Below are 55,101 nucleotides of genomic sequence, written 5' to 3'. Positions count from 1 at the left end.
AACTTGTGACCGACCATTTCCTCAGAGACGGAAACCGGGATGAATTTGTTGCCATTGTGGACCTGGAAATTCAGGCCGACAAAGTTAGGCAGGATCGTTGAACGGCGCGACCAGGTCTTGATCACAACGCGCTTTTCAGAGGCGCGCGCTTCTTCTGCTTTCTTGAGCAGATAGCCGTCTACGAACGGGCCTTTCCAGACAGAACGTGGCATGTCTTGCGGCTCCTCTTAGCGTTTCGCGTTACGGCGACGGATGATCAGACGATCCGTTGCCTTGTTTTTACGGGTCTTGGGACCGCGTGTTTTCTTGCCCCATGGCGTCACTGGGTGACGTCCACCGGACGACTTGCCTTCACCACCACCGTGTGGGTGGTCGACCGGGTTCATGACAACACCGCGGACAGACGGGCGCTTGCCCATGTGACGCTTGCGGCCTGCCTTGGACAGAACCTGGTTCATGTTGTCCGGGTTGGACACGGCGCCGACCGTTGCCAGACAGCTGTCCATCACCATGCGAAGTTCGCCGGAGGTCAGCTTGATCTGGGCATAGCCACCATCACGACCAACCAGCTGGGCATAGGTGCCAGCGGAGCGAACCATCTGCGCGCCCTTCTGGGGCTTCAGCTCGATGTTGTGAATGATCGTACCGACCGGAATGCTTTTCAGCGGAAGCGTGTTGCCCGGCTTGATGTCAGCTGTCTTGGACGTGACCACCGTGTCACCGACTTCAAGGCGCTGTGGCGCGATGATGTAGGACAGCTGGCCGTCTTCGTACTTGATCAGTGCGATGAAGGCTGTGCGGTTCGGATCGTATTCCAGACGCTCAACAGTTGCCGGCATGTCCCAGCGGTTACGCTTGAAGTCGACCTTGCGGTACAGTTTCTTGGCGCCGCCACCGATGCGGCGAGCCGTGATACGACCCGTATTGTTGCGTCCACCCTTCTTGGTCAGACCTTCGGTCAGCGCCTTGACGGGCTTGCCCTTGTGAAGGTCGGACTTGTCCACCAGCACAAGCTGGCGACGCCCTGGGGAGGTTGGATTGAAAGTCTTAAGTGCCATGTTTCTCGTCCTTCTCCCCTAGAGGCCCGTCGTGATGTCGACGGACTGACCCTCGGCGAGCGTCACGATGGCTTTTTTCATGTCGTTGCGACGACCTTCATAGCCACGAAAACGCTTCGTCTTGCCCTTTTGGACCAGAGTGTTGACCTTGGTTACTTCGACCTTGAAGAGCGCCTCGACAGCGTCCTTGATCGCTTTCTTGTCAGCGTCGATCGCCACTTCGAAGACAATCTTGTTGTCTTCAGCCACCAGAGTCGATTTCTCGGTGATCAGTGGGCGACGGATGACGTCGTAGTGATGTTCTTTTACGTCGGCCATGATTACTTAGCCTCCTTGGCGCCATCGAAACGGGCCTTGATGCCTTCGGCCGCTTCCTTGGTGATGACGAGCTTCTTGCGGCGCAGGATGTCATAGACATTCAGGCCAGCAACCGGCAGCACGTCGACGTTCGGAATGTTGCGAGCCGCCTTGGCGAAATTCTCGTCCACGGTCGTGCCGGAGATGATCAGCGCGTTCTCGATACCGAGACCTGCGAACTGACCGACCAGCTCTTTCGTTTTCGGAGCCGACAGGATCGCCTCGTCCAGCACGATGACCGCATCCGCCTTCACCTTGGAAGACAGGGCGTGAGCCAGAGCCATCTTGCGGACCTTTTTAGGCAGGTCGTGAGCGTGGCTGCGGACTTTTGGTCCGTGCGCAACAGAACCACCAACAAAGATCGGCGCATTCCGGGAACCGTGACGCGCGCCGCCGGAACCTTTCTGGCGGATATACTTCTTCGTGGTGCGGCTGACTTCGCCGCGGGTCTGGGTCTTGTGCGTACCAGCCTGACGCTTGGCCAGCTGCCAGCGAACCGTGCGCTGCAGGATGTCACCACGGATGTCTTCGATGCCGAAGATGGCATCATCAACCGTGATGTTTCCAGCGGCTTTGCCGGCAAGGGTTTTGACTGCGAGTTCCATTATTCAGCACCCTCTTGAGTTGCTTCAGCTGCTGGCGCGGCAGCCGCGCTCGCTGCCTTGAAGGAGCCAGCCGCTGGTGCGTCGGCCGGAAGAGGCTTCTTCACCGCGTCGCGGACTTCAACATAGCTGCCGTCATGGCCAGGCACAGCGCCCTTGACCAGGATGAGGCCGCGCTCAACGTCGGTGCGTACCACTTCCATATTCTGGGTGGTGACACGCTCAACGCCGTAATGACCGGCCATTTTCTTGTTCTTGAACACGCGGCCCGGATCCTGGTTCATACCCGTCGAACCGTGCGAACGGTGAGAGATGGACACACCGTGCGTGGCGCGCAGACCACCAAAGTTCCAGCGCTTCATCGCACCGGCAAAACCCTTACCGATCGTGATGCCGGCAATGTCAACTTTCTGACCCGGAACGAAATGGTCAGCCAGGACTTCAGCGCCAACTTCCGGCAGGTCGCCAGAGACGCGGAATTCGCGCAGCTTGCGCTTCGGCGCGACGCCGGCTTTTGCGAACTGGCCACGCAGCGCCTTGGACGTGCGCTTGGCTTTCTTTTCGCCGATGCCGAGAATGACAGCCTGGTAGCCGTCCGTGCGGGTGACGTCGCCACCCTTCTTGGTCTTCACGGCGCGCTCTTCTTCAGTGCGCACGCCAACAACCTGGCAGCCATCAAGCGACAGGACGGTGACCGGCACGTGGCGGCCGCTCTCGTCAAATACGCGTGTCATGCCAACCTTGCGGGCAAGCACGCCGGAACGGGGTGCTGGCAGAGCCATTAGCGGCCTCCCTCAAGTTTGATTTCAATGCCAACGCCGGACGACAGGTCGAGCTTCATCAGCGCGTCCACCGTCTGCGGGGTCGGGTCTACAATGTCGAGGATCCGCTTATGGGTCCGGATTTCAAACTGCTCGCGCGACTTCTTGTCGATGTGCGGCGAGCGGTTCACGGTGAAGCGCTCGATACGGGTCGGCAGCGGGATCGGGCCTTTGACCTCAGCGCCGGTGCGCTTGGCCGTGCTCACAATCTCTTTCGCCGACATGTCGAGGGCGCGGTGATCGAAGGCCTTGAGCCTGATCCGGATATTTTGTCGTTCCATCGTTCGGTCCGTCCGCACAAAACACGTTAGCCCCAACGTGGCGCAGAAGTGCGCCAGGGCGTAGCGTGGGATTAAATTGTCTGTTTCGAGGGAGCGTTCGCTCTATAAAGCGCTGCCATCCCGGCGAAGTCGGGGGTTTATGGGATCGATAGGCCCGCGTCAACTGAGTCGTGAAGCTTTTATGCAGAAAGACTCACAGGGGTAAAACTCTCAGTCTCTATCGCTCAGGCGGCATTTCCGAGACGGGTGGCAAATCGAACAGGGCCCGCAATTCGAATTGGGTGGATTTCAGCGTTCCAGCAGGCCAATTCTCGTTTCTCATGTCATCTTGCATGGCCGTCACAGCGGGTGCGCCAAACAGTAAGATCAGCACTATAGCGGGAAGAATGCGTTTCATGAGGTGTCAGCTTTCCAGATGCAGTAGGCCGCAAGTCTACTGGGAGCCCTGGAAATGAAAAGCTACTTCCTTCGTTCTTGCATGGGACCGCCCCTCTCGCCCATGAGGCAAGAGGGCGGGGCCACACCACCCTCCCCTCACACGCTCCATGCGCCTTGGTCCCAGCCCAGAAGGGCGCGGGTTTCGGCCGCGTCGTGCGCAAAGACACGGCGCAGATAGTCCCGGTCATCTGAACTCATCCGGTCGGCTTCGGGCGCCGCATTATACTGGGTGGAGACGTCAAATTTGCGCGCAGGCAAACCCATGAACTGGCAAACCGTGGCCAGCTCTCGCTGCGGATCGGCTGCAAGGTCTTCGCTGCGCAGGAACAGGAGCTGATCATCCGGAAACAACCGCCTCAGCTCCCGGATCTGAGGCGCGTAATAGCTGCGCGCCAGGTAAGAGCGTTCCCGGTCCTGATTTGGCAAGGCCCGGCGGGCGCGTTCGCGCTCCTGGCGGATCGCAATCGGATAGGGCAGCGTTTCGCGTCCCAGCCGGCAATCCATGCGATAGTGAGACCAGGCACGCTCCACCGGATCGCGCAGGATCACGATGATCTGGATATCGGGATTATACACCCAGACCCGTTCCAGCGCGCCGTTCCACCAGCTGATGATCGGCGTCGCCTCGCCCAGCATGCACCCGTCGCGCCAGGCCTTCCAATCGAAGTGGCGATGATACAGCCAGTAGTCCAGCGGGCGGATGCCCGTTGGCGGGCGCCTGTCGAAGAAGTGGGGTTCCTTCTTCTTCGCCATGCAGATATCGGGATGCTGGCGCAAATATGCGTCCAGCGACGTGGTGCCGGCCTTTTGAACGCCGGCTATGATGAAATCGATGCGTCTTGCCATGCATCCGGAATAGCGCGGGTGTCTTGCCTGATTTTGCCGGAATGCGGTTCTTGTGTCGCAAAGTGTTGCAGGGTGAATGCGCGATTCACCTTGTTTAACCAAGGCCTCACGCTTTTCACGGACACTTCGGTCTCACCTGCCCCCTCATCCGAAGGCCCCCGATGAAGCCTCCCCTGTCTTCCTTGCTCAGCCGCCCGGCCGTCCGCTATGGCTTGGCCAGCATTGCGGCCTTCGGCATGGATCTGGCGCTGACCATGGCATTGCGGCTTGGCGGCCAGCTCAGCCTTACCCTGTCGGCAGCGATCGCCTTCATCGTGACCGGGCTGGTTTTCTATTTTGTCCATGAATTCTGGACGTTCGGGCATGACAGTTCAACCGTTTCGTCAGGTCGGCTTGTTCGCAACCTGACCTCGCTCGGCGCAGCCTTCTGTGTGCGTGTCGGCATCATCGGCGCACTGGAACTGATGCGCTCGCCCGGTCCGCTTCTGGCGCTCGTCTATTTCGGATTGGGCGCGGCCGCATCGCTCACGGTCAATTTCCTGATCAATAAATACTGGGTCTTCGCCCGCACCTGACGCCCGATAAAAAAAGGCCGCCCCTTTTGGGACGGCCTTCTCGTTACTGCCTGATGGGAACAGGGCTTACTTCTTGATGGCCGAGACCACGCCGGCGCCGACCGTACGGCCACCTTCGCGGATCGCGAAGCGCAGGCCCTGGTCCATGGCGATCGGCTGGATCAGCTCGACATCCATTTTGACGTTATCGCCCGGCAGGACCATTTCCTTGTCGGCCGGAAGCGTCACAACACCCGTCACGTCCGTCGTACGGAAGTAGAACTGTGGACGGTAGTTGGTGAAGAATGGCGTGTGACGGCCACCCTCTTCCTTGGTCAGGATGTAGGCTTCGGCTTCGAACGTCGTGTGCGGCGTGATCGAACCTGGCTTACAGAGAACCTGGCCACGCTCAACGCCTTCACGGTCAACACCGCGCAGCAGGGCGCCGATATTGTCGCCAGCCTGGCCCTGGTCGAGCAGCTTGCGGAACATTTCAACGCCCGTACAGGTCGTCTTCACCGTGTCGCGGATACCAACAATCTCGATTTCCTCACCGACCTTGATGATGCCCTGCTCGACACGACCGGTCACAACCGTACCGCGACCGGAGATCGAGAACACGTCCTCGACCGGCATCAGGAAAGGCTTGTCCAGCGGACGCTCTGGCGTCGGGATGTACTCGTCGACAGCTGCCATCAGCTCAAGAACCTTGTCCTTGCCGATTGCATCGTCGCGGCCTTCAACAGCGGCCAGCGCGGAACCCGCGATGATCGGAATGTCGTCGCCCGGGAAGTCATAGGAAGACAGAAGTTCGCGAACTTCCATTTCAACCAGTTCCAGAAGCTCTTCATCATCGACCTGGTCGACCTTGTTCATGAAGACAACCAGAGCCGGCACGCCGACCTGACGGGCCAGCAGGATGTGCTCGCGGGTCTGGGGCATCGGGCCATCAGCTGCGTTCACAACCAGGATCGCGCCGTCCATCTGCGCCGCACCGGTGATCATGTTCTTGACGTAGTCAGCGTGACCCGGGCAATCGACGTGGGCATAGTGACGGTTTTCCGTCTCATATTCCACGTGCGCCGTGTTGATCGTGATGCCACGCGCTTTTTCTTCCGGAGCCGAGTCAATGTCCGCATAGGATTTCGACTCGCCACCCGAAGCCGCTGCCAGCGTCATCGAGATCGCTGCCGTCAGCGTCGTCTTGCCGTGGTCAACATGGCCAATCGTGCCGATGTTAACGTGCGGCTTGTTACGTTCAAACTTTGCCTTGCCCATCGGGCCTCTCCTTTATTCAAATACCGAGCCGGGAACCGGCCTCAATTGTTTACGAACCAGCGACGTCCGAGATGATCTTCTGCGCTTCAGCACGCGGCACTTCATCATAGTGATTGAAGAGCATCGTGAACTGGGCGCGGCCCTGCGACATGCCGCGAAGGTCGGACACATAACCGAACATGTTGACCAGAGGGACAAAGGCCTTGACCACAACGGCGTTGCCGCGCGGCTCGGAGCCCTGGATCTGGCCACGGCGAGAGTTCAGGTCGCCGATCACATCGCCCATATAGTCTTCCGGAGTGACAACTTCCACTGCCATGACCGGTTCCATCAGGCGCGGATCGCCCTGCCCCTTGAGCTCGCGGAACGCAGCGCGGGCTGCGATCTCGAATGCGAGGACCGAGGAGTCGACATCGTGGAACGCACCATCTGTCAGCGTGGCTTTGAAATCCGTCACCGGATAGCCAGCCAGCAGGCCGTTTTCCTTGGCACTTTCCAGGCCTTTTTCGACGCCCGGGATGTATTCCTTCGGAACAGCACCACCGACAATCTTGCTTTCGAAGATGAAGCCCGAACCCGATTCCAGGGGTTCGAAGTCCAGCTTGACGCGCGCGAACTGACCGGTACCGCCGGACTGTTTCTTGTGCGTGTAGTCGATCTGGGCAGCGCGGCCGATCTTCTCACGATAAGCCACCTGTGGCTGACCGATATTGGCCTCAACCTTGAATTCGCGCTTCAGACGGTCGATCAGGATGTCGAGGTGAAGCTCGCCCATGCCTTTCATGATCGTCTGGCCGGATTCGAAATCGGTCTCGACACGGAAGGACGGATCTTCTGCAGCAAGGCGCTGCAGGCCAACCGACATCTTTTCCTGGTCAGCCTTGGTTTTCGGCTCAACCGCAATCTCGATCACCGGATCCGGGAAGGTCATCGTTTCCAGAACGACCGGCTTGTTCGGATCACAGACCGTGTCACCCGTGGTCGTTTCCTTCAGGCCGGCAAGCGCAACAATGTCACCTGCATAGGCTTCGGTGATCTCGTCCTGCTTGTTGGAGTGCATCATGACCATACGGCCGACGCGCTCTTTCTTGCCCTTGGTCGAGTTCATGAAGCTGTCGCCCTTGGACAGCGTACCGGAATAGATACGCGTGAAGGTCAGCGTGCCCATGTAAGGGTCGTTCATGATCTTGAAGGCAAGACCCGAGAATGGCTGCGAATCATCTGCGCGGCGCTCGATATTGCGGACTTCGTCTTCGTCGCCCGGGGCAAAGCCCATATAGGCTGGCACGTCGAGCGGGCCCGGCAGATAGTCGATAACAGCGTTCAGCATTGGCTGCACGCCTTTGTTCTTGAACGCAGAACCCGCCATGACCGGCACGAACGACATGGACAGCGTGCCCTTGCGGATCAGTGACCGCAGGGTGGCTTCGTCAGGCTCGTTGCCTTCCAGATAGGCTTCCATGGCCGCGTCGTCCATTTCGACGGCGATCTCGATGAGCTCGGCGCGCATCTGTTCGGCTTTTTCCTTCAGGCTGTCGCGGATTTCGCGCACGACCCAGCTTGCGCCGAGGTCTTCACCTTCCCAGACCCATTCCTTCATGGTGACCAGGTCGACATGGCCTTCCAGCTCGGTCTCAGCGCCGATTGGCAGCTGGATCGGAGCCGGGATCGCACCAGTGCGATCCTTGATCATGTGAACACAGTTGAAAAAGTCTGCGCCGATCTTGTCCATCTTGTTGACGAACACGATCCGCGGAACCTTGTAGCGGTCAGCCTGACGCCAGACCGTTTCGGTCTGCGGCTCAACACCGGCGTTTGCGTCGAGCACGCAAACTGCGCCGTCGAGCACGGCCAGGGAGCGTTCAACTTCGATCGTGAAGTCAACGTGTCCGGGCGTATCGATGATGTTGAAGCGGAACTTGGCTTCGTCAGCCGTGTCGCCATAAATGCCGGTTGGGTTTACGCCGTCCTCGGTGCGGAACCAGAACGTCGTGGTCGCAGCCGACGTGATCGTGATGCCACGCTCCTGCTCCTGCTCCATCCAGTCCATCGTGGCAGCGCCATCGTGGACTTCACCGATCTTGTGAGATTTACCGGTGTAATAGAGAATGCGTTCAGTCGTGGTCGTTTTACCAGCATCGATGTGAGCCATGATGCCGAAGTTACGATAACGATCCAGCGTATATTCGCGGGCCATGAGATATACCTTCGTGTCTGGTTTCCGGGAGGAAGTTCGGAGCGATTTTCGGGCGCGTTACCCGCAATCGCTCCGCAGTTCCAGTGCTGATTACCAGCGGTAGTGTGAAAACGCCTTGTTGGCGTCTGCCATGCGGTGGGTGTCTTCCCGCTTCTTCACGGCATTGCCGCGGCCCTGAGAGGCATCCATCAGTTCGCCAGCAAGGCGCTCACGCATGGTGTTCTCATTGCGGCCAGCGGCAGCAGCGGCCAACCAGCGAATGGCGAGAGCCTGACGGCGCTCGGTGCGGACTTCAACCGGAACCTGGTAGGTGGCACCACCGACGCGGCGCGAACGCACTTCGACGGACGGAGCAACAGCTTCCAGGGCTTCATGGAAAACTTCAACCGGGTTCTTCTTGGCGCGGCCTTCGACCAGGTCGAACGCACCATAGACGATACGTTCGGCCACGGACTTCTTACCGTCGCGCATGATCTGGTTCATGAACTTCGAGACAATGATGTCCTTGAACTTCGGATCAGGAAGGACTTGGCGCTTCTCAGCAGAGTGACGACGAGACATGCTTCGGCTTCCTTACTTAGGCTTCTTCGCACCATAGTGCGAACGGCGTTGCTTACGGTCTTTGACGGGTTGGGTATCCAGGGCACCACGCACGATGTGATAGCGCACGCCCGGAAGGTCTTTCACACGGCCGCCGCGGATCAGCACAACAGAGTGCTCCTGCAGGTTGTGGCCTTCGCCCGGAATATAGCACAGCGATTCGAAGCCGGACGTCAGGCGCACCTTGGCCACTTTACGAAGCGCGGAGTTCGGCTTCTTTGGCGTGGTTGTGTAGACGCGCGTACAAACGCCGCGACGCTGTGGGCAAGCCTTGAGGGCCGGTGTCTTGGTACGCGTCGGCTTTGGCTGACGCGGTTTGCGAATAAGCTGTTGAATCGTTGGCATTCGGGCCTTCTGTCTCTTTTGATCTCAGTGGCCCGATGGGCCGGTAACGAATGATGCCCCGAATGCCGAGAATGGCTTCCGGGACGGACGAAAACTTGGGGGCCAGATTGACCGAAACCGCCTGTTCCGGTGCGGCAGTCAGCCTTTTCAAGCCTTCTACCTCTCTGACGATTGGTGGCGTTTAAGCCTCTCAGGGGCTGGCGTCAAGGGCGGCGTGCTGTCTGGCTACAGCTGTTTCGGTCCCGTCACGGTCTGCCTAAAACGGCAATCCGATCTGCTGGACGCATGCAGCCTCTTCAATGGTCCCCTGCCCGGCCCGCAAGCGGGCGTCCAATGCGGCCAGTTCAGGGTCTGTCACATCGCCTTCCGCAGAGGCAAAATCACCGAATCTGAGCAACTCACGACAGTCCGCCCGGGCCCAGCCATCCAGTGCCAGGAAGCCGATCAGCCCGATTGCCAGCGCCGCGCAGGCGGCGCCGATCAAATCCTTGCGATCAAAATGCGTGCTGCGCATGGCGCTCCCCGTTCAGGCTCCTGTTCAGGCTTTCTGTCTGGTTCAGACCTAGGCCCGAAACGCAGGAAAGCCTGCCAAGACTGGCAGGCTTTCCCGAATGGTACAAGCTGGAGGCCCGGCCTATTCGGCGGAGGTTTCCGGCTCTGGTGCCGGCAGCGCGGCCGTCGTTTCCAGCGCTTCCTGCTCCTTGGCCGCCGCAGCAGCACGCTTGGCACGAAGCTTCTGGTCGCGATCGCCAGCAACCCGGCGGAACTGGCGGATACCACCGCCCGTACCCGCAGGGATCAGGCTGCCCACGATGATGTTCTCCTTGAGACCTTCCAGCGTGTCGATCTTGCCCATGAGGGCCGCCTCGGTGAGGACGCGGGTCGTCTCCTGGAACGAAGCTGCCGACAGGAAGCTGCGGGTCTGCAGGGAGGCCTTGGTGATACCAAGCAGGAGCGGGTTGGCTTTCGCCTCGACCTGGTCCTTCTTGCGGGACTTGCGCACCGCTTCATTGGCCTGTTCGAACTCGATCACGTCGACATGCTCGCCCTTGATCAGTGCTGTGGAGCCCGGATCAGTGATCTCGACCTTCTGCAGCATCTGACGCACGATCACTTCGATGTGCTTGTCGTTGATCGGCACGCCCTGCAGGCGATAGACCTTCTGCACTTCGTCGATCAGGTAATTGGCGAGCGCCTCAACGCCCAGCGTCAGCAGGATGTCCTGCGGGGCCGGGTTACCGTCCATCAGGTATTCACCGCGCTTGATGAAGTCCCCGTCCTGAACGGCAAGGTGCTTGCCTTTCGGCACCAGGTAATCGATCTGCTCGCGATCTTCCTCCAGCGGAACGATCGAGACGCGACGCTTGTTCTTGTAGTCGCGACCATAGACGACCTTGCCGTCCACTTCCGCGATGATGGCGTGGTCCTTCGGACGACGCGCTTCGAACAATTCGGCCACACGCGGCAGACCACCGGTGATGTCCTTCGTCTTCGCACCACCGGTCGTGACACGTGCAATCGTGTCACCGGCAGAGATCGTGTCACCATCGGCAACCGACAGGATCGCGCCCACGGACAGCAGGTAGACCGCATCGGAACCATTCGGCAGCTTCACCGGCTCGCCATCCTTGCCGATGATCTGAACCGACGGCTTGATGTCTGCCGACTTGATAGCCGAACGCCAGTCAATGATGACGCGCGAGGAGATGCCCGTCGCTTCATCGGTTTCTTCACGGACAGACACGCCGTCGATCACATCGACCAGTTTGATCTGGCCTGTGACTTCCGAAACGATCGGCTGGGCAAACGGATCCCAGTCAGCGAGCAGCGTACCGGCAGGCACTTTCTGGCCATCGGTGACCATCAGGCGCGTACCATATGCCGGGCGGAAAGACTGACGGGTACGGCCATCGGCGTCCACCAGTTCCACCTGCATGCGGCGGCCCACCACGATCAGCGACTTGTCCTTGCGGGCAACGATCTCGGCATCCTTGAAGCGGATCGTGCCTTCGAAGCTCGATTCCACCGAGGACTGGTCTGCCACCTGGGCCGCACCACCAATGTGGAACGTCCGCATGGTCAGCTGGGTACCCGGCTCACCAATGGACTGGGCCGCGATGACACCAACGGCTTCGCCGCGGTTGACCACGGTGCCGCGTGCAAGGTCGCGACCATAGCACTGGACACAAATGCCGTTCTTGGCTTCGCAGGTCAGGGCCGAACGGGCCTTGATCATGTCTACGCCGGCTTTCTCGATCGTATCGGCCAGTTCCTCGTCGATATAGGTATTGGCCGGAACGACCAGTTCGCCTTCGACATTCTTCACGTCCACGGCCGTGACACGGCCAAGGATGCGCTCAGCCAGGGAGACGACCACGTCGGCACCTTCCAGGACTGCAGCGATGTCAATGCCGTTTTCCGTGCCGCAATCATCTTCGTTGATGATGCAGTCCTGGGCCACGTCAACGAGACGGCGGGTCAGGTAACCCGAGTTTGCCGTTTTCAGAGCCGTATCGGCCAGACCCTTACGGGCACCGTGCGTCGAGTTGAAGTATTCAAGGACGGTCAGGCCTTCCTTGAAGTTCGAGATGATCGGCGTCTCGATGATTTCACCCGATGGCTTGGCCATCAGGCCGCGCATACCGGCCAGCTGTTTCATCTGGTTCTTCGAACCACGTGCACCGGAGTCGGCCATCATGTAGATCGAGTTGACCTGCGCCTTCCGGTCACCCTTGGCAACCTGTGCCTCAGCCGCCGAATCCATCATGGCATCAGCCACTTTGTCGGTACAGGTCGACCAGGCGTCGACCACCTTGTTGTACTTCTCACCACGCGTGATGAGACCGTCAGCATACTGGCGTTCGTACTCGGAGACCTGCTCCTTGGTGGCGTCGACCAGTTTCTGCTTGGCGGCCGGGATGACCATGTCATCCTTGCCGAACGAGATGCCGGCCTTGCAGGCTTCACGGAAGCCCAGCTCCATCATCTTGTCACAGAAGATCACCGTCGCCTTCTGGCCACACAGGCGATAGACCTCGTCGATGATCTTGGAGATCGTCTTCTTGGTCATCGTCGTGTTGACGAGGTCAGGCTGGATGCCTTTGAAGCGCGGCAGGATGTTGGCGATCATGAAGCGACCCGCGGTCGTGTCGATCACACGGCGCCATGGATTGCCCTCATCATCAACGCCTTCATACATGGCCTTGATCTTGGAGTGCAGGCTGATGTGGCCATTATCGATGGCCTGTTCGATCTCTGCCACGTCGGTGAACATCATGCCTTCGCCAACTTCGCCATCGCGGTCCAGCGACAGGTAGTAGAGGCCGAGGACGATATCCTGGGACGGAACAATGATCGGCTTGCCGTTGGCAGGCGACAGGATGTTGTTGGTCGACATCATCAGGACGCGGGCTTCCAGCTGGGCCTCAAGGCTCAGCGGCACGTGCACGGCCATCTGGTCACCATCGAAGTCAGCGTTGAACGCGGCGCAGACCAGCGGGTGCAGCTGGATGGCCTTGCCCTCGATCAGTTTCGGCTCGAACGCCTGGATGCCGAGACGGTGCAGCGTAGGCGCACGGTTCAGCAGAACCGGGTGCTCACGGATGACCTCGTCCAGGATATCCCAGACTTCCGGCTTTTCCTTTTCGACCAGCTTCTTGGCCGCTTTCACGGTGCCAGCGAGGCCCTTGGCGTCGAGACGCGCATAGATGAACGGCTTGAACAGTTCCAGCGCCATCTTCTTCGGCAGGCCACACTCGTGCAGCTTCAGGCTTGGGCCAACCACGATGACCGAACGGCCGGAATAGTCGACGCGCTTGCCGAGCAGGTTCTGACGGAAGCGGCCCTGCTTGCCTTTCAGCATGTCGGACAGCGACTTCAGCGGGCGCTTGTTGGTGCCCGTGATCGTGCGGCCGCGACGGCCATTGTCGAACAGGGCGTCAACGGATTCCTGCAACATCCGCTTTTCGTTCCGGATGATGATGTCCGGCGCGCGAAGTTCCATCAGGCGCTTCAGGCGGTTGTTCCGGTTGATCACGCGGCGATAGAGGTCGTTGAGGTCGGAGGTCGCAAAGCGGCCGCCATCCAGCGGGACCAGCGGGCGCAGATCCGGTGGAATGACCGGGATCACGTGCAGGATCATCCATTCCGGCTTGGCGCGCGATGTCAGGAAGGCATCGACGACTTTCAGCCGCTTGGACAGTTTCTTGGTTTTCAGTTCGGACGTGGACTCAGCCAGCTCTTCGCGAAGCGTCTCGGCCAGAACCGGCAGGTCCAGCGCCTGCAGCAATTCGCGGATGGCCTCGGCACCGATCATGGCGGTGAACGCGTCCTCGCCAAGCTCGTCCTGCTTGTCCATGTATTCTTCTTCGGTGAGCAGCTGACGCGGCTCCAGCTCGGTCAGGCCCGGCTCGATGACGATATAGCTTTCGAAGTAGAGCACGCGCTCCACATCTTTCAGCGCCATGTCGAGCAGCGCGGAGATGCGGGACGGCAGCGACTTCAGGAACCAGATGTGCGCGACCGGCGCAGCCAGGTCGATGTGGCCCATCCGCTCGCGGCGCACGCGCGCCAGCGTCACTTCAACGCCGCACTTCTCACAGGTGATGCCGCGATACTTGATGCGCTTGTACTTGCCGCAAAGGCACTCATAGTCCTTCGTTGGGCCGAAGATACGGGCACAGAACAGGCCGTCCCGCTCCGGCTTGAAGGTCCGGTAGTTGATGGTTTCAGGCTTCTTGATCTCACCTGACGACCAGGACCGGATCTTTTCCGGGCTGGCGATAGAGATACGGATCGCCTCAAAAGTTGGCGACGGGGTATTCGGGTTGAAAATGCTGGCGACGTCCTGGCGCATGGGTGTCTGCTCCTTGGGTGGGCGGTTGTTTCGGGGCTGGCGGGCCCCTGCCCTATGAAATCTCAGTTTCGTCCGGGTCGCCCCGCCGGTCTGGCGGGGCTATCCGGTTGGTATCAGCTCTACTCGGCGGCGACGGGGGTATCGGCATCGTCGTTGCCCCCACCTTCTTCGATCAATTCGACATTCAGGCCGAGCGACCGCATTTCCTTGACGAGCACGTTGAAGGATTCCGGGATACCGGCCTCGAACGTGTCATCACCGCGAACGATGGCCTCATAGACCTTCGCACGACCGGCCGTGTCATCGGACTTCACGGTCAGCATTTCCTGCAGCGTGTAAGCGGCGCCATAGGCTTCGAGTGCCCAGACTTCCATCTCCCCGAAGCGCTGGCCGCCGAACTGGGCCTTGCCGCCCAGAGGCTGCTGCGTAACGAGCGAGTAAGGTCCGGTCGAACGGGCGTGAATCTTCTCGTCCACCAGGTGGTGCAGTTTGAGAAGATACTTGTAGCCCACGGTGACAGGACGCGAGAACTGAACACCGGTCCGGCCATCGAACATCTTGACCTGACCAGACGAGTCGAGACCCGCCCGTTCCAGCATCGCGTTGATGTCGCTTTCGCGGGCACCATCGAACACTGGCGTGGCCATCGGCACACCGTTGCGAAGGTTTCCGGCGAGCTCAATGATCTCGCTATCTTCTGCCGGCAGCTCCTGCTCTTCGCCATAGGCGGTTTTCAGGGCTTTCTTCAGGCCTTCGACATCATTGTTCTGGTGGAACTCGTCGAGTGCGTTCTGGATGATCCGGCCAAGACCACGGCAGGCCCAGCCTGTGTGGGTCTCGAGGATCTGACCGACGTTCATCCGCGATGGAACGCCCAGCGGGTTCAGAACGATATCGACTGGAGTACCATCTTCCAGGAACGGCATGTCTTCCTGCGGGTTGATCTTGGAGATAACCCCCTTGTTGCCGTGACGGCCGGCCATCTTGTCGCCCGGCTGCAGCTTGCGCTTCACGGCCAGGAACACTTTGACGACCTTCATCACGCCCGGCGGCAAGTCATCGCCGCGCTGGACCTTCTCAACCTTGTCGTTGAAACGGGCTTCCAGCTCGCCGATCGCGCCATCGAACTGATCGCGGAGGGCGTCGAGGTCGGCCTGGGCCTTTTCGGACTTCAGGGCGATGTCCCACATCTGGGTCTCGCTCAACTCGTCCAGTGCGGACGCGCTGATCTTGCCCGGTGTGAAGCCTTTTGGCCCGGCCGCGGCTTCCTTGCCCGTCAGCAGATCGCGCAGACGGTTATAGGTGTTGCGTTCCAGGATGGCCTGTTCGTCTTCTTTGTCTTCCTGCAGCTTCTCGATCTGCTCACGCTCGATCTGGAGGGCACGCTGGTCCTTGTCGATGCCATGACGGTTGAAGATGCGAACATCCACGACCGTACCGGCGTCGCCCGGAGGCACGCGCAGGGATGTATCCCGCACATCAGACGCCTTCTCACCGAAGATGGCGCGGAGGAGTTTCTCTTCCGGCGTCATCGGGCTTTCGCCCTTCGGCGTCACCTTGCCGACGAGAATGTCGCCAGCTTTGACTTCGGCGCCCACAGCCACGATGCCGGCTTCGTCGAGGTTGCGGAGCGCTTCCTCGCCGACATTCGGAATGTCGCGGGTGATTTCTTCAGGGCCCAGCTTGGTGTCACGGGCAGCGACTTCGAATTCCTCGATATGGATCGAGGTGAAGACGTCGTCTTTCACGATCCGCTCGGAGATCAGGATGGAGTCTTCGAAGTTGTAGCCATTCCACGGCATGAACGCGACGAGCACGTTGCGACCGAGCGCCAGGTCACCCAGATCCGTCGACGGACCGTCAGCAATGATATCGCTTTTGGAAACGACGTCGCCCACGCGCACGATCGGACGCTGGTTGATACAGGAGTTCTGGTTCGACCGGCGGAACTTCGCGAGACGATAGATATCAACGCCCGACTTGGAGCCTTCGAGATCTTCGGTGGCGCGAACCACGATCCGCATTGCGTCGACCTGCTCGACCACACCGGAGCGGCGGGCCGTGATGGCCGCGCGGCTGTCGCGGGCCACAACGGCTTCCATGCCGGTGCCGACGAATGGCGCTTCGGACTGGACCAGCGGCACAGCCTGACGTTGCATGTTCGATCCCATGAGCGCGCGGTTGGCGTCATCGTTTTCGAGGTACGGGATCAGCGAGGCAGCCACCGAGACAACCTGTTTCGGCGAGACGTCCATGAACTGGATGTCGTCGCGCGATACCATGGTCGCTTCGCCAGCCACACGGGCGTTGACGAATTCATTCGCCAGCATGCCCTTCTCGTCCACGGTCGCATTGGCCTGCGCGATGGAATAGATGCTCTCTTCCATGGCCGACAGATAGACCACTTCATCGGTCTGCTTGCCGTTCACGACCTTGCGGTACGGGCTCTCGATGAAGCCGTACTTGTTGACGCGGGCATGAGTGGCCAGTGAGTTGATCAGGCCGATGTTCGGGCCTTCCGGCGTTTCAATCGGACAGATCCGGCCATAATGGGTCGGGTGCACGTCGCGCACTTCAAAGCCGGCACGTTCGCGGGTCAGACCACCTGGGCCAAGCGCTGACAGGCGGCGCTTGTGGGTGATTTCCGACAGCGGGTTGGTCTGGTCCATGAACTGCGACAGCTGCGAGGAGCCGAAGAATTCACGCACCGAAGCCACAACCGGTTTCGCATTGATCAGGTCATGCGGCATGACCGTATCGATATCGACAGAACCCATACGCTCCTTGATCGCGCGCTCCATGCGCACGAGGCCGATGCGGTAATTGTTTTCCATCAGCTCGCCGACCGAACGGACACGACGGTTGCCGAGGTTATCAATGTCGTCGACTTCGCCCTTGCCGTCCTTCAGGTCGAGGATGACCTTCATGACACCCAGAATGTCGTCATGGCGCAGCACGCGCATGTCGTCAGGAGCGGCCTCATAGCCGGGCACGCCCACATTCAGGCGCATGTTCATTTTCACGCGGCCAACAGCCGAGAGATCATAACGCTCCGGATCGAAGAAGAGCTGGCCGAACAGGGCGTCAGCGGCGTCCTGGGTTGGTGGCTCACCTGGGCGCATTACGCGATAGATGTCCGACAGGGCTTCAAAACGGGTTTCGTTCTTGTCAGCCTTCAGCGTATTGCGCAGCCAAGGGCCACGGCCGGACGCATCAATGTCGAGCACTTCGATCGTGCTGATGCCGTAATCGCGCATTTCCGCGATGATTTCTTCTTCCAGCATGTCGCCAGCTTCGCCGAAGATCTCACCGGTTTCGGTGTTCACAACATCACGCGCCAGGAACTTGCCGACCAGAGCGTCGGACGGCACGAGGATCTCGTCTGTATTGGCTTCCGCGATCCGCTTGGCCTTCAGGGCGGTGATCTTCTTGCCAGCTTCGGCAACGGATTTGCCGGTCTTGGCATCAACAAGGTCGTATTCGGGCTTCACACCCTTCCACGCATCGGCGCGGAAACCGGTGATCCAGCCAGCCTTGTCCATGCGATAGATGGAGTTGGTGTAGAACAGGTCGAGGATCTGCTCGGTGTCATAGCCGAGCGCATACAGCATCGTCGTCGCCGGCAGCTTGCGCTTGCGGTCGATACGGATGTTCAGCACGTCCTTGGCATCGAACTCGAAGTCGAGCCACGAACCACGGTAAGGAATGATGCGGGCTGCGAACAGCAGCTTGCCGGAGGCGTGGGTCTTGCCCTTGTCATGATCGAAGAACACGCCCGGAGAGCGGTGCATCTGCGAGACGATCACACGCTCGGTGCCGTTCACCACAAACGTACCCTTGTCGGTCATCAACGGGATGTCGCCGAGATAGCATTCCTGCTCTTTGACTTCCTTGACCGAGCGGGCGCCGGTGTCTTCGTCGACATCGAACACGACGAGCTGGAGGCGAACCTTCAGCGGCGCCTGATAGGTCAGGTCGCGCTGGACGCACTCTTCCACGTCGAATTTCGGCGTTTCAAATTCGTAAGAGACATATTCCAGCGTCGCGCGCTCGGAAAAGTCGGAGATCGGGAACACAGACTTGAACACGCCGCCCAGGCCATCATCCGTCCGCTTGTCGGCGGGGGTGTGCATCTGGAGGAAGTGTTCGTAGCTTTCGCGCTGAACCTCGATCAGGTTTGGCATTTCGATGGCTTCGGGAATGCGCCCGAAGGATTTGCGGATACGTTTCTTTTCCGTGAAGGAGAGTGCCATCCCAGGATCCCATTTTTTGTGTCGTCAGCCACCGGGCTGACAACTATATCGCCAGAACGCGAGTTCGCGGCGGCCTCAAAATGAAACCGCCGCGCAAGTCTTGATAGGGCAACGCCTCGCGCGAACGCCGCCCGGATTTGAAGTCGCCGGAGCTTACTTGAGCTCGACTGTTGCGCCGGCTTCTTCGAACTTCTTCTTGAGCTCTTCAGCTTCTGCTTTCGGAGCGCCTTCCTTGACAGCTTTTGGAGCAGCTTCAACGAGCTCCTTGGCTTCTTTCAGGCCGAGGGACGGCTGAACTTCGCGGACAAGCTTGATCACGTTGATCTTCTTGTCGCCAGCGGAGGTCAGAACCACGTCGAACTCGTCTTTTTCTTCTGCAGCAGCAGCGCCGCCCGCATCACCAGCAGCGGCTGCAACAGCAACCGGAGCAGCGGCGGAAACGCCCCACTTGTCTTCGAGCAGTTTCGCCAGCTCAGCCGCTTCGAGAACGGTAAGAGCGGAGAGGTCTTCGACAATCTTTTCGAGATCTGCCATTTTTCTAATTCCTGTTTGGTTCGGTGTTTGTAGTCTTTAAAGTGCGAAAACGGGTAGCTTATGCGGCATCCTTGGAGCCGTAGGCCGCCACCACGCGAGCGAGCTGGCCAGCCGGAGCCTGAACGACGCCTGCAACTTTCGTTGCCGGTGCCTGCAGGAGGCCAATAAGCTTGCCACGAAGTTGGTCGAGAGAAGGCAGCTTCGCGAGGCTTTCAACGCCTTTGGCATCGAGAACCTGATCGCCCATCACCGCGCCGAGGATTACGAGTTTGTCGTTTTCCCTGGCAAACTCGTCAGTGGCTTTCGCCGCCGACACCGGATCGGGAGAGTAAGCAATCGCCACAGGACCTGAGAACAGCTCCTGGGCAGCATCGCCGCCTTGTCCGTCTAGAGCGATTTTCGCCAGACGGTTCTTGACCACCTTAAGCTGTGCGCCATCCTTACGGAGCATGCCGCGCAACTTGGTCATTTCCGCAACGGTAAGACCGGTATAGTGCGTCACGACGACAGCACCGGACTCGCCGAAAACCCCTTTGAGGGTTTCGAGAGCCACTGTTTTTCCAGCTTTATCCATAGCGGGTCTCCAGTTTGAGGCGCCCGGACCATCCGGCCGCCCTGGTAATCGCCTTCTGGCCTTGCAGCCTTCCAGCGCCTGCCCAGGGATTGGCCTGCCCGGTTTTTTAACTCAGGGCGCTAACCCCTTGTATCCGAACCGTTTATACGCCTCACCCCGTCTGCATAGGTGACAGAAGACTGTCTTTATCCCCCTGAAAAGAGGGGCCTATGGTCTAGGACAGGAAAACGGGAGGTCCCCGATGCATATCAGAGAACTCCCGTCAAGAGCGGGTTGTTAACGCTTCTTGTGGAAACCCGCAACCCCCCATTGTGATAAAAAGTCAAGGGCGGGCTGGAAAGCCAATCGCGGCCTGCGGGAACAGCCCGATAATATGCCGGCGGGCAAACCGGGCCCGCATTCGGATCGCTGCAATTCCTTCATCACGAATCAGGATTTCGCGCAAGCGAGCATTGCCTATCCGACGAACTCCCAACCCTCCGTCTCAATCAAATCAATCGCTTGCGAAATAATTCGCCAATCTCATCCCCCTCGTCTGGGGCTGGGCGATACTGCACCGCATGGAAACGCATCCTGACCCTATCCCCACGGCCGCTGAGCCGGACCGGCTTGAAGCCGTCGCGCTGGAGATCGCGGCGAAGATGGTGGCCGCGCTGACAAGGCTTGCGGGCAACGGCCTCGCGCTGGCCCGGCGCGGCATGCAGGATTTGCCCTTCGTGGAAGACTTGCTGCGCCGCGTGATCTATCTCATGGCCCTGCGGCTGGATGCGCCCGCCCCGGCGCCTGCGGCAATCCCGAAGCGCCCGGCCGCCTCCGCCCCCTCTGCCGAGATGCAACGCGAACCGCGCGCGCCCCGCTTCCGCCTGATCGAACCGGAACAGGACCGCGATCCGCGCCGCCTGCTCACCCCGGCTGAATGCCCGCGCGTAACGCTGATGGATGACACGGCGCAGCCCTTCATTCCGCCCATCCAGGCGCCCCCCAAGCCCCCGCGCCCAAGGCCCGGTTTCGAAGATCGTTATCTCCGCCGGACCCAGGCGCTCGCCGATGCCCTTGCCAACCTCGACACTTATGCGATGCGCATGGCCCACTGGATGGCCCGGCAGGCATCGAATGGCGCAAAGCGATTGAGCCCCCTCGCCGCCGCGCCCGCGCCGGAACATGCTGAGATCGCAAAGACGGAGCCAGCCGTGCCGGTCTTGTCCGATCTCTACCTCCTCGTCCTGATGGCGCTTGGCTCGGATACGAGCTGACCCCCACACTCATCGCCAGTCCTGACCAAACGCCCCGGTCCCACCGGCGGCGGCGCATCTGCTGCGGGTTCACCCTCCCCCGTGTGCAAGTGTCGCGTTCGCATCCTGGAAAGGGCGCGCTATAGCCCCGCCCCATGCCTGCCCTGATCAGACATCTCCGCCTCCTTGCGCTTCTGGTCCTCGTGGCCGGGCTTGGCGTACGCGGCGCGGTGCCCGCAGGCTACATGGTCGACGCAGCCGAGGATGGCAGCGTCATCATCCGCATCTGCGGCGATGGCGCAGGCTCGCTGATGCGGCTCAATCCCGAGGCTGGCACGCTGGAAAAGCTGCCAGATGATTTCGATCCGGATGCCCCCGTAGATACAGATGCCTCTGACGCCTCGACCTGCCCTTATGCGCTGACCGCAGCCTTTGACCTGCCGCACACGCCGCCCGCCTTGCCGGCTCCGATAGAGTTTGGCCCGCCCCGGCTCGGTGCCAGCCTCTATGTCCTGCCGCTCACCCAGCGGCCCATCGACACCCGCCTACCTGCGCGCGGGCCGCCCATCCTCGCCTGATCTGACTTTCCCGAAAATTCAATCAGACACCGCCTGACCGGCTCCCGGCAGGCGAAGAGGACTTACACATGAAACGCATTCTTTCCGGCGGCACGGCGCTGCTCGCCCTCGCCACCTGCCCGCTGCTCGCTACTGCCGAGACGCCCGACCCAGCCCTGCAGGACGTCATCATCGTCACCGGCCACCGCACCACAACCGTGACGGACACCGCACTCGCATCTGAAGCTGCACCACTCACCGGCGTAGACATCACCCGCCTGATCGCCCGCACGCCCGGCGCCGCCCGCATTGGCAATGGCGAAATGTCCGGACAGATGCAGTATCGCGGCCTGTTCGGCCCGCGCCTGAACCTGCGCATTGATGGCCACAGCTTCGCCTCCGGCGGCCCGAACCTGATGGACCCGGCCCTGCATTATGCGCCAACCTCGCTTGTCTCCGCCGTGCGCATTGACCGCGGCATCAGCCCGGTCTCCGAAGGCCCCGGCATTGGCGGCGGCGTCGATGCCGTTTTCAAGAAGACCAACTATTCCAATTCGTCGGAGGCCAGCCTCGGCTATGATCTGACGATTGGTGGGCGCAGCGTGAATGACAGCGTCTCCACCGGCGGCATTATCGGTGCCTCCACCGACACCTGGCGGGCAAACCTGCTTGGGGCCTACGAAGAAGGCGGCGATACCGAATACAAGGACGGCACGATTGGCGGCTCCGAATTCCAGCGCAGCATCTATGGCCTCGCCACCGGCCTGCGTACCGATCTCGGCGAGTTCAGCCTCGACTGGCGTCGCCACAATACCGGCTTTTCCGGCAACCCGCCCTTCGGCATGGACATCCGCTTCGTCGACACAGACGTGCTGAAGGCCGGCTATGAGAAAGCCTTCGGAAACGTGCTGGTCGAAGCGTCTGCCAGCTACACCGACGCCGCACACGGAATGAATACGCTCGACCTGCGCCCGTCCATGATGCAACGCGAAGCCTTCGCCTATGCCATCACGCGGAAAGCAGACATCGCCGCCACCTTCCCGGCCTTTGGCGGCAGCCTGCAAATCGGCGCGGACACCGCCGAGGAAGACCACAACATCCATGTGGTCGATCCGGGCAATCTCGACAATTTCGTCTACTCCCTGCCAGACATCGTGATCGACCGCACAGGCGCCTTCGCGGAATGGATGGGCGCGCTCGGCGCCTTCAATGCCGAGCTGGGCCTGCGCGTCGATGACTATGACGGCACAGGCGGCACGGCAACCTTCGGGGCCGATGCCTCAATGGGCCAGAAGATGCTGGCCGCCAGTTACAATGCCTCTGACCGCAGCACGGACGCGACCACACTTGACGTTGCCGCCCGGCTCTGGCGTCCGATCACGGATGACCTGACCTGGCGCGTAACGCTGGCGCAGAAATCGCGCGCACCCTTTTATCTGGAATGGTTCCAATGGCTTCCCTCCGGCTCCAGCGCGGGCCTCGCCGATGGCAATGTCTATCTGGGCGACCAGTCCCTCGACCCGGAAGTCGCCCTGATCGCGGAGACCGGCTTCGACTATGTGACCGAAACGGCCTATATCCGGCCCACGGTCTATATCCGCCAGATCAACGACTTCATTCAGGGTACGCCCTTTGATGATACGCCGGGCGTGGCCGACTCGATGGAAGAGATGATGGCCAGCATGCATGGCAGCTCGTCCGCCCTGCTCCGCTTCACCAATGTCGAGGCGCGGCTCATCGGCTTTGACCTTGATGCTGGCATGGACCTGCCCGGCCCGCTGCGCGCAGATGCCGTCTTCTCTTATGTCCGCGGCGAGCGGCGCGACGTTGATGATGATCTCTACCGCATCGCCCCGCCCAGCCTGACCGCTGGCCTGACCTGGGAGGCGCAGGATTGGTCCGCCACGCTGGAAACCCGCGCCGTGGCCGAACAGGACAAGGTATCGGTGACAAACCTCGAAGCCGAAACACCGGGCTATGTCACGCTCAGCCTGTATGGCGACTGGCAGGTGACAGAGGGCGTGCGCCTGTCAGCAGGCGTGGAGAACCTTTTCGATCGGGTCACCCGCGATCACCTGTCCGGCTACAACCGCAACGCCTGGAGCGACGTGGCCGTGGGCACCCGCCTCCCCGGCGCCGGCCGCGGCGCCTTCCTCCGCCTGTCCTTCGTGGGCCGATGACCCCTCTGCCCTCCCCCGCCCAAGCGGGGGAGGCACCTCGGCCTCATTCCTCAGGCAGAGGCGCGTCTCGGTCCCAGGCTGCCTTGACCATCGCGTTGATCTCTTCGCGTGTGTAGGGCCGCAAATCTTCCTCAGGCCCGAATGCGCCCTCGGGCTCATAGTACAGGCTCTTCGTCACCCGGACCGATACCTCGCCCGCATCCACCTGACGCCCCTCTTCGTCTCGCTCGGCATCGCGCTTCTGCATCTCTGGATAAAGCTCATCATCCCAATAAGTGTCATAGCTCAGATAGCGCCCCTCACGGTCATAGAACACGAAGACCTTTTGGGCTTTCTCCAGAACATGATCCGGCAAGGCGGCAATTGGCGTACCGTTTGGAAGGTTTTCACCCGGATAAATATTTTTCATGTTTGCACGGATGAAATCTGCCTGAAAGCATGATCGGGCAACTTCTTCACGGGCATAGATACCGATCTTGTCATTAAAGTATGTCTTCGGAGCAATTTCCGTCCAGTTCGGGCTGTCGGCGTATCGGTCCCATCCGCTCAAAAGGTCGTCCATATAGAACACGGAAGTTTTCGGGGCGAAGGCCATGATGGCTCGCGCCCGCCAAGTCTCCGGATGGAAGAACGCCCAAGCCACCAGCCACTGGCAGATCAAAAGGCTGGCGATGACAATGTTTGCTATTCCCAGAATGAGATCCCGTAGCCGCCATGATTTCTCCACCAGTGAGGTCAGCCCCATGGCCGCGACTACACCCATGCCGGCAACGCCTACCGCCGCCGTTGTGTCCAGTACAGCATCAATCCGGCCTGGCCTACCCAATAGAGATGGCTGCATCGCCCCGCAGACCGGCAGCTGGATCAAGGCATCCATGTAGCCAATCTGGCTGATGATGAAAAAGCCGATCAAACTGGCGAAGACAGTCAGCCCCATCCCTGTGGAGAATGCGCGCCGCCCGCGCGGCAGATGCGTTCTGGTAGACCCCATCCTCCCTTTAAAGCGGATTCCTGCTGCGCGCGCTACAGGGCAGACACCCCCCAAACGAAAAAGCCCGGCGCATCGCTGCGCCGGGCTTTACTGTGTTCTCTCTCTCAATCCGATGTCGGACTTAAGCCGTCTGGTTGGCCTCGGCCGTGTCGATCGTGACGCCAGCGCCCATTGTGGACGACAGGGTGATCTTGCGAACGAACTGGCCTTTGGCGCCCGATGGGCGTGCCTTGGTCAGGGCATCAAGGAAGGCTTTGACATTGGTTTCGATGTCGCCTTCGGAGAAGCTGGACTTGCCGATACCGGCATGGATGATCCCGGCCTTCTCGACGCGGAACTCGACCGAGCCGGACTTGGCGTCCTTGACGGCCTGCGCCACGTTTGGCGTGACCGTGCCGACTTTCGGGTTCGGCATCAGGCCGCGGGGCCCGAGCACCTTACCGAGACGACCGACAACGGCCATCATGTCTGGCGATGCGATGACGCGATCAAAGTCCATGAAGCCGCCCTGGATTTTTTCCATCAGGTCTTCAGCGCCGACGAAATCGGCTCCGGCTTCCTTGGCTTCGTCCGCCTTGGCGTCCTTTGCGAACACGGCGACGCGAACGTCCTTGCCGGTGCCCGATGGCAGGTTGACCACACCGCGGACCATCTGGTCTGCATATTTCGGGTCAACGCCGAGATTCACGGCGATCTCGACGGTCTCGTCGAATTTCGCTTTCGCATTCGATTTCACCAGAGCAACAGCTTCGGTGATCGTGTAGGCCTTGTCGGCATCCACGGATTCGATGATTGCGCGGGTACGCTTTCCTGGTTTCGCCATGATGCTTACTCCGTCACTTCGATGCCCATTGCGCGGGCGGAACCGGCAATGATTTTCGAGGCTGCGTCGAGGTCGTTTGCGTTCAGGTCTTCCATCTTCATTTCCGCGATCTCGCGAACCTGAGCCATGGTGACCTTGCCGACCGTCTCATAGCCGGGCTTGTTGGCGCCGGAAGCAGGCTTCTTGCCGAGCTTCAGCTTGGCAGCCTTCTTCAGCAGCACAGTGGCCGGTGGAGACTTCACGATGAAGGTGAAGGATTTGTCCTGATAATAGGAGATCACGACGGGAACGGGCAGGCCCTGTTCCATGCTCTGTGTCTTGGCGTTGAACGCCTTACAGAATTCCATGATGTTGATTCCGCGCTGACCGAGCGCCGGGCCGACTGGCGGCGACGGGTTGGCTTGGCCGGCAGGAATCTGGAGCTTGAGGTGCCCCAGGAGTTTCTTAGCCATATTGTCCTCTCGAACGTTTCAGATGGGGCGGTGGTCTTTCGATCCGCCCGGTTACTTTGGAGGTTCGTGGTCTGGCCGGGCTAACGGCCTCCCACGGAAGTGGGGCGTATGGCTGAAAGTGCAGGGAATTGCAACTCCCCAGCTGAATCGCTGCGCCTCAGCCTGCGCGGCTAATCCTGCGCAATCTTCTTCCTCATCATCACGTCGATCTGCACGTCGTCCCCCAGGCGGAAACTATGGCGGCCAAAGGGCTCGAAGCCCTGATGCGCGTAAAAGGCGATGGCCTTCTGGTTGTGTTCCCAGACGCCCAGCCAGACCCAGTCCACACCGGCCTCCTGCGCCGCCTCCAGCGCGGTGGCCATCAGGCGCTTTCCGATGCCCCTGCCCTGAAAGGCACGGGTCGCATAGATGCGCTCGATTTCCATCGCGTTTTCGAGGTCCTGCTCGGTCTGGGCAGGCCCGGTGTTCAGCTTCAGATATCCCGCAATGTCAGAGCCGGTCCGGGCGAAATAGAAGCGGGAGTTTGGGTTTTCATACTCTGCCCTGACCTTGTCCATGTCGAAGGCGACGGACGTATAGGCGGAAATATCCTGGGGGGCGTTCTGGCTTGAAAACGTGTCGAGGAAAGTGGCCTCGGCCAGATCCCGCAAAACAGGCAGGTCTTCGGGCCCTACCGGGCAAATTCTCATCAGGTCAGTCATGCTGAAGGGCTGCCAGATCACCGGCAGAGTTCAAGTCCTTTTTCCCGCCGGCGTCGCAAACAACAGTCGGCAGGTCGCGCCAATGCGCACGCGGCCATCGGCCTGAACAAAGGGCGCAATCGCCGCCGCATGGGCTGCGTTCACAGCCGCCTCACCCGAGGCGTCCATGGCCTTCGCCGCCACACCGGAGGAGCCGATCCCGCGCACGGCCAGGGCCTCGCTCTCATATTCCCACGGGCTGGACACATCCACGACCTCCAGCGGCGTCAGCCCTGCCTCGGCTGCGAACGCCCGCAGCCTGGCTTCGTCCGACAGCGCAAACGGTCCGGGCGCGCCCGGTGGCGGAGGCGGCAGGAGCGGTTTCAGGGCGCCGACAATCGCGGCCGCCTCCATGCCGTCCGGCTCGCCCCAGGTCATGATGACCACAGTGCCCGAAGGCGCCGTCACGCGCCGTGCTTGGGCCAGCGCCGCGCCGGGATTTCCGGCATATTGGAAAGAGTTGAAGCCGACGACCACATCGAAGCTGTCATCCCCGAATGGCAGGTCTTCCAGGTCGCCTGTCTGGAAAGCGCCCTGCGGGACACGGTCGCGGGCAATCTGGAGCAGCGAGTCCGAGGCATCAATTCCCGTCACCTGCGCGCCGCGATCCGCCGCCAGCGCCGCAGCCATGCCGGATCCGCACCCGGCATCAAGATAGCGCGTGCCTGCCCCGACCGCTGCGTGCTCAAGCGCGGCAACGTATCCGGCGCGGAATCCACCCTCCTGCAAATCGGCCCAGTCACGCGCCCGCATACCCCACAAACGGCCATTGGCCCCGGCCGTCCTGGGCGTGTTGGTTGCTGTCATCTGTTCCCCCCGGTCCTGCGCGGTTAACTGGCGCAGTTTACTGGCGCGCGTTCATCCCGCTGTCAGAACACCACGGATGGCGAAGTTATCACACCCCCGGAATCAAAAAGGCCGCCTCCTTTCGGAGACGGCCAATCTGATACAACTGGAAAAGTCCTGACGGACTATTCAGCGGTGATCGTGTCGACGGCGGTCTTGCCGCTGCGCTTGTCAACGGCGGTCGTGAAGGAAACCTTCTGACCTTCGGACAGGGCGCGCATGCCAGCGCGCTCAAGCGCCGTGGCGTGCACGAACACGTCGGTGCCGCCATCGTCTGGCTGGATGAAGCCGAAGCCTTTTTGGTCGTTGTAGAATTTTACGGTGCCACTTGTCATGAAACACTCCTGAATAGATGCGGTCCTGCAACATGCGGGTCCGCGGGAACACGAATTTTGTATGGGAGGTCTCTGAAGGAGTGGCAGGGCAAGCCCGTTCACTCAATGCCTGATCGTCCGGCGAAAAGTCGAATTCCCCATATAACGGGTATTTCCACCAATACAACCGCGCGTCTCCACCCGCGACTGTTTAACACACGCAAAAGCCCGGCAGCACAGGGCAACCGGGCTCTCGAAATTCTGGTCGGCCGGCCGACTACATCAGCGCATAACCCCGCGCATTGATATAACGCTTCAGCTCTTCGGCCCGGCGCAGTGGATCCGGGTGGGTGGACATGAACTCGGCCGGGCGCTGGCCTTCCGACTGCGCGGCCATCAATTCCCACAAGCGCACGGATTCGCGGGTGTCATAGCCGGCATTGTGCATGTAATCGACGCCCAGCTTGTCAGCCTCCAGCTCATGCCGGCGGCTATAGGGCAGGATCACGCCGAATTGCATGGCCGCGCCACCGAGAGCGCCGATGGCCGTGCCATACTTGCTGAGTTCTTCTGACTGCGCGACGGCGATCTGACCCGCCATCAGGCCAACTTGCGCTGCGGTCGAAACCGACAGGCGCTCTGCAGCATGGCGACCGACCACGTGGCCGGTCTCATGGCCCAGAACGGACGACAGCTGGTCGTCATTCTCGGTCAGTTCGGTAATGCCGCGATAAATGCCGACGCGGTTGCCAGGCATCACGAACGCGTTGACGTCATCGGTGTCGAACACCGCCACGTCCCAATTGGCGTTCGGGTCGATATGACCCGCCTTCACTGCGCCATCAGACGTACGCTCCCAGACGCTCAGCACCTGGTTTTTCAGGCGCGAGTTCGAGACAACGGGCGTCTGCGATTTCATGTCGGTCCAGGCCGTTGCGGCCATGCTGGCCACCTGCTCTTCCCCGAACAGGATCAGCTGGCTGGATCCGGTCGCCGGGTTTGTGGTGCAGCTGGAAATGAAGGGAAACACGGTGCCTGCGGCAATACCGGTAATCAGCGCGCGGCGCGACAGGCGCACCTGCGGTGCTCCGGCCAGAACTTCGCTATCAAATTCAACTAGATCGGCCATCTCATTCTCCCTATCGCCTCGAGCCAGAGGTTACCCCTGCACCCTTAAAAAGCAATCGCACCCCTGCACGATTGGTTCCCAACTTGAACGATTACGGCTGAATAGGCCCTGAATGGGCGGTTGCCTAGGCGTCCTCGTCCACCGTGTCGCCTGCCAGGATCGCCGCTTGCTGCACCCAGCCCTCACGTGTGATCCGACCAGAGAAATTGAGCTCATGGTCAACCCATGTGACGTTTTCAGGCGTCCAGGCAGCAATCTGGTCATAGTGCCAGATGCCCATACTGTTCAGCACTTCCTGAATCTTCGGCCCCACGCCGCCAATGATGGTCAAATCATCCGGCGTGTTGGCAACGGGCTTGTCGAGCGCCATCGGCTGTACGCCTGCGGGCCCCTCTTCTGCGGTCTCGTCGGACCCGGAGTCGTCATCCGCCTCTTCCGTGTCCGCTTCGACGAAATCCGCCTCGTCTTCGGGCTCGGACTCACTCTCGGCCACGCCCAGTTCGGCGGCGTTGTCTGACGCTTCGTCTTCCTCATCGGTCAGTTCGAGCGCTGCCAGGATAGCCCGGCTGGCCTCATCTGCGCGGTCGATATCGGTCTCTTCTTCTGACCCGTCGGCGGGCACTTCATCATCTACATCGGCCTCGGCAGTCTCTGCATAGTCTTCAGCCAGTTCGTCCTCGACGGGCGTCAGTTCTGTATCGTCGAACGCTGTCTCTGCCTCAGCAGGCGCCTCATCGGCGAACCGGTCAACAATCTCGAAAGCAGGTACATCCGGTTCAGCGTCAGGATCAGCGGCCAGCTCGGCTGGCGCTTCCGGCTCCTGTTCAGCCTCAAACTCAATCGCCTCTTCGATGTCATCTTCGGCATCTTCCGCGAGTTCTTCGGCAAAGTCGGCTTCGTCACTTGGCTCGGCTTCAGGCTCGGCAAGCTCAACCTCCGGCTCGTTTTCAGCTTCGCCATCAAAGTCCGGCACGGATTCCAGTTCAGATTCGGGCTCGGTCTCCGGCAAGTCCGGAAGAGGCTCCGGCGTGATGGCCGCTTCGGCAACCGCGTCGGCCTCAATGCCCTCTTCCTCGGCGTCTTGGTCGCCTTCGAAATAGGCAAGGCGGCCTTCCAGAAAACGATTGCGCCAGCGCAGGCGGGCCAGTTCTTCTTCCGCCTCACCATTGCCGTTACGCCCGCTTGGCGTAGCTGCCGGGGCTTTCACCTTGGCGAGTTCATCTTCCAGCGCTTCGACGCGCTGCTTCAGGAAATTCTGTTGCCATTCTGCCTTGGCCGCATCGGCGTCGCTGGTCTCGCCAGTCGCCATCGCAGCAGGTGCCGCCTCCGCAGGGGATGCGCCAGCGGCTTCGCTGCCCCCCTCGCCGATCATGGCTTCCAGATGGCGCACACGGCTTTCGAGGTGACGGTTGCGCCAAACCAGCGCCGGGTTCGGATCGGTCGCGCCGCCAACAGCAGCAAGCGTGCCCACAGCGCCAGCTCCTGCCGCACCCGCAGCCTTTGCGCCGCTCACCAGCGCCTCGTCGGCTTTCGCCTTCAGCGCTTCCAGCTCGCTCTTGGCGCGGCTCAATTCATCACTCATGCGCTGGAATTTCACATTCTGCTCGGCCTGAGCCTCACGCGCATTCGTATTGCCCACCGGCTGACCACGCTGGGCCGCATACAGGCTTTCAATCTCTTCCTTGGCCTGTTCGAGTTCGGTCTGGGTAACATCGCGCTCGACCATTGCGCGCCGCATTTTTCCAACCAGCATCATGCCGCGAATGGACCAACCCAGCAGCAAACCGAATACGGCAACCCCTGCCAGCGCCGCCCACATATGTGCCAATAGCCACGCCATCATTCGCTCCGTTCTCGAACCTTGAACCCAATCCGGCGATTCTTCGCCCGACCGTCTTCTGTGTCATTACTCTGCACAGCCTCGTCGGGACCATACCCAATTACAGTCAGCCGAGAAGGAGAAAATCCGGCCGAAACCATATAATCCCGCACAGCCAGCGCCCGTGCCTCGCTGAGGGCAATATTTGCCTCCCGCTCGCCCGTGGAGTCGGTATGGCCGCCCACTTCAAACACCAGATCTCGCGCACACCGCTCAGATACGGTCATGACCTTGTCCAGCGTCAGGCCGCTTTCACGGCTAATGTTTGCCAGGCCGGTCTCGAAATACACCTTGTTGGTCTCCATCACCGCGTCAAAGGCCTGCTGGCAGGCCGCAACCGGGTCTGCCTGAAAGTCGATGTCTCGAATCTCGTCCACATCTACCTGCACCGTATCGGCGAAGACTGTGACAGGATAAGGGCCACCAAGATTGGCCATATCCTGCTGGAGGTAGGCAATCGTGGACCCTGACGCCTCGCCCTCGAAACTGAGACCGGTTTCCTCTGGCTCGAACGCCATTTCGCCGGACCGGAACTTGGCAAAATGCGGCAAGCCCACGCGCACGCCGTTCAGCCAGCCCGGATGAGGCTCGCCAGCGACCTCCATCTCGTCACGTACGGTGCGCGCATAATATTGCTTGGCGATCGTCAGGATTTCCTCGCGCTCGGCTTCGCTGGCGACCTTGCCGGACAGCACCAGTTCGCCGTCGCCATGCGCCGCGCTCCACAAGGCCGGGCCGCGCAGGAAAGGCTCTCCCCGGAACGGGGCGGTCACATTGGCGATGTCGGCCGAAACCCGCGCGCGGGTCGCAGTCTCCATAGAGACCCCGCGCAACCGGACGCGCGTGTCATGCAGGCGGGCTTCGCCTGTATCGAGTTCCGCCAGGCTGTCCAATGCGAGCCGGGCCATGCCCTGCCAGTAAGCGGCTGGCGCGCCATTGGCCAGCTGCATACGGTCTTCAACCGCGCCATCGCCAGCATGCGATCCGGCATAGTCCAGAAGGTCAGCGCGAATGGTACGCGAGGGCACATGCCCCATCAGGATATAGTCGCCTGCACCAGTCTTGATGGCGCGCCAGACATAGGGGGTCACCGGCGGCGCAGTGCCCACCCCACTCTCGACCATGGTCACTCCGCCAAGGATGATCCCGCCTGACCCGCTGGATGTCAGCACGGTTTCAGCTGCTGCTTCTATGGCATCCATGGAGGGGGCTTTGCCGGTCAGCTCGGCGCGTTGGCCATGCATGCGCACGCCTGCCCAGTCAAAGCCCTGCTCGGCCAGCGCCGCATTGGCGTTGGCCTCCAGCCGCGCTTGGAGGTTTACAGGCGTGTTCGCTGACTGGTACACGGCCCACCAGCCCGTGCAGATCAAGCCAACAAGGGCCACAAATCCAAAAAGGTAGTCGAGCAGTCTCATAGAGGCCCCGCGACCTCCTCCATTGCTAATCCCCTGATAATCAGGGATGCCCTATTCAGCATGTCCTCGCAAGAGTTACCCCGCAGAGTCAGAGACGCCGAATCCCCAGCATGACCCGCCAGATTGAGACGATCAGCAGCGCATCAAACCCGCTCATCAAGTCCTTGAAAAGTCTTGAAAGAAAGAAAGGCCGAGCCGAAACGGGCCTGTTTCTCGCAGAAGGCGCGCGCCTGATCGGCCAGGGGCTTGCAAACGGTTGGAAGGCGGACTCGCTGATTGTCGCGGCAAGCATGGCAGATCGGCCACACCTCGCGGAATTGATCCGTCAGGCAGAGACTTCCGGCGCGCGGGTCGTGCTGGCCGCCGACAAGCTGATGTCGCGTATCACTCACAAGGATAATGCGCAGAGCGTGGTCGCGGCGTTCCACCAGCGCCATCTCGGCCTTGATGCCCTGCCGCAGGACAGCAATGGGCTGTTTGTCGCCCTGTATGAAGTGCGCGACCCCGGCAATTTGGGCACGATCCTGCGTACGGCCGACTGCGCGGGCATTTCCGGCGTGATCCTGATCGAAACCTGTTGTGACCCTTACAGTTTCGAGGCCGTGCGCGCCTCCATGGGCTCGATCTTCGACATGCCCTTTGCGACCGCCTCGTTCGACCAGTTCAACGCCTGGCGCAAAAGGCTTGGCCTGACCATGAGCGCCGCGTCGGTCAACGGCACGGCCCGCCATGACCGCACCGATTTCACCTCCGGCGCGGTCATCATCATGGGCAATGAGCAATCCGGCCTGCCGCCCGAAGCCGAAACCGCCTGCGACCAGCTCTGCCTGATCCCGATGCGGGGCGGCGCCGACAGCCTCAATCTCGCCCAGGCCACCGCCATCATGACCTATGAAGCGTGGCGCCAGAGGGATTTCAAATGAAGACCGAAACCCGCCTCCTGATCGCCGACGACTGGAAAGACTACGCCCTGCTCGACAGTGGCCACTTGCAGAAGCTTGAGCGCTTCGGCAGCCAGACCGTCATCCGGCCCGATCCCCAAGCTTTCTGGGAGCCAGCCCGCCCCTTGGAAAGTTGGCGCGCCGATGCGCAGTTTTCTGCGAAGTCGCAAGATGATGACGGCGCGGGCAATTGGGAAGTGCTGTCTCCCAAGGCGCTCGACAGCTGGCCGATGCAATGGAATGGCCTGACCTTCGAGGCGCGCCGTGCTGCCTTCCGGCATATGGGCGTGTTCCAGGAACATTCGGTTCACTGGCGCTTCGCGCAGGAGAAGATCCGCGCAGCCGGCCGTCCGATCAAGGTGCTCAACCTGTTCGGCTATACCGGCATGATGTCGCTCGCCTGCGCAGCCGCGGGCGCCGAAGTGGTCCATCTGGATGCCAGCCCGAAATCAAACGGCTATGGCAAGGACAATCAGGCGATGAGTGGCCTGCAGGATCGGTCCATTCGCTGGATCGCCGATGACGCCATGAAGTTTACCGCCCGCGAGGTCCGGCGTGGCAACGAATATGACGCCATCATCCTGGACCCGCCGAAATTCGGACGCGGCCCGAAGAATGAAACCTGGCGGTTCGAGGAAAACTTGCCCGAATTGCTGGACGTCGTGAAGCAGCTGCTGAGTGACCGGCCCCTGTTTGTGATCCTGACGGCCTATGCCGTGCGCCTGTCTTATCTGGCCCTGTCACAGGCGCTGGCTGACCGGCTCTCCCCGCTGGGCGGCGTGATGGAGACCGGCGAGATGGCCCTGCCCCAGCAAGGTTCAGACCGGCTCTTGCCGACAGCCATCTATGCACGTTGGCACGCGGGCGCCTGACCGCACGCCTCTTTCTGCGCAGCCAGACAAAACAGCCCTTAGCCCGGTTCGGGTGAAGCGCTAAGCGCTGACACCGCACCCGTTAAAACAAAAACGGCGGCTCCGAAGAGCCGCCGTTCCTGTTTCTGTTACGTCGTCAGACTTAGAAGTCGAACGTCGCACCCATGAAGATGTAGCGACCAAGAGCGTCGTACACTTGTGGGTAGGTGTTACCGTTACCCGGCGCCGTACCGACAACCGAGGAAAGCGGTGGATCTTCGTCCAGGACGTTGTTCACGCCGAGACGCAGGGACATGTAGTCCGTCGCGTTCCAGGAACCGGAAAGATCGAAGTAGTTCTGGGCATCCAGAACACCGTTGATGGTGCCATCGTCACCACCTGCGATTTCGACTTCCGAGAAGTGGCGCCACGTACCGGTGACACTGAACAGGCCTTCGGCATCGGCCCAGGTCATGGAAGCCTTGTGGCGGTATTCTGGCGAAGCACCATTGGCAACTTCCGTACCACCACCGGAGGCACAGCTGCCGCCGTAGTAGCCGACACAGTCGAAGATATCAGCGCCGGTGGAGTTCGGCAGTGGCTTGGTCTCGAGAGATTCAAGCATCGTACCGACATAGTCGAAGTCGATTCCGCCGCGAGCATCCAGGTCCAGAGCGTAGCTGGCCAGAAGGTCGAAGCCGGAGGTCGAAAGCGAACCGGTGTTGATGTTGGTTGCAACGATGTAGCCGGTCTGACCCGCCCACAGTGTGCCGCCATTGCCGCGATTGACGAGCGAACAGAAGAACGTGTCGCCGGTTTCAAGGCAGGTATCGAGTGCCAGTTCCTGTGGAACCGTACCCACGAGGTCTTCAACAGTGATGTCGAAGTAGTCGAGGGAAACTGTCAGGCCCGGGATCATCGACGGCGTGGCCACGAAACCAATCGTGTACGTATCAGCCGTTTCTGGTTCCAGGTCTGGGTTACCACCGGTCAGCGTGTTGAACTGGCCAGCTGGGTTATCCGCGATGCTGCCGTACTGGGCAGCGGTCACGCCAGTGTTTGCACACTGTGCAGCCGTTGCGGTTGGCGTCGTGCCGGCACATGGATCGTAGATGCCGTTTGAACCTTGAGTCAGGTCGAACAGGCCGATGGACTGTGTCGAGAAGAGCTCGAAGATGTTCGCAGCACGCACGGCGCGCTGGAATGAACCGCGGAAGCGGATGTCTTCAACCGGAGCGTACTCAACACCGATCTTGTAAGCGTCAGAAGACACGGCGTCATAGTTCGACCGGCGATAAGCAAGGTCGACACCCAGGGATTCAACACCCTCATAACCTTCGATCAGTGGTGCGTTGACCTCTGCGAAGTAGTCATAGACTTCCTGCGAACCAGCGATTGGGTTCGTAGGTCCACCCTGACCAGCACCGTCGCCGGACTGGAAGTTGCTGTCCGGGTTGGAGTCGAGGCTATCACGACGATATTCCACACCGAAGGCAACCTTGATGCCTTCTTCAGCCATCGGAGACACGACGCCATAGTCGGCGAGGTCTGCGAAGGTCTTGGCAGTCACAACCGTCTGCTTGACGTCGCCATCCCTGAACAGCGGGTTGACGATGTAGTTCACAGCAGCGTCGCTTGGGCCGGCACCTGAGAAGATGTCGTAAGGAGCACAAGCCGCGTCGTCATTGTTCGGATCGGCATCGGCATTGACCGCACAGACAATGTTGCCCGTTCCGTCATCAACAGCGTAGAGCGCTTTGGACAGTTTCGAGATCGACAGGTCGTTATTGTAGACTTCCGAACGGTGCACGTTGGCGTACACAGCAGAGATGTCATAACCCCATGGCGAGTCGCCAATGGTGCCCTGCAGGCCGATCACACCACGATAGGTCGTGTGACGGATGTCGTTGTTGCGGTTTCCGCCTTCGACGTTCCGGCGAAGGAACAGGACGTCGCCGATACCGGCAATGTCATCACCCGCTGCACCGCGCGACGTACAGATAAAGTCGACCTGTTGTGCGCTCAGGAATGGGTTGTCACAGTTGATGCCGCCATTTCCGCCGGTCACACCGTAACCAAACACACCAGACGGCGCGATTTGGGAATTGGTCTGGTTGTCCATGAACATGAATTCGCCATATGCGTTCACATATGGGTTGATGTCATAGTTCGCGAACGTACCGAAGGAGTAGCGCTCGTTCGGACGCTGGAAGTGGTTGTACGGGTTGTAGTTGAACGTGTCAGAGACAAAGTTCCGCTCAACGAACTCGTTCGTGGTCGGGTCAACGCGAGCCCACAGACCGGTCGGCAGGTTGGAGCCGAGGTCCAGAATGTTGGTGAACTGGTTCGTGGACGAACCGGCACATGTGAAGTCGTTACCACCATTGGTGGTGGACAGGGCACACTGCGAATAGTCGCGGTTAGCCTGAAGAACTTCCTTGGTGTTCTGGAAGCTGGCGAAGCCCATGACGTGACCGCGGCCATTGTCCAGCTTGCCACCGAACGCTGCGGTGATGTCAACGGACTCACCATCAGACGTCGAGCCATCCGGAACCGTGAACTGGGAAGGGTTGTCAGCTGCGAAGCCACCCAGGATGTCCTGGATGTAGCTGTTGGAATTGTCGTGCTGGTAGAAGGAGTAGTTACCTTCCAGGCGAACACCTTCGAAATCCGTGTCGAGCACGAAGTTCACAACACCGGAAACAGCGTCAGAACCGTAGGTTGCGGACGCACCACCGGTCAGGATGTCAACTTTCTTCACCATTGCGGCTGGGATGAAGTTGATGTCCGGAGCAGCCGTGTTCAGCGAGCCGTATGGCAGGCGGCGGCCGTTCAAGAGCGTCAGCGTGCGGGAAGCACCCAGGCCGCGAAGGTTGACCGAAGCCGTACCGGTCGCGCCGTTGGCGAGGGCGGAACCCTGAGCACCGAATGCCTGTGGCAGGGCGTTGATCATGTCTTCCGCACGGACAACACCGCGCACGTCGAAGTCGGCGGAGCCGAGGGACGTGACCGGGCTGGTCTCAACCAGGTTGCCGCTTTGCGGGATCAGCGAGCCCGTGACGACGATGGTCTGTTGTACGGATGCTTCTTCCCCGTCCGCCTCTGCTACAGCAATTACGTCTTCATCTGCGTCTTGGGCGTACGCTGGCAGCGCAGCAGCTGCAGCAAGTGCAGCGCCGGCAAATACCGACGACGCCAATAGGCGCTTCTTCAAGTTAAGTTCGCTCACTTGAACCTCCGAAAGGATTGTCAAAAAAATGTGTCCACATCATGCAGACAAACCTGGCCCCCTAGACCAAGTCTTACCGGGCAGTAAGGATTGAGCACCTTGCATAGTCAATTGGATGCAGCGGCGCTCACAAGCAAAATGACACCAGTGTGACAGAATCGCATCACCTTTTTGGTCGGTTTGGGGCAATATTGTTCCAGATACGCCTGATAAATCCGAAAAAATGCCCCGAACGGATTTTGCGGCGCCCTCCACTATGCTTGTTTTTCAGGCAGGCCACCTGAATTCGAGCCGAGCTTCATGCTGCGCCTGATCGCATTTCAGGCAATCCGCCCTGTTCAGACCAGCATGAAGCTGACAACGACCAGGGAAATGCCGAGCGTGACGCCCACGATCAGGATTGAGAACAACAGGATCAGGGTTCGCAAGGCAGCCATGAATCGCCCCGTCTCGTAAGTCACGCGCAATTGGCGATAGAGATACGCAATGCCGACCAGCACCCCACCCAAGATAAGCTCGCCAAGCCAAGCTGCGTTCACGGCGGCGAGCACAATTAAGAAGGTCGCTGTCAGATAGATGAAGGTCTGCACATGCAGCGCGGTGATCACATGGTCATAGATGTACCGGCTGCGGTGCCACGCATACAGAATCGTCAGCATGAAGGCCAGGATAGGCAGGAACATCAAACTGAATCTCGGCGCCCATTCCCGAATGCGCGCGCCATAGCGATCCTGGTTCTCGTACACGGTCGCCGCATGGTCGGCGGCGCGCCATGCCTGCTCGCGCTCCGCGGGGGTCGCATCCTCGTCCAGTCTTGAAGTGACCTCATCATAAAGCGCGTCGCGATTGATGCGGCCGTCATCCGTCATGATACGCTGAAATGTGATGCCGTGCTCCGCCTGTAGCAATTCCAGCTGGATGAGCTCGCGCTCATCCGGCGTCAGGTCGGGGTCTTCTGCCCGGGCGCGCAATTCCTCCAGCCCCTCTTCGGTCACCACCGGAAGAGGCTCACCATCCTCCCCTATCCCGACATCGATCCCGTTTTCCAGGAGGCGGTCGATCTTGAGAGAATTGTACCAGCCCATCTGATCGCCGAGCGTGAACAGGGTCAGGAAGAAGATCACAGACGCCATCAGGAACATGCGGAAAGGCGGCACATAGCGTGCGCGCTTTCCATCCAGATAGTTCCGGGTCATCCGGCCGGGGCGGAACAACAACATGGGCAAGGACCGCCACAAGCGGCCATCCAGCGCAAATACGTCCGCCAGACTGCTCGCCACCAGATCCCAGACCGGGCGATGGAAGTCAGACGCCAATTGGCCGCACGTTGTGCAGAACCGGTCCTCGACGATGGTCTCGCAATTTGCGCAAGGCAAACCGGACTTTACCGGATGATGGTCTCCGGTCGACAAGCCACTTGCCGACCCGAGACCTGCGGCCTCCATTTCATGTTCCATTTCGAGACCCCCGTCTGTTTACCGCTACTCGGCGCTGAGCCCCTCCCGGCACAGAAAGCGCGAGCGATGCTGATCCTTCGCATTTTCTTCCCAGCCGGTCAGCTCTGGATCGACCATGTTCTTGGTCACCTGAAACCACATCGGCGTAATCGGATATTCTTCGAGCATCAGTTCTTCAGCGGCTGCGAAGACTTCTGCCCGCATCTGCAGGTCCAGCTGCTGGTTCGACTGGCTCAGAAGCGCATCATACTCCGGATTGGCATAGTCGCCATAGTTTTGCTGGCCCGTATTGGAATCGAGCAGGTAAAGAAAGTTGATCGGATCATCGAAATCCGCGACCCATGCCGCATCCGCTACCGAGAAGTTTCCGGTCCGCAAGCGCGAATAGAGCACTTTTGTATCCTGTTTCACAATGGTCGGGTTAACCCAGGGGGCGATATCACTCCAATTGGACTGAGCGACCGGCGCCACCTTCGGATTGTCGTCCGTCGAACGGTGAATGAATTCGAACTCAAGCGGATTGCCCGGGCCGAACCCTGCCGCTTCCAACAGGCTGCGCGCCTCGGCAAGCCGATCTTCGCGTGAGGTGTCCTTCCAATCCATGGATGGCCGACTGACATCGTAATTATTGATGCCCGGTGGCACGAAGGAATACGCTGGCAGATAACCCTGTGTCAGCACGTTGCGAACCATGAACTCCCGGTCGAGCGCCATTGAAAGGGCCTTGCGCACGCGCACATCGTCGAACGGCTCAACGGTGGTGTTGAATGTCCAGTAGGTCGAGATGAGAGAAGGTGTCGTGCGCAGCCAGCCGGGGAATTTCGCATCCAATTCGGTATAGCGAGACCCGTCAAAGGCATTGTTGATGTCCAGTTCGCCGGCGGAAATCTTGTTCTCGACGGCCGACAGGTCTTCCAGTTCCAGATACACGACCCGATCAAAACACGCCTCCGGCGCGCCAAATCCGGTCGGGTTCTTGTCGGCGACCAATTGGTCACCCGTGCGCCAGTAGACCAGCTTGTAAGGACCGTTGACGACAATATTTTCCGGCTGGATCCACGCATCTCCGTGCGCTTCGATGGCCCAACTCGGCAACGGATAGGTCGTGTAATGGCTCAGCAAGCCAAGCAAATAAGGCGCCGGGTATTCCAAAGTGATTTCCAGCGTCTTGTCGTCGATGGCTTTCACGCCCAGTTCCTCAGGCGGCAATTCCTCTGAACTCACCTTTTGCGCATTCTTGATCAACCAGAGGAGCGACGCATATTGCGAAGCTGTCTCCGGGTTCTGGATGCGGCGCAGGCTGTAGACGAAGTCGCCGGCAGTGACGGGCGTGCCGTCAGACCAGACATGATCACCCAAAGTGAAGGTCCAGACCAAACCATCTTCACTGACTTCATAACTGTCGGCCATACCCAGCACCGGGCGGCCATCTGGGCCATCCGTGGTCAGGCCGATGATCATGTCGCCAATGATAATGTTCTCCCACTGCGCGGATGATTTGTTGGGGTCCAGCGTGTCCACCTTGGCCGAAATTCCCCGGCGCAGGGTCGGCACGTCAGAGGCTGCGGAATCCCCACCGCCCCCGCAGGCGGCCAGTGTCAGGGCAAGTGCGGCAGCCAGGCCGGTTGTCATCAAGGCGTTCAACTTCATGGGTTTTGTGTCTCCAACGTCTTTTCCGCGATCGCGCGATTTGCAACACTGCTGCCAGACCATTACGGTTTTGCAAAGCCTTCCTGCTGGAAGTCGCACATGAGGTAACAGGAATGACCCGAATTTGGTGCATTGCAGGGATGATTTTTGCGCTTGGCGCAACAGCCACTGCACAAGATGTCTCAACCGATGACGTCTATGCCTGCACATCCGTCGCCGAAGATGCAGAGCGCCTTGCCTGTTACGATGCGGCTGTTGGGCGGCTGCAAGCCGCCGAAGCGGCGGGCGACGTCACAACCGTGACCCGACAGGAAGTCGAACAGGTCCGCCAGGATTCCTTCGGCTTCTCCATTCCGTCCCTGCCCTCTCTGACGCTCGGCAAATCTGACGACCAGAGCCTCAAGGAGATGACGCTCCCTGTGAAAGCCGTGCGCGGCAATCGGGGAAACCTGGTGATCACGCTGGAAAATGGACAGGTCTGGCGGCAAACCGATTCCAAGGCGCTGCGCAATAATGGCCAGACCGAAGCCCAGATCTATGAAGCGGCCTTCGGCAGCTACAAGATGAAACTGGATGGCAGCATCGCATTCCGGGTCGAACGCGTGAAATAATACGGGAATCCTTGCCGCAAACTTCAGCAAACACTGACCGAACCGCGCGCAAGCCAGCAATGGCTTGACCTATTCCGGGCGCGTGGCTTGCTGAATCGATGAAACCTTTCTCAGGCTGAGACGTAGTCCCGTCGAGCGACTGGAAGGGAATCTGCGTATCCGGACGAAGATCACTGCCCACAGGAATACGCGCTGGCTGAAGCGCTTTCGCCCGCCCCTTCTGTTTGCGCTGGCCGGCGCGGCGCTGGTCTTTGCGACGCCCTACCTACCTCAGTACATCCCTGACGGCTTTGTCTCAGGCGACCGGCTCGAGCGAATGGCAGGGATCAGTTCAGGCGTATTGTTCATCATCGCCTTTGGCTGGCTGGTCGGCACCATTGTCGATGCCTTGATCAAACGCCGTCTGGCTGGCCTGCACCTCGATGCAGAAGACAATCTGGAAGCGCGCAAATCGGCCACGCGGCTAGATGTCGTGCGCCGCGTCTGGATCGTCATTGCCGGAATCGTCACCCTCGCCGCTGCGCTCACTGTCATTCCCGGCGTGAAGCAGATTGGCGTCAGCCTGTTTGCATCGGCCGGAATCGCGGGCATCGCCATCGGCTTGGCGGCCCGTCCCGTACTCAGCAACCTGATCGCCGGACTGCAGATCGCCTTCACCCAGCCGATCCGGCTGGATGACGCCGTCGTCGTCGAAGGTGAATGGGGCTGGATCGAGGAAATCGGCCTCTTCTATGTTGTCATCAAGATCTGGGACTGGCGACGCCTCGTCGTGCCGCTCTCCTATTTCATCGAGACGCCTTTCCAGAACTGGACCCGCAAGAGCGCCTCCATCATCGGCAGCGTCTACTGGACGGTAGATTATCACGCACCCATCGCGCGGATGCGCGAGAAGCTGGAAGATATCTGCAAGTCCACCCCGCTCTGGAATGGCGACGTGGTGAATTTGCAGGTTACCGAAGCCTCGGGCAATTCTGTAACGGTGCGCGGGCTCGCCTCGGCCAGCTCGTCTCCGAAAGCCTGGGACTTGCGTTGCCTGATCCGTGAGCAGATGATCGAATGGCTTCAGGCCGAGCATCCCGAAGCCCTGCCCCGACTGCGCGCTGATACGGATGTAAGATTGCCGGAGGATTTCGGCGGCTTTGCGCCCCAGCAGGGCTAGTCGCTACCAGGGATGGGTCTTGCCTTCAAAGTCCAGGAAGCGCAGCTCGCTTGATGGCCCTGCCGTGGTGATGACCGTGTAGAGACCAGCAGCACTCTGAGCCGGATTGACTGGCGCCTGCTTGCCGCCCATGTCAGTGTTCACCCAGCCCGGATGCAGCGCGAGCAGGGTCACCCCCTTCTCCGCAAGTTCGGGCGCGGCGGCACGCAGGGCCATGTTCAGGCCCGCCTTGGACGTGCGATAAATCAGTCCGAAAGACGCCTGCGTGTTCTCGATGGATCCCATCATGCTGGACAGGCTGGCCGCCATCTTCACATCGCTGGCCGCAATATTGTCCAGGAACGTGTCGATCATTCGGATCGGCGCAATCGTGTTCACCGCCAGCATGTTGGCGAACGCGTCATAATCGAGATCCTTGAACGCAGCGAAACTGCCAATGCCGGCATTGTTGATCAGATAGTCGATGGGCTGGTCGCCGACCGCTTCCTTCAATGCCGCCACCGAAACTGCATCGGTCACTTCGAGCGGATAAACTTTGGCGCCCGTCGCGTTCAGTTCGTTTGAGGTCTCAGGGTCGCGCGCCGTGGCAATCACGTCATGACCTTGAGCGAGAAACTTGCGGACAAGCTCCAGACCGATCCCACGATTTGCACCGGTGATAAGCGTGGTAGTCATAGAAACTCTCCGTCTGGATAGGTCTGGGTATATGGGAACGCGTCGGCAAACGCTGCGACAGGGCCGCTACGAGTCTGGCAAAATGCGGTAGACCGCAGTTGCTTTCATCAGGGGCTTGTCACCTTGGCGGGCCATGCCGCCGGTGAACAGGATCGTGCGAGTTTGCCGGTCAACCTTGGGCTCCAACGTGACATCGGCGCCTTGAGCCGCCTCAGAGGACACGTCGATCGTGACAGAAACCATTTCCACCGGATTGGGAGCGCAGATCGCTTCAGCATCGGCACGTATCGCCGCCATCAGGTCCAGCGCCAGTCGTTCGTCCGGTTTCAGAGTGGTTACGTCTTGCATGTGGTGGAAGCCCTCAATCACTGGCCTTGCACATAGACAGGCCCGTTCCAAAAGAAAAGGGCCAAGCCGGTTGGGGGGAAGAGAGGGAGAACCGACTTGGCCCCATATTGGGAACGTCTTGAGGCAACTGACAGTGTCAGGGGGGTGTCTGCCTGCAAGATACAAGGTTTACGCTCTTCAGTTGGCTTGGTTCCGCGGAAAAGAAAAAAGTTTCGCGCATGAAAAAGCCGCCCTCGCGGCGGCTCATCCAAAGCTTGTCTTTCGAGCCAGATCAGGCGGCTTGGGCCGCGGCTGCGACCGCGTCGAGGTCCGACCCGATGAGGTCACCCAGATGGCCAAAGCCGACCAGGGCGTGGTGCTCGTCCATATAAGTGGAAATACTCGGCAATAGCAGGCCGATGGCCTTGTGGTCCAAACCCAGCTTGTGGAGTTCGGAAATCATGGATTGCGCGACAATGCGCTTGCCGCCGGGCGTCTGTTCGATCAGGCGAGCAATCTCTCCAACCGGGGCGCCGATCGTGCTGCCTGTGCGGGCCGACAGGGCGCGTGCGCCCGGAATGGTCTTGAACATGGCCGTGGCGAAGGGGGAATCCTGACGCTCTGCTGCGTTCAGGACAATGCCGAGGGCTTGTCGGGACGCGTCCTCCGAGAGGCCATTATGCCGGGCGAGGTGTGCTGTAAGATCGTTCAACATGTGCGATGGCACTCCTAGGATTAACGGCTTCGGAATTATCATTAACCCTCATTGTGCTTACCGCTTGGTTACCGGGCGCATTGCTGTGCAAGGCAAATGCGACCAAGAGCGTTAAGATGCATTAGGGCCGGGTAAACAAACCGCCCCAAATCATTTACCTTTGACCCCTCATCCGTACGTCCCAAGGAGTTTTCATGATCCGTATCGGCATACTCGGCGCCGCCAAGATTGGCCCCAAGGCCATCATCGAGCCCGCTGCAAACCGTGATGATTGCGAAATCGTCGCCGTGGCAGCGCGCGACGCGGACAAGGCGCGCACCTATGCCGAAGCGAACGGCATCGCGCATGTTGAGACCGATTACGACGCGCTGGTGCACCGCAAGGATGTCGACCTGATCTACAACGCCCTGCCCCCGCATCGCCATGCCGATCTGACCATCGCCGCGCTGGAAGCTGGCAAGGCGGTATTATGCGAGAAGCCCTTCGCCATGAACTCCGCCGAAGCCACGCGCATGGTCGACGCCGCCAACCGGGCCGGCAAGCCACTGATCGAGGCGTTTCATTATCGCTTCCACCCAGCTTTCCTGCGCGTTCTGGAAATCGTGCGCAGCGGAGACCTCGGCGCGATCAAGACCATGGAGGCGGTGTTCAATGTGTCGATCCCGTATCGCGAGGGCGAGTTGCGCCATACGCTGGAACTCGGTGGAGGCGCATTAATGGATCTGGGCTGCTATTCGGTCCACATGATCCGCACCCTTGCAGACGCAGAACCCGATGTCCTGTCGGCCAGTGCGCAGTGCGACCGGCCCGGTGTTGATATCGGCACCAAGGCACATCTCGGTTTTTCAAGCGGCGCGTCAGCAATTGTGGAATGCAGTATGGCCGAAGATGTGGACCGCGATATCAGGCTCGAAATCGTCTGCAAGGATGGCTGTGTCTCCTTGCTCAACCCGGTACACCCGCATCGCGGCCACCAGATCACCATCCGGCAAGGCGGCCACGAACGCACCGAGACGGCCGACGGCATGATCACCTATGAGCACCAATTGGCCCATGTCATGGACGTGATGGCCGGACGCGCCGTGCCGCTGACCGGTGGCGCCGACGCGATTGGCAACATGGCCGTGATCGACGCAATCTACGCAGCGGCAGGCCTCTCGCCCCGATAAAGCGTCAAGGCTCGCTTGACGCATGAATATACAAAACGTATACGGTATGTATATAATTCATATCGAGGACAAACATGGGTATCGTGAAGATCGACAATGACCTGCATGAAGAAGTCCGGCGGGCGAGCGGGGTCATGTGTCGATCCATCAATGCGCAAGCCGAATTCTGGATTAAAATCGGCCGGCTCGCCGAAGCCAATCCAACGCTCTCCTTCAATGACATTGTGAAGATGCAGCTCGAAGCGGCCGATGCGCCCTTGGCCGACCTGAAGGTCGCCTGACATGGTAAAGACGCCGAGCGAGATCGCGCTGATGCGCATCTCTGGCAAACTGCTGGCATCCGTTTTCGAAATGCTGGACGGGCAGGACCTGGCGGGCATGTCGACGCTACAGGTCAACGATCTGGTCGACCGCTTCATCACCGAAGACCTCGGCGCCCGCCCCGCAAGCAAAGGGCAGTATGGCTTCAAATTCGTCCTGAACTGCTCAATCAATCATGTCGTGTGTCATGGCGTGCCCAGTTCGGATGAGATCATCCGGGATGGCGATATCATCAATCTTGATATCACCCTCGAAAAGAACGGCTTCATCGCGGATTCAAGCAAGACGTACATGGTCGGAAATGTCTCAGCCGCCGCCAAGCGAATTGTTCGGATCGCCGAGACAGCCATGTGGAAAGGCATTGGACAGGTACGTCCCGGCGCGCACCTTGGCGATATCGGTTTTGCGATTGACCGCCATGCCAAGAAAAATGGCTGTTCTGTCGTACGGGAGTATTGCGGGCACGGCATTGGCCGCGAAATGCATGAGGATCCACAGGTTCTCAATTTCGGAAAGCCGAGCACCGGCCTCAAGCTGCGCGAAGGCATGGTCTTCACCATTGAACCCATGATCAATCTGGGCACACGCCAGGTTTCGACCGAGGCTGATGGGTGGACGGTGGTGACCAATGACGGAAAGCTCTCCGCCCAATTCGAGCATACGGTTGCTGTGACGAAAACCGGTGTTGAAGTCCTGACCCTGCGTCCGGGCGAGACGCCCATGCAGGCGCGCCGCGCGTAGTCAATACGGCACAGTCCGGTACAAGCGCATGGCAGGACATGATAGGCTGGCTTGGTCTGAATTTGACCGGGAGCTGATCACATGAAAATCGCAGGCATGGTCTTTGTTATCCTCGGGGCGCTGGCAATCCTCTTCCCGTATGTTGCCGGGCTCTCCTACAATTTCATTCTCGCCTATCTGATCATCTTTGCGGGCGCGGCGCATCTCTGGTGGGCCTGGCGGCCGAGCCTGGAAGGGCGCACGCAGCATTTGCTGCTCGGCCTGCTCTTCCTTGCTGGCGGGATCAGCCTGCTCGTCTTTCCGTGGATCGGGCTCATCTCCTTCACCATCATTCTGGGCGTCTCCTTCCTGGTCCAGGGCGGGGTCCAGCTTGCCCTCGCCTCCAAAAGCCCGCGTCTGCGCGGCAACAGCAAGACCATGCTGATCGTGGCAGGCCTTGCCGGCATCATCGCAGGCGCGCTGATCCTGATCGGCCTGCCCAGCACAGCGGCCTGGGCCATCGGCATATTGGCCGGAATCAACATGCTGTTCTTCGGCGTGGCCCTGCTGGCAATGGACAAGGCCCTGTCGGACCTGTTTGACGACTGACGAGCGCCCTGCGCGGCATCTTGCATGGCGGGCTGGCTCCGTGATATTCGACCCATCTCACAACAGGCGCTGAGCGCGGTCGCGTCACGAAGACGAGGCAACCGCGGCGCAGGATAAGTCCTGTGTGTGCGCCGTTGTCGGCACCCCCCAGGACATTCAGAGCCAGGAGTGCTGACAGATGAAGACCATTATCGAACCCTTCCGCATCAAATCGGTCGAGCCGATCCGCATGACCACGCGAGACGAGCGCGAACGACTGCTGAAAGAGGCGGGCTACAATCTGTTCAAGCTGCATTCGGATGACGTGCTGATCGATTTGCTGACCGATAGTGGCACGTCGGCCATGAGCGCGGCGCAATGGGGCGCGGTGATGACCGGCGATGAGAGCTATGCCGGCGCGCCGAGCTTCTATCGGTTCGAAGCGGCCGTGAAGGATCTGATGGACTTCAAGCACATCATCCCCGCCCATCAAGGGCGCGCTGCGGAGCACCTGCTTTTCTCGCTGATCGCCAAATCCGGTCATCTCATTCCGTCAAACACGCATTTCGACACGACGCGCGGCAATATCGAAGCCGCAGGCGCCGAGGCACTGGACCTGCCCATCGCAGAGGGCAAGATCCCCTCCCTCGACCATCCCTTCAAGGGGAACATGGACCTGGACGCCCTCGCCAAGTTGATGAGTGAGCGCGGCGATGCCGTGCCGTGTGTGATGATGACGATCACGAACAATGCAGGCGGCGGCCAGCCGGTCAGCCTCGCCAATATTCGCGGCGCCGCCGAGATCGCCCATGCGCATGGCAAGCCCTTCTTCATTGATGGCTGCCGGTTCGCCGAGAACGCCTGGTTCATCAAGCTGCGCGAGGACGGGCAGCAGGACCGCTCGATCAAGGAGATCGTGCGCGACACGTTTGACGTGGCCGACGGCATGACAATGAGCGCCAAGAAGGACGCCTTCGCCAATATCGGCGGGTGGCTCGCGCTGAATGATGACGCGCTGGCCGAACAGGCCCGCACGCGGCTGATCCAGACCGAGGGCTTCCCGACCTATGGCGGCCTTGCCGGCCGCGACCTCGACGCGATCGCACAGGGCCTGACCGAGATCGTGGATGAGGATTATCTGCGCTACCGCGTGCGCACCAATGCCTATATCGCCGAACGGCTGGACGCGCTGGGCGTGCCGGTGATGAAGCCGGCGGGCGGGCATGCAGTGTTCGTGGATGCGCGCGAATGGCTGTCACATATCCCGCCGCTGGAATATCCGGGCCATGCGCTCGCCTGCGCGCTTTATGAGGAAGGCGGCATTCGGGGCTGTGAGATCGGGACGGTCATGTTCGGTCGCAAACCGGATGGCACCGAAGAACCCGCCCGGATGGACCTTGTCCGTCTAGCCATGCCGCGCCGCGTCTACACCCAGTCGCATGCGGACTATATCGTCGAAGTGTTCGAGGAACTCGCGAAGCGCAAAGATGACATTCGCGGCCTGAAGATCGTGAAAGAGCCGCCCATGATGCGCCACTTCACGGCGGAGTTTGAAACGCTTTGATCGCAGATTGACTCCTATATAACTAAAGCCTTATATAATTGTAGAATTATATATAGGTGACTCATGATCCATGATATCGCCGCTGCTATCGGTGCCACGAGCCGCATCGTCCGCAAGCGCGAACGCGACGGAAAACCTGCAGAGGCCGTCATCGCGGAACGCACTTACGACACCGGTATCAAGGACCTATGGGATGCGTTGACCAATCCGGAGCGACTGCCGCGCTGGTTCTCTCCCGTTACGGGCGACCTCAAACTCGGCGGGCGCTACCAAGTGGAGGGAAATGCGGGCGGCACCGTGACGGTGTGCGATCCGCCGAAGACGCTTGAACTGACGTGGGAGTTTGGCGGAACGGTCAGCTGGGTGGAGGTCCATTTGCACGCAGTCAGCGAAGATGAAACGCACCTCCAGCTGGTTCACGAGGGCCATATCGATCCGGCATGGGCCGAGAAATATGGCCCCGGCGCCACTGGCGTTGGCTGGGATCTCGGATTACTGGGCCTGCAAACACATATTGCCAGCGGCTGGTCGAAACCTCCGGAAGCCGACATGGAATGGACAAGGACCGACGAATACAAGTTGTTCGTCCGCAAGAGCAGCGCAGGCTGGCGCGACGCATCCGTCGCCGCCGGTAATGATCCGCAGGTTGCAGCCAGCGCTGCAGCGAATACAACGTCTTTCTATCTCGGCGAGGCTCCGCCGGAAGGAGGCTGACCATCATGCATGCCTTTGACGTTCTCGGTGATCAGGTCCGCCGTCGCATTCTCGAGCTGTTGGCGGAAGGCAGCCTGTCGTCAGGCGACATTGTGGACGTGGTCCAGGCCGAATTCGGCATTTCGCAAGCCGGCGTTTCCCAACACCTCAAGGTGCTGCGCGAGAACGGTTTTGCTTCAGTGAAGGCAGAAGGCACGCGGCGAATCTATTCGCTCGGTACAGAGCCATTGAGAGAAGTCGACGACTGGCTAGGCCATTTCCGCGGATTCTGGACGCACAAGCTTGAATCGCTCGCAACAGAGGTGAAGCGCGGAAAAAAACCTCGGGAGCGTTAGGCTTCCTTCGCCATTTCGATCCACTCTTCGACTTCCTCTTCGGCGAGGTAGTCGTCGTCGCGGATCACACGGTCCCCCTGTGGCGTCTGGAGGAATTCACTCGCCAACATGAACAGGGTGCGCGCAGGCGCCTCGGCCAGTTCCTTGCGATTGCGGATGCCCGCGCCGACAAGGATCTGGGCGTCGTGCACGCGCAAGCCCGGCACTTCCATCATCAGGATCGTCTGGTCCTTCCAGTCGTTCAGCGTGTCAATGTCGATGTAGGCCACATCGACGAGGAAGACGGTCTCTTCCGTATCGCAATCCAGCAGGTCACCCACCGTGGTGATCCCCGCGCGCGACAGGCGTTTGGCGGTCTTCTTGCCGATGCTGGGCGCCTCGACCACGGGGGACTCGCGCGTGATGCGGCTGCGGCGGGCGATGTCTCCGGACTCCTCGCCAAGATCATCAGCAAGCGGCGCGGGGACAGCGGCCTCGGGCTCCGGCTCGAACAAGACTTCTTCTGCCTTTGGGGGAGCCTTTTTCTTCGGCGGAGGGGCTTCCTCGGCCAGCGGCGCTTCTGCTTCGGCCGGGCGAAGTGTTTCGTCGGTTGGCGCCGCTTCGACTACAGCCTCCTCGACCGCATCCTCTTCAACAACGGTCGCCTCAGCGGCGATCTCGGCCTCATCCTCGATCAGTGCGGTCAGCAAGCGCTCCTCGACCGCCTTGTTCTTCGAACCTATTGGGCCAATCTCCTGTTTGTTCAGCTCTTTCAGCGGAACGCGCAAAACTTGTTTGGCGTGAAGCTTGCGGATTTCCTTGTCATCATCCGGCAGGGTACGGATGACCTTACCGGTCTTCTGATACTCCTTGTACATCCGCGTCACGGTGCGCTTGTCGGCCGCGTCCGACAGTTTCGCCGTTACCCAGCGCAGCGGAATGTCCAGTGTCTCGATATAGCCCTGAAGGGTGAGATTGGTCTTGGGCGGGCTGACAGCAGCTTCCGCAATACCGCGTGAGAGGATCGCGCCGAATCCGGCCGTGGCATAGGCGACCAGTTCCACGATCGCATCGAACATGGTCTCGTCCAGCCCGGCGGGCGGATCCTTCACGCCGACGTCCAGATCATAATGGTCAATGAAGGTCTGATAGTGGGGATGCGACAGGCGCGCGCCATTGCGGACCATGTCGGCGATGAATCCTGCGCCGTCCGGCACTGGCACATCCGGATAGCCGAGCGTCTCTATGCGGGCATCAATCTTGTCGCGGGATTTGGCGATGCTCCACTCCACCGCCCGGTGCATCGTGCCCTCTTCCTCGGTCTGTCCGGTATGGAAGGGCTGGATCGGATCGGCATAATAATGGCTCAGCACGCCGAACGCATAGGCGGCCTTGCTCCATTGCTTGCGACGGAGATGGTCGACTGTCGTCGCAAACCATTCCATCGCCTTGCCCGGCGCGCCGCCCCACTCCCCTTCGGAAATGTGCAGGACATGGTTGCGGAAATCCTTGAACTTGGAATCCGGCGCCTTGGCCCCTTCGAGCAGGTGCTCGTGGTGAACCAGGAACAGGTCCTTCCACTTGTCGGCCTCCTCCGAGGCTATGAGCGACAGCGCGTCCATCGCGATATAGTGGTGCGTCGAGCGGCACCGATGGCCGCGAATTACTCGTTCGAGCAGAGACATGCCCGTCTCCCTTCCCGCCTGATTCAATCTGGATCAAACGAGAAATGCCTAATGATAGTTACGCCATCATTAACCATTCGCGCGGGAGGGGAAGTTTCTGCTGCGCCTACCGCACCGCAAAATCGGTGGGCTCGGTGCTCTTGCCCTTGGCGTCTTTTTCGCCCTTGGCCTGGCCGTGCTTGTTGGGGCCCATGAAGCCGAAGAGGTGGCCGGCGACCTTGCGCATCTGGATTTCTTCGGAGCCTTCGGTGATGCGGTAGCGGCGGTGGTGGCGGTAGATGTGTTCGAACGGCTTGTGGCGCGAATAGCCCATCCCGCCATGCACCTGCATCGCCCGGTCGGCCGCGTCACAGCAGAGCCGGTTGGCATAGTAGTTACACATCGACACCTTGTCGGAGAGGTAGATCGCGACATCTGGCTTCGACATCTGGTCGATCTCCCACGCCGTCTTGAAGATCAGGAGGCGCAGCATCTCGGCCTGCGTCGCAAGCTCGACCAGCGGGAACTGGATCGCCTGGTTGTGCGACAGCGCCTTGCCGAAGGGCTTGCGCTGGTTGGCATAGTTGATCGCCTCGGTGATGCAGTACATCGCCGCCCCGCAGGAACTCGCCGCCTGGCGGATGCGGTTCTCGTGGACGAAGTGCTGCGCCAGCGCGAGGCCACCTTCAGGCGGGCCGAACACCGCGTCCTCCGGCACCCAGAGGTCCTTGATGTAGAAGCGCGCATGGTCGGTCGGCATGTTGAACGTCCACATGAACTCGTCGATCTCGATAGCCGGGTCCTGAGCAGGCGTGATGAGACAGGTGATGCCTTTTGCGTCGCCATCATTTCCCGAGGTCCGGCAGAACATCATGATGTGGGAGGCCGCATGCATGCCGGTGATCCACATCTTCGAGCCATTGATCAGCCAGCCATCCTTGCCGTCTTTCTTGTGGCGCACCGCGCGGGTTTCCATGTGGGTCGCGTCAGAGCCGTGGTCAGGTTCGGTGAGGCCGAAGCAGGCACGAAATTCCCCTTTCAATGCGGCTTCGGCGAGGTGTTTCTGATCGGGCCGGGCAAAATCCCGCAGCATCAGGATCTGCGGGAAGTTGCCGACGATCGAGTGCTCATTCTGGAGATCATTGTGGAGGCCGAGCCCCTTGCGGGCAAAATGCTCGCGGATGATGGCCATGCCGAGGTTCGAGCCGTCCTGCCCGCCGAACTCCTTCGGCAGGGCATAGCGAAGGTGTCCGGCCTCGTCGGCCAGCTTCCTCGCTTGGCGCAGCAGGTCTTCCCATTCAGGACGCGGCAGGCCGTCATTGTCGAAGTCGGTGCGCGCCCATTCCCGCCGGTGGTCGAAGAAGCGGATATTGTCGTCCTTCTGCTCAAGCGGCTTGATCTTGTCCTCGATGAACTTGTCGAGCACGGTCAGATAGTCTGCGATGTCCTGTGGGATATTGAAATCCATGATGCGGTGTCCTCCTGGCGGTCGCTGCTGTAGCAATCTCTTTTTCCACCTTCGAGACTACCGCACTGAAACCGCGCGGCAATTTATGCCGCCACGGCAGGATTGAAACAAAAATATAATCACTGAACAATTGACTTTTTATTCAATGATCATATTCTGTCTTTACGGTCACCACCGACCGCAACTGCAAGAAGGTTTCCTCCCATGCCGTCTTCCCGCCTCTCTCTTATCGTTGTCGCTGCCGGTCTTGCCGGCCTCGCCTATGCCGCCCCTGCCATGGCCGATCCGACCCAGACTGTGTCAGCAGAAATCCAGTATGATAACAGCGCATTGCACTCTCGTGCTGGGGCCGGAGCCGTTCTGGATTCCCTGCAAATGCAGGCTGATTCCATCTGCCGCTACGATGCCCCTGTCTCGCAGGCACCCCGTGTCGATGATTCGTGCGTCTCGCAGGTTATCGCGCAGGCTGTGAACAAGATTGACCACCCGAAGCTCACCGAAGCCTATGTGTCGCGTTCTGGCCTGAACAGGCGCATTCTGGCTGACGCGAACTAGGCACCAAGGCCAAAAAGGCTGAATGATTGACGTTTTCGTCAGTAATCGCTATTGAGTGCGAACGGACGCTTAGGGTCCGACACTGTTTTGAAGTCCACCCACCGAAAGGTATCCTCCCATGATCCGTTCCGCTCTCACCGCCGCAGCCTTCCTTGCGCTCGGCGCACCAGCTTTCGCCAACACATTCACCTTCGAAACAGCCGCCCCTGTCGACGAAGGCCAGGTCGTGGCCATCGGCACTGTTTGGCTTTGCGAAGGCACTGTCTGCAAAGGCGAACTCGACCGCAAGAAGGCCTCTGTTCGCGATTGCAAGAAGATTGCGAAGAAGGCCGGCGAAATCATCTCCTACGGAAACTCCAATTCCAAGCTGGAAGCAGACGATATTGAAGCGTGCAAGAAGTCCGCACGCTAACGCACTTTCCTGAATAGCAGACCTCTCCTCGGGCCGCTCTGGTGTCATGCCAGGCGGCTCTTTTTTTTGCGCGCAGTGCGAACCCCAGCCGACTTGATGCGTTACCATGAGTAACCAAGAGGAAGGCCATGCCCGCATCACAGAGCGATCCGCTGGAGAACGTACTCGAGACCGCCATTGAAGAAGGTGGCGAAGGCACAATCTCGGTTGGGGATCTGCTCAACATGTTCGGGCACCGATCCTTTGGTCCCATCATCACATTGCTGGGCCTTCTGGTCGTCTTGCCGCCGCTAGGCGGAATACCCGGCCTGCCAGCGGTGATCGGGGTTATCATCCTGCTTTTCAGCATTCAGATTCTGTTCGGCGCCGATCATATCTGGATGCCGTCCTTCGTTGAGAAACGATCCATCGAAACCTCGAAGCTCAAAGAAGCCGAAGACAAGGTGAAACCCTGGCTGGAACGCATTGATCGCACGATCACCGAGCGGCTCGCTTGGGCGACAGGACGTGTGGCCACCTATCTGGCCGCGATCGCGGTTTCCCTGCTCGCTATTCTGATGATCCCTCTGGAACTCGTGCCGTTCGCCGTCGCAGCGCCGGGTGTTGCGATTGTCCTGTTCGGTTTGGCGCTCGTCGCCAAGGATGGCGCGCTGATGCTTGCCGGCTTCGCGGCAACGGCCGCCGCTCTTACCATCACATTCCTGTTTGTCCCGTGGGGACGGGTGGCTGGCTGGTTCTGAGAGTCACCGCTTCAGGTCGCGGGTTGCGCCTCGATGGGTTCCCAGAGTTCGACCTTGCGGCCATCAGGATCCATGATCCAGGCGAACTTTCCATAACTTTCCGTCATGGGCTCGCCTTCCATTTCAACGCCCTCAGCCTTGATTTGCTCAATCATGGCGTCGAGGTCATCCACCATCAGATTCATCATGAAGTCGCTGTCTGAAGGTTTGAAATAGTCGCTTCCTGCCTTGAAGGGCGCCCAGATCGTGCGGGCACCTTGCGGGAATCGTGCAGCAGCATCCGCTTGGGAGAAACTCGCGCCCCCATATTCGTCAATCTGCACACCGAGTACCCGCTTATACCACGCCCGCGTCGCATCCACGTCTCTGCAAAGAAAGAACAGTCCGCCCAACCCAATCACTTTTGCCATGTTTTTCCCCCCACTTGTTCTAATCGGCTAGATCGCCTCCAATGCCTCCGCCAGCATGTCACGCACCTGCCCGGCTACGGCATGGAGTTCCGTGTTCTCAATCGCTTGCATGGACGCGACCGGATCAATCGCACTGATCTCAATGCCGCCATCGACTTCGCGCAGAATGACATTGCAAGGCAGCATCGCACCGACCCTGGGCTCCATCTTGATGGCCTCGAACGCCATGTCCGGATTGCACGCGCCAAGAATGCGGTACCCGGCCATGTCGGCATCCAGCTTCTTCTTCATCGTCGCCTGGACATCAATCTCGGTGAGAACCCCAAACCCCTTGCCAGACAGCGCTGCGCGCGTGCGCTTGTCGGCTTCTTCGAGCGAGATGCCATCCAGTGTGCGGGTGATTGTGTAGGCCATGCCAAACATCTCCAGTAGCGCCTCAAAGGCTAATTGAATTGTGAAGAAACGCAATGCGATCCGGCGGGCCACGGTTCCAATTTCGCCCTGCCAATCGCGCCATGGCCCTGTAAACTGGTAAGCATGACTGATTCTAACTCCCTTCCCGGCGCCGGTTGCGGCGCAGCCATTCGCGATGCGCACGGGCGCCTGTTGCTTATCCAACGTCTCAAGCAACCCGAAGCGGGAGCGTGGGGTCTGCCCGGCGGCAAGATCGATTTTGGCGAACGCGCCGAGGACACC

General features: G+C 60.0%; 55 protein-coding genes (2 of these 55 running past the window's edge). 19 read left to right on the top strand and 36 right to left on the bottom strand.

What is annotated here, in order from left to right; translation table 11 throughout:
- From rpsS to CFA77_RS04820, 8 genes are all read right to left on the bottom strand, one after another.
- Nucleotides 1–212 carry the 5' portion of a 30S ribosomal protein S19 gene (gene rpsS / locus CFA77_RS04855; protein ID WP_034814209.1) on the bottom strand. 67 nt of this gene lie to the left of the window's left edge, so 212 of the gene's 279 nt are visible here — the first part of the coding sequence; its start codon is at nucleotides 210–212; the stop codon falls past the left edge of the window.
- A 15-nt stretch (nucleotides 213–227) separates the two neighbouring features.
- A complete protein-coding gene (rplB, locus tag CFA77_RS04850) occupies nucleotides 228–1,058 on the bottom strand; it encodes a 50S ribosomal protein L2 (RefSeq protein WP_034814210.1) in 831 nt (276 codons plus the stop codon).
- 18 nt (nucleotides 1,059–1,076) lie between these two features.
- A complete protein-coding gene (locus CFA77_RS04845) occupies nucleotides 1,077–1,376 on the bottom strand; it encodes a 50S ribosomal protein L23 (protein ID WP_034814211.1) in 300 nt (99 codons plus the stop codon).
- Nucleotides 1,377–1,378: 2 nt separating this feature from the next.
- A complete protein-coding gene (rplD, locus tag CFA77_RS04840; protein WP_034814212.1) occupies nucleotides 1,379–2,020 on the bottom strand; it encodes a 50S ribosomal protein L4 in 642 nt (213 codons plus the stop codon).
- Nucleotides 2,020–2,799, bottom strand: a complete 780-nt coding sequence (gene rplC, locus CFA77_RS04835; protein WP_206992492.1) for a 50S ribosomal protein L3 — start codon at nucleotides 2,797–2,799, stop codon at nucleotides 2,020–2,022. Before rplC ends, rplD begins: the two co-directional genes overlap by 1 nt.
- Nucleotides 2,799–3,119: a 30S ribosomal protein S10 gene (gene rpsJ / locus CFA77_RS04830; RefSeq protein WP_027836784.1), complete on the bottom strand. Its 321-nt coding sequence runs from the start codon at nucleotides 3,117–3,119 to the stop codon at nucleotides 2,799–2,801. The genes rplC and rpsJ overlap by 1 nt, the downstream gene beginning before the upstream one ends.
- 217 nt (nucleotides 3,120–3,336) lie before the next feature.
- On the bottom strand, nucleotides 3,337–3,516 hold the full coding sequence (locus tag CFA77_RS04825; RefSeq protein WP_206992491.1) for a hypothetical protein: 180 nt from the start codon (nucleotides 3,514–3,516) through the stop codon (nucleotides 3,337–3,339).
- Nucleotides 3,517–3,653: 137 nt separating this feature from the next.
- The gene (locus tag CFA77_RS04820) at nucleotides 3,654–4,403 is read right to left on the bottom strand and encodes a sulfotransferase (RefSeq protein WP_206992490.1); all 750 of its coding nucleotides are present in this window, start codon (nucleotides 4,401–4,403) and stop codon (nucleotides 3,654–3,656) included.
- Between the two features lie 161 nt (nucleotides 4,404–4,564).
- On the opposite strand from CFA77_RS04820, the gene CFA77_RS04815 reads away from it, so the two are divergent.
- A complete protein-coding gene (locus CFA77_RS04815) occupies nucleotides 4,565–4,978 on the top strand; it encodes a GtrA family protein (RefSeq protein ID WP_206992489.1) in 414 nt (137 codons plus the stop codon).
- A gap of 66 nt (nucleotides 4,979–5,044) precedes the next feature.
- Here CFA77_RS04815 and tuf read toward each other — a convergent pair whose 3' ends face one another.
- The 9 genes from tuf to rplJ form a co-directional block, all read right to left on the bottom strand.
- Entirely contained in the window at nucleotides 5,045–6,235 is a 1,191-nt protein-coding gene (gene tuf / locus CFA77_RS04810; RefSeq protein ID WP_206990515.1) for an elongation factor Tu, read from the bottom strand.
- 49 nt (nucleotides 6,236–6,284) lie between these two features.
- On the bottom strand, nucleotides 6,285–8,432 hold the full coding sequence (gene fusA, locus CFA77_RS04805; RefSeq protein ID WP_034812521.1) for an elongation factor G: 2,148 nt from the start codon (nucleotides 8,430–8,432) through the stop codon (nucleotides 6,285–6,287).
- Nucleotides 8,433–8,522: 90 nt separating this feature from the next.
- Nucleotides 8,523–8,993, bottom strand: coding sequence for a 30S ribosomal protein S7 (gene rpsG / locus CFA77_RS04800; protein ID WP_034812523.1), 471 nt, complete (start codon nucleotides 8,991–8,993; stop codon nucleotides 8,523–8,525).
- A gap of 12 nt (nucleotides 8,994–9,005) precedes the next feature.
- Nucleotides 9,006–9,377 carry a 30S ribosomal protein S12 gene (rpsL, locus tag CFA77_RS04795; protein WP_027837380.1) on the bottom strand — a complete coding sequence of 124 codons (372 nt, stop codon included), beginning with the start codon at nucleotides 9,375–9,377 and terminating at the stop codon, nucleotides 9,006–9,008.
- Nucleotides 9,378–9,633: 256 nt separating this feature from the next.
- On the bottom strand, nucleotides 9,634–9,891 hold the full coding sequence (locus CFA77_RS04790; RefSeq protein WP_206992488.1) for a hypothetical protein: 258 nt from the start codon (nucleotides 9,889–9,891) through the stop codon (nucleotides 9,634–9,636).
- 120 nt (nucleotides 9,892–10,011) lie between these two features.
- Nucleotides 10,012–14,232: a DNA-directed RNA polymerase subunit beta' gene (gene rpoC / locus CFA77_RS04785; protein WP_206992487.1), complete on the bottom strand. Its 4,221-nt coding sequence runs from the start codon at nucleotides 14,230–14,232 to the stop codon at nucleotides 10,012–10,014.
- 119 nt (nucleotides 14,233–14,351) lie between these two features.
- Nucleotides 14,352–18,485, bottom strand: a complete 4,134-nt coding sequence (rpoB, locus tag CFA77_RS04780) for a DNA-directed RNA polymerase subunit beta (RefSeq protein WP_206992486.1) — start codon at nucleotides 18,483–18,485, stop codon at nucleotides 14,352–14,354.
- A gap of 153 nt (nucleotides 18,486–18,638) precedes the next feature.
- On the bottom strand, nucleotides 18,639–19,019 hold the full coding sequence (gene rplL / locus CFA77_RS04775) for a 50S ribosomal protein L7/L12 (RefSeq protein ID WP_034812531.1): 381 nt from the start codon (nucleotides 19,017–19,019) through the stop codon (nucleotides 18,639–18,641).
- Between the two features lie 58 nt (nucleotides 19,020–19,077).
- A complete protein-coding gene (rplJ, locus tag CFA77_RS04770) occupies nucleotides 19,078–19,593 on the bottom strand; it encodes a 50S ribosomal protein L10 (protein ID WP_034812533.1) in 516 nt (171 codons plus the stop codon).
- A 560-nt stretch (nucleotides 19,594–20,153) separates the two neighbouring features.
- On the opposite strand from rplJ, the gene CFA77_RS04765 reads away from it, so the two are divergent.
- The 3 genes from CFA77_RS04765 (at nucleotide 20,154) to CFA77_RS04755 (ending at nucleotide 23,562) form a co-directional block, all read left to right on the top strand.
- On the top strand, nucleotides 20,154–20,846 hold the full coding sequence (locus tag CFA77_RS04765; RefSeq protein ID WP_206992485.1) for a hypothetical protein: 693 nt from the start codon (nucleotides 20,154–20,156) through the stop codon (nucleotides 20,844–20,846).
- A 134-nt stretch (nucleotides 20,847–20,980) separates the two neighbouring features.
- Complete coding sequence (locus CFA77_RS04760) at nucleotides 20,981–21,403, top strand: DUF2946 family protein (protein ID WP_206992484.1); 423 nt, start codon at nucleotides 20,981–20,983, stop codon at nucleotides 21,401–21,403.
- A 68-nt stretch (nucleotides 21,404–21,471) separates the two neighbouring features.
- The gene (locus tag CFA77_RS04755; protein WP_206992483.1) at nucleotides 21,472–23,562 is read left to right on the top strand and encodes a TonB-dependent siderophore receptor; all 2,091 of its coding nucleotides are present in this window, start codon (nucleotides 21,472–21,474) and stop codon (nucleotides 23,560–23,562) included.
- Between the two features lie 43 nt (nucleotides 23,563–23,605).
- On the opposite strand, the gene CFA77_RS04750 is transcribed toward CFA77_RS04755, so the two are convergent.
- The 9 genes from CFA77_RS04750 to CFA77_RS04710 all read right to left on the bottom strand — a co-directional run bounded on the left by CFA77_RS04750 (nucleotide 23,606) and on the right by CFA77_RS04710 (nucleotide 32,151).
- Nucleotides 23,606–24,553, bottom strand: a complete 948-nt coding sequence (locus CFA77_RS04750) for a hypothetical protein (RefSeq protein WP_206992482.1) — start codon at nucleotides 24,551–24,553, stop codon at nucleotides 23,606–23,608.
- Between the two features lie 121 nt (nucleotides 24,554–24,674).
- On the bottom strand, nucleotides 24,675–25,376 hold the full coding sequence (rplA, locus tag CFA77_RS04745) for a 50S ribosomal protein L1 (RefSeq protein WP_206992481.1): 702 nt from the start codon (nucleotides 25,374–25,376) through the stop codon (nucleotides 24,675–24,677).
- 5 nt (nucleotides 25,377–25,381) lie between these two features.
- Nucleotides 25,382–25,828: a 50S ribosomal protein L11 gene (rplK, locus tag CFA77_RS04740; RefSeq protein ID WP_034812546.1), complete on the bottom strand. Its 447-nt coding sequence runs from the start codon at nucleotides 25,826–25,828 to the stop codon at nucleotides 25,382–25,384.
- Between the two features lie 170 nt (nucleotides 25,829–25,998).
- Nucleotides 25,999–26,529 (bottom strand): GNAT family N-acetyltransferase, encoded by a 531-nt coding sequence (locus CFA77_RS04735; protein WP_206992480.1) that lies wholly within the window; start codon nucleotides 26,527–26,529, stop codon nucleotides 25,999–26,001.
- Nucleotides 26,530–26,559: 30 nt separating this feature from the next.
- Complete coding sequence (locus CFA77_RS04730) at nucleotides 26,560–27,375, bottom strand: class I SAM-dependent methyltransferase (RefSeq protein ID WP_206992479.1); 816 nt, start codon at nucleotides 27,373–27,375, stop codon at nucleotides 26,560–26,562.
- A 164-nt stretch (nucleotides 27,376–27,539) separates the two neighbouring features.
- Entirely contained in the window at nucleotides 27,540–27,749 is a 210-nt protein-coding gene (locus CFA77_RS04725) for a cold-shock protein (RefSeq protein ID WP_034812549.1), read from the bottom strand.
- A gap of 256 nt (nucleotides 27,750–28,005) precedes the next feature.
- Nucleotides 28,006–28,857: a M48 family metallopeptidase gene (locus CFA77_RS04720; protein ID WP_051607589.1), complete on the bottom strand. Its 852-nt coding sequence runs from the start codon at nucleotides 28,855–28,857 to the stop codon at nucleotides 28,006–28,008.
- A 124-nt stretch (nucleotides 28,858–28,981) separates the two neighbouring features.
- Nucleotides 28,982–30,700 (bottom strand): hypothetical protein, encoded by a 1,719-nt coding sequence (locus CFA77_RS04715; protein ID WP_206992478.1) that lies wholly within the window; start codon nucleotides 30,698–30,700, stop codon nucleotides 28,982–28,984.
- On the bottom strand, nucleotides 30,697–32,151 hold the full coding sequence (locus tag CFA77_RS04710; RefSeq protein WP_206992477.1) for an OmpA family protein: 1,455 nt from the start codon (nucleotides 32,149–32,151) through the stop codon (nucleotides 30,697–30,699). The genes CFA77_RS04715 and CFA77_RS04710 overlap by 4 nt, the downstream gene beginning before the upstream one ends.
- Before the next feature lie 110 nt (nucleotides 32,152–32,261).
- On the opposite strand from CFA77_RS04710, the gene CFA77_RS04705 reads away from it, so the two are divergent.
- Together CFA77_RS04705 and CFA77_RS04700 are read left to right on the top strand one after the other, a co-directional pair.
- Complete coding sequence (locus tag CFA77_RS04705; protein WP_206992476.1) at nucleotides 32,262–33,074, top strand: RNA methyltransferase; 813 nt, start codon at nucleotides 32,262–32,264, stop codon at nucleotides 33,072–33,074.
- Nucleotides 33,071–33,964, top strand: coding sequence for a class I SAM-dependent methyltransferase (locus CFA77_RS04700; RefSeq protein ID WP_206992475.1), 894 nt, complete (start codon nucleotides 33,071–33,073; stop codon nucleotides 33,962–33,964). Before CFA77_RS04705 ends, CFA77_RS04700 begins: the two co-directional genes overlap by 4 nt.
- A 142-nt stretch (nucleotides 33,965–34,106) precedes the next feature.
- Here the strand turns inward: CFA77_RS04700 and CFA77_RS04695 are convergent, their stop codons facing one another.
- From CFA77_RS04695 to CFA77_RS04685, 3 genes are all read right to left on the bottom strand, one after another.
- Nucleotides 34,107–37,172, bottom strand: a complete 3,066-nt coding sequence (locus tag CFA77_RS04695; RefSeq protein ID WP_206992474.1) for a TonB-dependent receptor domain-containing protein — start codon at nucleotides 37,170–37,172, stop codon at nucleotides 34,107–34,109.
- Nucleotides 37,173–37,510: 338 nt separating this feature from the next.
- Entirely contained in the window at nucleotides 37,511–38,629 is a 1,119-nt protein-coding gene (locus tag CFA77_RS04690) for a DUF3667 domain-containing protein (protein ID WP_206992473.1), read from the bottom strand.
- 24 nt (nucleotides 38,630–38,653) lie between these two features.
- Nucleotides 38,654–40,279 (bottom strand): peptide ABC transporter substrate-binding protein, encoded by a 1,626-nt coding sequence (locus tag CFA77_RS04685; RefSeq protein ID WP_206992472.1) that lies wholly within the window; start codon nucleotides 40,277–40,279, stop codon nucleotides 38,654–38,656.
- A 113-nt stretch (nucleotides 40,280–40,392) separates the two neighbouring features.
- On the opposite strand from CFA77_RS04685, the gene CFA77_RS04680 reads away from it, so the two are divergent.
- Entirely contained in the window at nucleotides 40,393–40,890 is a 498-nt protein-coding gene (locus CFA77_RS04680; RefSeq protein ID WP_206992471.1) for a hypothetical protein, read from the top strand.
- Between the two features lie 316 nt (nucleotides 40,891–41,206).
- Entirely contained in the window at nucleotides 41,207–42,049 is an 843-nt protein-coding gene (locus CFA77_RS04675) for a mechanosensitive ion channel family protein (protein ID WP_206992470.1), read from the top strand.
- Nucleotides 42,050–42,052: 3 nt separating this feature from the next.
- Here CFA77_RS04675 and CFA77_RS04670 read toward each other — a convergent pair whose 3' ends face one another.
- The 3 genes from CFA77_RS04670 to CFA77_RS04660 all read right to left on the bottom strand — a co-directional run bounded on the left by CFA77_RS04670 (nucleotide 42,053) and on the right by CFA77_RS04660 (nucleotide 43,766).
- Nucleotides 42,053–42,724 (bottom strand): SDR family oxidoreductase, encoded by a 672-nt coding sequence (locus CFA77_RS04670; RefSeq protein ID WP_206992469.1) that lies wholly within the window; start codon nucleotides 42,722–42,724, stop codon nucleotides 42,053–42,055.
- A gap of 66 nt (nucleotides 42,725–42,790) precedes the next feature.
- Entirely contained in the window at nucleotides 42,791–43,072 is a 282-nt protein-coding gene (locus tag CFA77_RS04665) for a hypothetical protein (protein WP_206992468.1), read from the bottom strand.
- A gap of 271 nt (nucleotides 43,073–43,343) precedes the next feature.
- Nucleotides 43,344–43,766, bottom strand: a complete 423-nt coding sequence (locus CFA77_RS04660; RefSeq protein WP_034812575.1) for a hypothetical protein — start codon at nucleotides 43,764–43,766, stop codon at nucleotides 43,344–43,346.
- Nucleotides 43,767–43,960: 194 nt separating this feature from the next.
- Between CFA77_RS04660 and CFA77_RS04655 the strand changes: the two genes are divergently transcribed.
- From CFA77_RS04655 to CFA77_RS04625, 7 genes are all read left to right on the top strand, one after another.
- Complete coding sequence (locus CFA77_RS04655; RefSeq protein WP_206992467.1) at nucleotides 43,961–44,935, top strand: Gfo/Idh/MocA family protein; 975 nt, start codon at nucleotides 43,961–43,963, stop codon at nucleotides 44,933–44,935.
- A gap of 74 nt (nucleotides 44,936–45,009) precedes the next feature.
- Nucleotides 45,010–45,216 carry a ParD-like family protein gene (locus CFA77_RS04650; RefSeq protein WP_034812582.1) on the top strand — a complete coding sequence of 69 codons (207 nt, stop codon included), beginning with the start codon at nucleotides 45,010–45,012 and terminating at the stop codon, nucleotides 45,214–45,216.
- A gap of 1 nt (nucleotide 45,217) precedes the next feature.
- Nucleotides 45,218–45,997 carry a type I methionyl aminopeptidase gene (gene map, locus CFA77_RS04645; protein ID WP_206992466.1) on the top strand — a complete coding sequence of 260 codons (780 nt, stop codon included), beginning with the start codon at nucleotides 45,218–45,220 and terminating at the stop codon, nucleotides 45,995–45,997.
- Nucleotides 45,998–46,078: 81 nt separating this feature from the next.
- Nucleotides 46,079–46,585, top strand: a complete 507-nt coding sequence (locus tag CFA77_RS04640; protein ID WP_206992465.1) for an HdeD family acid-resistance protein — start codon at nucleotides 46,079–46,081, stop codon at nucleotides 46,583–46,585.
- 178 nt (nucleotides 46,586–46,763) lie between these two features.
- The gene (locus CFA77_RS04635; protein ID WP_206992464.1) at nucleotides 46,764–48,128 is read left to right on the top strand and encodes a tryptophanase; all 1,365 of its coding nucleotides are present in this window, start codon (nucleotides 46,764–46,766) and stop codon (nucleotides 48,126–48,128) included.
- A 63-nt stretch (nucleotides 48,129–48,191) separates the two neighbouring features.
- Nucleotides 48,192–48,842 carry an SRPBCC family protein gene (locus CFA77_RS04630; RefSeq protein ID WP_206992463.1) on the top strand — a complete coding sequence of 217 codons (651 nt, stop codon included), beginning with the start codon at nucleotides 48,192–48,194 and terminating at the stop codon, nucleotides 48,840–48,842.
- A 5-nt stretch (nucleotides 48,843–48,847) separates the two neighbouring features.
- Entirely contained in the window at nucleotides 48,848–49,177 is a 330-nt protein-coding gene (locus CFA77_RS04625; RefSeq protein ID WP_206992462.1) for a helix-turn-helix transcriptional regulator, read from the top strand.
- Here the strand turns inward: CFA77_RS04625 and CFA77_RS04620 are convergent.
- Together CFA77_RS04620 and CFA77_RS04615 are read right to left on the bottom strand one after the other, a co-directional pair.
- Complete coding sequence (locus CFA77_RS04620) at nucleotides 49,174–50,841, bottom strand: DUF4332 domain-containing protein (protein ID WP_206992461.1); 1,668 nt, start codon at nucleotides 50,839–50,841, stop codon at nucleotides 49,174–49,176. The genes CFA77_RS04625 and CFA77_RS04620 overlap by 4 nt on opposite strands.
- 106 nt (nucleotides 50,842–50,947) lie before the next feature.
- Nucleotides 50,948–52,288 (bottom strand): acyl-CoA dehydrogenase family protein, encoded by a 1,341-nt coding sequence (locus CFA77_RS04615; protein WP_206992460.1) that lies wholly within the window; start codon nucleotides 52,286–52,288, stop codon nucleotides 50,948–50,950.
- 204 nt (nucleotides 52,289–52,492) lie between these two features.
- On the opposite strand from CFA77_RS04615, the gene CFA77_RS04610 reads away from it, so the two are divergent.
- From CFA77_RS04610 to CFA77_RS04600, 3 genes are all read left to right on the top strand, one after another.
- Nucleotides 52,493–52,843 carry a UrcA family protein gene (locus CFA77_RS04610; RefSeq protein WP_206992459.1) on the top strand — a complete coding sequence of 117 codons (351 nt, stop codon included), beginning with the start codon at nucleotides 52,493–52,495 and terminating at the stop codon, nucleotides 52,841–52,843.
- Nucleotides 52,844–52,961: 118 nt separating this feature from the next.
- Nucleotides 52,962–53,255, top strand: a complete 294-nt coding sequence (locus tag CFA77_RS04605; protein ID WP_206992458.1) for a hypothetical protein — start codon at nucleotides 52,962–52,964, stop codon at nucleotides 53,253–53,255.
- Between the two features lie 128 nt (nucleotides 53,256–53,383).
- Nucleotides 53,384–53,995, top strand: coding sequence for an exopolysaccharide biosynthesis protein (locus CFA77_RS04600; RefSeq protein ID WP_206992457.1), 612 nt, complete (start codon nucleotides 53,384–53,386; stop codon nucleotides 53,993–53,995).
- An 11-nt stretch (nucleotides 53,996–54,006) separates the two neighbouring features.
- On the opposite strand, the gene CFA77_RS04595 is transcribed toward CFA77_RS04600, so the two are convergent.
- The gene (locus CFA77_RS04595; RefSeq protein WP_206992456.1) at nucleotides 54,007–54,405 is read right to left on the bottom strand and encodes a VOC family protein; all 399 of its coding nucleotides are present in this window, start codon (nucleotides 54,403–54,405) and stop codon (nucleotides 54,007–54,009) included.
- Nucleotides 54,406–54,432: 27 nt separating this feature from the next.
- Complete coding sequence (locus CFA77_RS04590; RefSeq protein WP_206993171.1) at nucleotides 54,433–54,819, bottom strand: DUF302 domain-containing protein; 387 nt, start codon at nucleotides 54,817–54,819, stop codon at nucleotides 54,433–54,435.
- A gap of 123 nt (nucleotides 54,820–54,942) precedes the next feature.
- Between CFA77_RS04590 and CFA77_RS04585 the strand changes: the two genes are divergently transcribed.
- On the top strand, nucleotides 54,943–55,101 hold the 5' portion of the coding sequence (locus CFA77_RS04585; RefSeq protein ID WP_206992455.1) for an NUDIX domain-containing protein. It continues 267 nt past the right edge of the window; the window shows 159 of its 426 coding nt (coding positions 1–159); the start codon lies at nucleotides 54,943–54,945; its stop codon lies off the right edge, out of view.

The sequence above is a fragment of the Hyphomonas sp. KY3 genome, assembly GCF_017309975.1.
Lineage (GTDB): Bacteria > Pseudomonadota > Alphaproteobacteria > Caulobacterales > Hyphomonadaceae > Hyphomonas.
The sequence above is the reverse complement of the archived record's forward strand: the minus strand, read 5'-3'. Positions and strand labels throughout refer to the sequence as shown.

Bases quoted from the DNA above. Each gene is read 5' to 3' on its own strand.
- rplB (WP_034814210.1), bottom strand. From the start codon at position 1,058: ATGGCACTTAAGACTTTCAATCCAACCTCCCCAGGGCGTCGCCAGCTT.
- CFA77_RS04845 (WP_034814211.1), bottom strand. From the start codon at position 1,376: ATGGCCGACGTAAAAGAACATCACTACGACGTCATCCGTCGCCCACTG.
- rplD (WP_034814212.1), bottom strand. From the start codon at position 2,020: ATGGAACTCGCAGTCAAAACCCTTGCCGGCAAAGCCGCTGGAAACATC.
- rplC (WP_206992492.1), bottom strand. From the start codon at position 2,799: ATGGCTCTGCCAGCACCCCGTTCCGGCGTGCTTGCCCGCAAGGTTGGC.
- rpsJ (WP_027836784.1), bottom strand. From the start codon at position 3,119: ATGGAACGACAAAATATCCGGATCAGGCTCAAGGCCTTCGATCACCGC.
- CFA77_RS04825 (WP_206992491.1), bottom strand. From the start codon at position 3,516: ATGAAACGCATTCTTCCCGCTATAGTGCTGATCTTACTGTTTGGCGCA.
- CFA77_RS04820 (WP_206992490.1), bottom strand. From the start codon at position 4,403: ATGGCAAGACGCATCGATTTCATCATAGCCGGCGTTCAAAAGGCCGGC.
- CFA77_RS04815 (WP_206992489.1), top strand. From the start codon at position 4,565: ATGAAGCCTCCCCTGTCTTCCTTGCTCAGCCGCCCGGCCGTCCGCTAT.
- tuf (WP_206990515.1), bottom strand. From the start codon at position 6,235: ATGGGCAAGGCAAAGTTTGAACGTAACAAGCCGCACGTTAACATCGGC.
- fusA (WP_034812521.1), bottom strand. From the start codon at position 8,432: ATGGCCCGCGAATATACGCTGGATCGTTATCGTAACTTCGGCATCATG.
- rpsG (WP_034812523.1), bottom strand. From the start codon at position 8,993: ATGTCTCGTCGTCACTCTGCTGAGAAGCGCCAAGTCCTTCCTGATCCG.
- rpsL (WP_027837380.1), bottom strand. From the start codon at position 9,377: ATGCCAACGATTCAACAGCTTATTCGCAAACCGCGTCAGCCAAAGCCG.
- CFA77_RS04790 (WP_206992488.1), bottom strand. From the start codon at position 9,891: ATGCGCAGCACGCATTTTGATCGCAAGGATTTGATCGGCGCCGCCTGC.
- rpoC (WP_206992487.1), bottom strand. From the start codon at position 14,232: ATGCGCCAGGACGTCGCCAGCATTTTCAACCCGAATACCCCGTCGCCA.
- rpoB (WP_206992486.1), bottom strand. From the start codon at position 18,485: ATGGCACTCTCCTTCACGGAAAAGAAACGTATCCGCAAATCCTTCGGG.
- rplL (WP_034812531.1), bottom strand. From the start codon at position 19,019: ATGGCAGATCTCGAAAAGATTGTCGAAGACCTCTCCGCTCTTACCGTT.
- rplJ (WP_034812533.1), bottom strand. From the start codon at position 19,593: ATGGATAAAGCTGGAAAAACAGTGGCTCTCGAAACCCTCAAAGGGGTT.
- CFA77_RS04765 (WP_206992485.1), top strand. From the start codon at position 20,154: ATGGAAACGCATCCTGACCCTATCCCCACGGCCGCTGAGCCGGACCGG.
- CFA77_RS04760 (WP_206992484.1), top strand. From the start codon at position 20,981: ATGCCTGCCCTGATCAGACATCTCCGCCTCCTTGCGCTTCTGGTCCTC.
- CFA77_RS04755 (WP_206992483.1), top strand. From the start codon at position 21,472: ATGAAACGCATTCTTTCCGGCGGCACGGCGCTGCTCGCCCTCGCCACC.
- CFA77_RS04750 (WP_206992482.1), bottom strand. From the start codon at position 24,553: ATGGGGTCTACCAGAACGCATCTGCCGCGCGGGCGGCGCGCATTCTCC.
- rplA (WP_206992481.1), bottom strand. From the start codon at position 25,376: ATGGCGAAACCAGGAAAGCGTACCCGCGCAATCATCGAATCCGTGGAT.
- rplK (WP_034812546.1), bottom strand. From the start codon at position 25,828: ATGGCTAAGAAACTCCTGGGGCACCTCAAGCTCCAGATTCCTGCCGGC.
- CFA77_RS04735 (WP_206992480.1), bottom strand. From the start codon at position 26,529: ATGACTGACCTGATGAGAATTTGCCCGGTAGGGCCCGAAGACCTGCCT.
- CFA77_RS04730 (WP_206992479.1), bottom strand. From the start codon at position 27,375: ATGACAGCAACCAACACGCCCAGGACGGCCGGGGCCAATGGCCGTTTG.
- CFA77_RS04725 (WP_034812549.1), bottom strand. From the start codon at position 27,749: ATGACAAGTGGCACCGTAAAATTCTACAACGACCAAAAAGGCTTCGGC.
- CFA77_RS04720 (WP_051607589.1), bottom strand. From the start codon at position 28,857: ATGGCCGATCTAGTTGAATTTGATAGCGAAGTTCTGGCCGGAGCACCG.
- CFA77_RS04715 (WP_206992478.1), bottom strand. From the start codon at position 30,700: ATGATGGCGTGGCTATTGGCACATATGTGGGCGGCGCTGGCAGGGGTT.
- CFA77_RS04710 (WP_206992477.1), bottom strand. From the start codon at position 32,151: ATGAGACTGCTCGACTACCTTTTTGGATTTGTGGCCCTTGTTGGCTTG.
- CFA77_RS04705 (WP_206992476.1), top strand. From the start codon at position 32,262: ATGACCCGCCAGATTGAGACGATCAGCAGCGCATCAAACCCGCTCATC.
- CFA77_RS04700 (WP_206992475.1), top strand. From the start codon at position 33,071: ATGAAGACCGAAACCCGCCTCCTGATCGCCGACGACTGGAAAGACTAC.
- CFA77_RS04690 (WP_206992473.1), bottom strand. From the start codon at position 38,629: ATGGAACATGAAATGGAGGCCGCAGGTCTCGGGTCGGCAAGTGGCTTG.
- CFA77_RS04685 (WP_206992472.1), bottom strand. From the start codon at position 40,279: ATGAAGTTGAACGCCTTGATGACAACCGGCCTGGCTGCCGCACTTGCC.
- CFA77_RS04680 (WP_206992471.1), top strand. From the start codon at position 40,393: ATGACCCGAATTTGGTGCATTGCAGGGATGATTTTTGCGCTTGGCGCA.
- CFA77_RS04675 (WP_206992470.1), top strand. From the start codon at position 41,207: ATGGCAGGGATCAGTTCAGGCGTATTGTTCATCATCGCCTTTGGCTGG.
- CFA77_RS04670 (WP_206992469.1), bottom strand. From the start codon at position 42,724: ATGACTACCACGCTTATCACCGGTGCAAATCGTGGGATCGGTCTGGAG.
- CFA77_RS04665 (WP_206992468.1), bottom strand. From the start codon at position 43,072: ATGCAAGACGTAACCACTCTGAAACCGGACGAACGACTGGCGCTGGAC.
- CFA77_RS04660 (WP_034812575.1), bottom strand. From the start codon at position 43,766: ATGTTGAACGATCTTACAGCACACCTCGCCCGGCATAATGGCCTCTCG.
- CFA77_RS04655 (WP_206992467.1), top strand. From the start codon at position 43,961: ATGATCCGTATCGGCATACTCGGCGCCGCCAAGATTGGCCCCAAGGCC.
- CFA77_RS04650 (WP_034812582.1), top strand. From the start codon at position 45,010: ATGGGTATCGTGAAGATCGACAATGACCTGCATGAAGAAGTCCGGCGG.
- map (WP_206992466.1), top strand. From the start codon at position 45,218: ATGGTAAAGACGCCGAGCGAGATCGCGCTGATGCGCATCTCTGGCAAA.
- CFA77_RS04640 (WP_206992465.1), top strand. From the start codon at position 46,079: ATGAAAATCGCAGGCATGGTCTTTGTTATCCTCGGGGCGCTGGCAATC.
- CFA77_RS04635 (WP_206992464.1), top strand. From the start codon at position 46,764: ATGAAGACCATTATCGAACCCTTCCGCATCAAATCGGTCGAGCCGATC.
- CFA77_RS04630 (WP_206992463.1), top strand. From the start codon at position 48,192: ATGATCCATGATATCGCCGCTGCTATCGGTGCCACGAGCCGCATCGTC.
- CFA77_RS04625 (WP_206992462.1), top strand. From the start codon at position 48,848: ATGCATGCCTTTGACGTTCTCGGTGATCAGGTCCGCCGTCGCATTCTC.
- CFA77_RS04620 (WP_206992461.1), bottom strand. From the start codon at position 50,841: ATGTCTCTGCTCGAACGAGTAATTCGCGGCCATCGGTGCCGCTCGACG.
- CFA77_RS04615 (WP_206992460.1), bottom strand. From the start codon at position 52,288: ATGGATTTCAATATCCCACAGGACATCGCAGACTATCTGACCGTGCTC.
- CFA77_RS04610 (WP_206992459.1), top strand. From the start codon at position 52,493: ATGCCGTCTTCCCGCCTCTCTCTTATCGTTGTCGCTGCCGGTCTTGCC.
- CFA77_RS04605 (WP_206992458.1), top strand. From the start codon at position 52,962: ATGATCCGTTCCGCTCTCACCGCCGCAGCCTTCCTTGCGCTCGGCGCA.
- CFA77_RS04600 (WP_206992457.1), top strand. From the start codon at position 53,384: ATGCCCGCATCACAGAGCGATCCGCTGGAGAACGTACTCGAGACCGCC.
- CFA77_RS04595 (WP_206992456.1), bottom strand. From the start codon at position 54,405: ATGGCAAAAGTGATTGGGTTGGGCGGACTGTTCTTTCTTTGCAGAGAC.
- CFA77_RS04590 (WP_206993171.1), bottom strand. From the start codon at position 54,819: ATGGCCTACACAATCACCCGCACACTGGATGGCATCTCGCTCGAAGAA.